The sequence below is a fragment of the Nostoc sp. CCY0012 genome (genome assembly GCF_963920855.1).
Taxonomy (GTDB): domain Bacteria; phylum Cyanobacteriota; class Cyanobacteriia; order Cyanobacteriales; family Nostocaceae; genus Cyanocohniella.
Genome location: NZ_CAWUDM010000004.1, coordinates 1 through 57671, shown reverse-complemented (window position 1 = coordinate 57671; position 57671 = coordinate 1). Strand labels below are relative to the sequence as shown.

Below are 57671 nucleotides of genomic sequence, written 5' to 3'. Positions count from 1 at the left end.
AAATATCTCGCTGATGCTGGTGGAAACTATCTCTGGAGTGATGATAAATCTTTTGGTAGTTTACCTTTATCTGTTGAAGTTGTTGTAGAACGGGCTAGCAATGCAGATTACTGGTTAAATTTTAGTCAATCTTGGCAGAGCGTTCAAGATTTACTTGCTGAAGATAACCTCTATGGTGATTTTCAGGCTGTCCAAAATGGCAATCTTTACAATAATAATGCCCGTGTCAATGACAGTGGCGGTAATGATTACTGGGAAGGAGGAATGAGCAACCCAGATATTGTTTTGGCTGACTTAATTAAAATTTTGCATCCAGAAATATTACCTGGACATCAATTGTTTTATTATCATAGATTAGGACAATAATGTTAACCGAAAAATATAAAATTTATAATTCATTGCCCAAAACTCTTATTTTTTCGATTTTATTCATTGGCTTTATTTTTGCCTTTTTATTAGACTTAGCTTTAGGTTCAGTTCATATCCCTCTTCATGCAGTAATTAATATCTTGCTGGGACAAGAACCAGAAAGGGTGACATGGACAAATATTATTCTCAAATTTCGATTACCTAAAGCTATAACTGCAATTTTGGCGGGTGCGGCTTTGGGTGTGAGTGGCTTACAAATGCAAACTTTATTTAGAAATCCTTTGGCTGGGCCTTTTGTGTTAGGAATTAGTTCTGGTGCCAGTTTAGGTGTGGCTTTAGTTGTGCTGACGGCTAGTGCGACAACACCCACTTTATTAGCTGATTTGGGAATTATTAGTGATTTTGGTTTAGTTATCGCTGCTAGTTTGGGTGCTGCATCGGTTTTAGGATTGATGTTAGTTGTATCTCGGCGTGTTAAAGATACAATGACGCTGCTAATTTTAGGTTTGTTGTTTGGCTATGCTACGAGTGCTATTGTGAGTATTTTGCTGCAATTTAGCTCCCAAGAACGCATTCAAAGTTATATTATGTGGACTTTTGGTAGCTTTGCTGGGGTAACTGGTAAACAATTGCTGGTTTTAATTCCGGTGATAGTTTTGAGTTTATTCATAGCAGTGACGCAATCAAAGTCTTTGAATACGCTTTTATTGGGTGAGGCTTATGCGCGTAGTCTGGGGTTAACAGTGGAAAAAACTCGATTTTCCATTATTACTAGTGCATCTATTTTAGCGGGTGCGATTACTGCTTTTTGTGGCCCCATCGCTTTTTTGGGGGTGGCTATTCCTCATTTGTGTCGCAGTGTTTTTCATACTTCCGACCATCGGATTTTAATTCCTGGGGTGATGATGATGGGTGCGATTTTGGCTTTGATGGCTGATTTGTTGTCTCAGGTGGGAGGGGGTGCGATGGTTTTACCTTTGAATGCTGTGACGGCTTTGATAGGAACTCCGGTTGTGAGTTGGGTGATTTTGCGGCGTAATTCTCGTCGGGTTGTTTGAATGCAGAGGTGCGCGGAGTGTTTTTGAGGTGTTGCTGATGAGTGATGCGATTTTGACTACTCATGATTTGACTATTGGCTATCGGGTGTCTGGGAAGCGGTTCAGATGTGTGGCTTGTGATATTAATGTGTCGTTACAGGCTGAGGAGGTTGTGTGTTTGCTGGGGCCTAATGGTGCGGGTAAGTCTACGTTACTGCGATCGCTTGCGGGTATGCAACCGCCAATTGCTGGTGAGGTGAGGTTGTTGGGGGAAAATATCTCGGCTTTGTCGGCGCTAGATTTGGCTAAACGTCTGAGTTTGGTGTTGACCGAGAAAGTGGATGTGGGAATGCTTTGTGCTTATACTTTGGTGAGTTTGGGGCGATATCCTTATACTGACTGGTGGGGAAATTTAACGCCTGAAGATGAGGCGATCGCACATTGGGCGATAAAATCTGTAGGTGCAGAACATCTGGCTTCACGTCAAGTTAGTGAGTTGAGTGATGGTGAACGTCAAAAAATTATGATTGCGCGTGCTTTGGCGCAGTCACCTATTGTCATGTTACTTGATGAGCCAACGGCATTTTTGGATTTACCGCGACGGGTGGAAATTATGCAGTTGTTACGTCAGTTAGCGCGGGAAACTCATCAAGCGATTCTGCTTTCTACTCATGATTTGGATTTGGCTTTGCGTTTGGCTGACCAAGTTTGGTTATTAACGTCTGATGGTATTCTAAATGTTGGCGCTCCGGAAGATTTAGTTTTATCTGGTGCTTTTGCTGATACCTTCCGTAGTGAGGGGGTAGAATTTGATGTTGCTTCTGGGGAGTTTCAGCTGAATATACCCTCTAGAGAAGAAGTAGTTGTTATGGGTGAGGGTATTGCGGCTTTGTGGACTACTCGCGCTTTACAAAGGGTGGGGTTTAGTGTGAGACAATTTGAGAATTCGTCTTTTCTCGCAGATGCTACGTCAATACAAATCTTAGTGGAGGTGATGTCAAGTTCCCAAAATATATTGTGGCGACTTATACAACCTGAAATTGTTCGTAGTTATGACTCATTATATAAACTGATTAAATTTTTAAATTTTTAAAGAAAAGCAGAGGTGAAGGTAATTTTGATTTTATGATGGGGAGCGATCGCATTGGTATTAGCTGAATGGCACGCTTGTTATCGGCAAATCCAATATTCATAAGCTTTTTGGGTGTGGGGTGTCGGGTGTAGTGGCGTAAAGCTAAGTGCGGGCATAGCTGCGCTTACCGCGTGGCTCGTTGCGTAGCAAAGAAGTTTATTAATGTTCGCACTTGTTTTTAATTTTCTTGATTTTTTTCCTACACCCTACACCCTGCCCTGACTAGGTTTCACGTTTACAAGCGTGACATTCGGCATTAGCTATTGTGAATTGGATGATGTTTGTTGCACCTATGAATGCGGAATTTGCAACGTGGTTGACCAATCAATCCTGTGTCACCAAACTGGACAAGATATCGTAATCAATGGGTGTATGCACACGCAGCTAATGTTCGCGTTTTTGTGAAAAACTTTTTGGTTTACTGTTTAATCATATCGGCTGCCTTTTCACCAATCATGATCGTGGGTGCATTTGTATTTCCCGTAGTGATCAGTGGCATAATCGATGCATCTACGACTCGTAACCCATCAATCCCCCGCACTTTGAGTTGGGAATCAACAACTGCCATTGGATCTTTGCCCATTTTGCACGTCCCGACAGGGTGGTTCACAGTATCACACGCTTGCCGAATATAAGCTCGAATCGCTTTGATGTTAGACACCCCAACACCAGGAGCGATTTCCTCATCCCGAAACTCATTTAACAAGCCCGAATGGGCAACTTGACGCGCAATCTTAATTCCTTTAACCAGTATTTTCAAGTCAGATTTATCCTGGAGATAATTCACCCGGATTAGTGGTGGCTCTTGTGGGTTAGAAGAACGCAAACTGACACTGCCACGACTTTGGGGGTGGTTGTTAATAACGAGGATAGTAAATGCTGCACCTTCACGGGCAAAAGCAGGATTGACAAATAAAATGGGAGCTAAAGTAAGCTGGATATTTGGTGCCGCATCTAAGCTCAGATTAGTACGCGCGAACAGCCCCGCTTCACCGAGATTGCTGCTTGGTGCAAGAGGGAGTTCTTGTAGGGATTGGTAGGCTACAGGAACCATCGGATGATCTTGGAGGTTCTGACCGACACCTGGCAAATCAACGACTACAGGAATATTTAATGCCCGCAGATGTTCTGCTGGCCCAATTCCAGAAAGCATGAGCAGTTGAGGGGAATCAAATGTGCCAGCACTTAGAATCGCGTTGCTCCCTTAACAATATTGCTTCCGTCAGTTCCAAAGCCTTGAAACTTCCTTAATTATGAATTATGCATTCAACCTAACCTCAAATTAGGGTAATATCCTCATCTCCTGGTTCAATTATCCTTGACCTTTATATAGGTTATGAAAAAGCAACGGGTAAAGTAAGTGATGACATTAAAGCCTGAATACACAGCAATATCTAAAGTTGTGTTTCCGATTGTTGCACTTGTTTTCCGGGACTAGCAAAAGAAATCGCATCTAGGGATTGATTCGGTGCATTTAACTGTGGTTGTTCAGGCGATGCGTTGATACTTGTATCACTAAAGTAAGAGCCAATAATTTTGTCATAGTTAGAAGCAACAGCTAAAAATGCTCCACCCAAAATGTAAATAGGTAACGGCAGATTAAAGGCTTTTAACCAGTCAAACAGTTCTGCCAATGCAAACAATACTAAAAAACAGGCTAGCCAAACCCTCATTTTTCCATCCTCCGCGTGTAAACTACCCTACCAATAGGGTAACCAGCTTGCATGATACTTGATGTTCAACTTAACCACAATTACTAAGGTAAAGCTAACATTTTACCTGAACTGATGACTGTTATCTGTCCTTGGTTCTCTTCTGGGGCATTCTACCAAAAACACTATGTCCTCATCCTGATACTTCGGTTTCCCTTGCCGCTACGGTGTACACACAAATGATCTAATCACAAGTAGTGGAATGACACAGCTAAAATGGTGTGATAGATATAACTCTTGTAGTGCGGACATCTTGCCTGCACCGGACGGGCGAGAGGCCCATCCTACAAGATAAATTTAATGCAACATTTTAGCTGAGACAGTCCACCACCAGTTAAGTAGCCGTGTAAAATAAATCCACTCCCGGACAATATTTTTTACACTTAAATAAAAAGGCGATCGCCTTTTCACCCAACCATGAGCAACATTCCTCAAACTGGACAACCCGCGCCTAATTTCTCTACTCCTGACCAAAATGATCATCTTGTCAGCCTAGATCATTTCAGCGGTCAGTGGCTGGTTATCTATTTCTACCCGAAAGATGACACACCCGGTTGTACAACCGAAGCTAAAGATTTTACCGAGTTACAGCCAGAATTTAACGTCTTGGGAGCAAAAATCTTAGGTGTAAGTCCAGATTCTGGTAAAGCTCATTGTAAATTTATTGACAAACATAATTTATCAATCACCCTGTTAAGTGACCCCGAACATCATCTCATTGAAGCTTATGGTGCTTGGCGCTTGAAAAAATTTATGGGTAAAGAATATATGGGTGTTGCCCGGTCAACTTTTTTGATTTCACCTGATAAAATTATTGCCTATGCTTGGCCTAATGTGAAAACTAAAGGTCATGCTCAAGCAGTCTTAACTAAATTACAAGAATTATCAGCTGTCTCCAATCCCAAAATCTCATAAAGACTAGGATAAAACTCTCCATGAACCGTCAACAGCATCGCCTCAATTAAAGCATTGGCTTTGAGGAGAGTTTCTTGAAATTCCATTTCGGCATCAGATAAAGCCACAATACCACCCCCCATGCCGATAGCTGTTTTATCGGGGGTAAATACTGCGGTACGAATTACTATATTTAAATCTGCTGCGCCATTCAAACTCAAAAAGCCGATAGCACCTGAATAAACTCCCCGTGGTTCTTGTTCGAGTTTATCAATAATCTCCATTGTTCTCAGTTTGGGTGCGCCTGTCATTGAACCACCAGGAAATGCCATTTGAATACAGTCTGTAGCTGTCATTTCTGGAGATAAATGACCCCGAATAGTTGTGACCATTTGATGTACTGTGGCATAAGTTTCTATATCCATTAATTTTGGTACATGAACACTGCCTATTTCACACACCCTGCCTAAGTCATTGCGTAATAAATCCACAATCATCAAATTTTCTGCTTGGTCTTTTTCACTATTACGTAAACGTTCACGTAATAAAAAATCTTCTTCGGGAGTCTGTCCCCGTTTTACTGTTCCCTTAATGGGCTTAGTTTCTACCCATCCTGATGAATCAATTCGCAAAAATCTTTCTGGTGAAGAACAAGCAATGCTAATGTCACCAAAGCGCAGAAAAGCAGAGTAAGGTGCTGGATTAACCTGACGTAACCTGCGATAAAATGCCAGAGGATCAGGCGTTGTATCTGTGTATAGTTGATTAGTTAAACATACTTGATATGTTTCTCCTTCATGAATCTCTTGGAGACACTTATAAATATCATCTTTGTATATTTGGTAAGATCGACTTAAGCGAAAAGTCACAGGATGGGGATTGATATTGGCTACTAGTGGGGTGAGGGGAGGCAGTGTATAGAGTTTTTGTGTAATTAATTTAAACCAAGATTCTGCTTCGGTTTTTGTGTCTTCGGTAGTAAGATAAACTAAATAAGTAGTTTTTTCTTGATGGTCAAAGACAATCATTTGGTCAGCTAAGAGAAAAATTGCATCAGGTAGAGATGATGGATGTACTAAATTAGCTCCACATTCAGCTTTAAGTTCGTAACCTAAGTAGCCTACAAATCCACAATTAAAATCAAAAGGTAAATCATCAGACTGACAGCTTCGGCAATTAATTTGCTGTTTAAGATATGCAAAAATGCTTTTTTTAATATTCGTTATTTTACCAGATTTATTAATAATTAGTTCCTGGTTTTGGGTGGAATAACGAACAAGTAAACTGTGCTTACCACCTTTTCCTCCCATGAATGAGAAACGCGATAAACCTGCTTCTACTCGGCTACTATCTAGCCAAAATGCGTTAATTTCTTGACCAAAAAGATGCACAAATGTCTGTTCTGCATCAGGATAATAATTAAGTTTTTGACTATAAACTATCAAGTCTTGATTTGGTTGGGCAGGTGAAATTTTAGTAGTTATAGGTGGAATTATTTCTTTATTTGTTTTTTTTTCTGATTTATTTTTTGAGATAAATTTCTGAGTGATTTCTTGGAAGTTTTGTAAGAGTTTATATCCATATTCTGTGCAGATAGACTCTGGGTGAAATTGCACTCCCCATAATGGTAGATAGCGATGGCGTAATGCCATGATGAGTCCTTCTTCTGTCCAAGCTAGTTTTTCTAAACAATTGGGTAATTCATCTGCTACTAGCAATGAATGATAACGAACTACACGAAAAGGGGTTGGTATTTCTGAAAATAAATTATCGTTATTGTGGTAGATATCACTTAATCTTCCGTGTCTGACTTCTGGTGCATGAATGACTTTACCACCGTAATAGTGAGCGATTCCTTGATGACCAAGGCAAACACCTAATAATGGTATATTAAGGTGATTTTGTAGTATTTGTTGGCAGATACCAAAGTCTTTGGCTTTTTCTGGACGACCGGGGCCGGGAGAAATGACTATGTTATCAAATTTGAGTTCTTGTAGTTGATGCCAGTTGATTTGATTATTGCGAATTACATGGGGTTTTTTACCATTGACTTCTGCTAACATTTGATAAAGGTTAAATGTGTAAGAATCGTAGTTATCGATAATTAGTGTTTGGATCATTTAATTATTTACTTCGTCCTACTTACTTGTTGTTCAATCTGCTATAAATAAGTCTATATGATTTTATTTTACAAAACTTAACTCGAATTAATTTCAATTATGTCTATTCGTCCTATATATCTTGATTGTCACGCTACTACACCTGTGGATGAGCGTGTGTTGGCGGCAATGCTTCCTTACTTTACAGAGCATTTTGGCAATCCATCTAGTATTGGTCATGTTTACGGTTGGGAAGCGGAAGCGGCGGTGAAACAAACTAGGGAAGTTTTGGCCGCAGCGATTAATGCTACACCAGAAGAAATTGTGTTTACTAGTGGCGCAACAGAAGCTAATAATTTGGCGATAAAAGGTGTGGCTGAAGCATATTTTTCTCAAGGACAGCATATTATTACTGTGGCTACTGAACATAGTGCGGTTCTTGACCCTTGTAATTATTTAAAAACGCTGGGTTTTGATATTACTATTTTGCCTGTGCAAAAGGATGGATTAATTAATTTAATTGAGTTAGAAAAGGCTTTACGTCCTGATACTATTTTGGTGTCGGTGATGGCTGCTAATAATGAAGTTGGTGTATTGCAGCCGTTGGCAGAAATTGGGGAAATGTGCCGTCATCGGGATATTATTTTTCACTCGGATGCCGCCCAAGCTATTGGTAAGGTTCCTTTGGATGTGCGGGCGATGAATGTTAATTTAATGTCGTTGACAGCACATAAGGTGTATGGGCCTAAGGGAATTGGGGCATTGTATGTGCAAAGACGTAACCCTAGAGTGAAACTCGCCGCCCAACAGCATGGCGGTGGACATGAACGGGGAATGCGTTCTGGGACTTTGTATCCACCGCAAATTGTGGGTTTTGGTAAGGCTGTGGAAATTGCTTTAGCAGAACAAGTTATGGAAAACCAACGTCTGACTGAACTTAGGGCAAGATTATGGCAAGGGCTTTCGCAATTAGAAGGTGTTCATCTCAATGGACATCCTACTCAAAGATTAGCGGGAAACTTGAATATTAGTGTTGAGGGGGTAGATGGGGCGGCGCTACTGCTAGGCTTACAACCAGTGATGGCGGTATCTTCTGGTTCGGCTTGTTCCTCAGCCACCACAGCCCCCTCCCACGTTCTCACAGCCTTGGGACACTCAGAAAAACTCGCTTATGCCTCAGTACGATTTGGCATCGGACGATTTACCACCCAAGCAGAGATTGATACTGTAGCAAAACATGCGATCGCTACTATTGAAAGTTTACGCAAACAGACAATTTTGGTTCAATAGGGATCTGAATCAAACCGTCCTCGTTTCACGCTTCTGAGGTAATAACCTTTTGTGGGTAGGTTCCTCAGGTTAAAGGTGTCTCCACGGGGAACGCGCCAAATTTTGTAGTCGGTAAATGTCAGCGGTGTCCGGGGTTTGCATACTTCGGGTGGATGATCTCCTAAGACAAAATAAGCTGCACCCCGGCCCATGACTTTTGCCTGACCGTATTTATCGACTACAACTGATGTCTCTTCGCTAATGGCTACGCCTAAGGCGCTTTTGGATATGCCATCTTGAATTTGACGGGCGATGAAAGCCATAATTCGCCCCATTCTTTTGCGCCTATCGAAGTGGGTATCGATGATGGTTCCCCGCAAATGACTCCAGGGGAAAAAGTCGTAAGTAAAAGTAATATCTCGATAAGGGTCTTCGAGAGCGTCTCTGGTTTCAATGCCTTCTTCGGAGGAAGCACAGGCATCATAAACGAAATCGCTTTGAATCATCGCACCTGCACTAGTGCCACCAATGCCACCGCCTCTAGCATAAACTGATTCGATGGCGGTTTCTAATTTGGTGTTTTTCCAACTGCGGATGTATTCGCATTGGTCGCCACCAGCAAAGAAAATTACGCCGGCATTTCTCACTTTCTCAATAATGTCAGGTCTGTTTGCCTCTTGCCGATTACGAATAACCAGTGTCTCAACAAGATTCACACCCTGCATATTGTAAATTAGCCGATTGTAATCATCGCCACCATAAGTGCGAAGTACCACAACATTTACTTTGGTGGAGTAGCTAGTAGATCCCCTAACTTGATGAATCATCCACTGAATTGCTTCTTCCACATCGGGGCCACCCCCACCTAAAATATGCACGGGGCCGGCTAAAGGACTGGATGAGGGAAAACGAAGATCGAAAGTTTTGCTAGGGACGTCAGGTGTCAGGAATGCTCGAAGACGGGCAATGATTGAGGTTCCCATCTTCATCAACTTGGTTCCGAGATTCCTTAACCACTTTGCTATGTTTGGGAATACCTTTGTCATAAAAATCTGCTGGTGCAAACCACAATTATTGCTCACTTTCGCACCAGAAAGGGGAGAATTTCCAGCGTACAGTGGTTGTACTGTTTGTTAACGCTCAATAGCGCTGAGTAATCTTTAATTCTCTACGCTAAGTGCCGAAAATCTCCGCATTAATTGTCAATTTTACAGCCAGTCAGTTTGCGATCGCTCTTGCACAACTCGCTGATATACTGCTTCTGTTTGCCTGGCTAGTTTGGGCCAGCTAAAGCGTTGTCCTAAATCTTTGTACGCGTTATCAATCAACCATTGCCGATAACCTGGATTATATAAAACCTCCAAAATTCCCCAAGCTAGAGATTCGGGGTTATTGACTCCAGTGACAATGCCTGTTTTGGTATGTTGCACTACTTCTGGGAATCCACCTGTATCGGAAACCACTACGGGAACACGAGAGGCAAAGCTTTCTAAGGCAACAATACCAAAGGGTTCATAAAGACTGGGAAATACGGCACAGTCGGCAATGGTTTGAAATTTATCTAAGTATGAATCAGAAATAAAACCAGTAAAATAACATTTATGCCAAATTCCCAAATCCCAGGCTTGACGCTTGAGATTTTCAGTATTACCGCCACCGATAATCACAAATTTAACGTTACCCGCCATTTGCCAAAGTACCTTGGGCGCAGCATTAAGTAATACAGATACACCCTTTTCATATGTCATGCGACCAACATAATAGACAATTTTTTCATGGTCAGCAGCAAATTGACGACGAAAATCTTGAGCATGAAAATCTTCGCGGTGCTGTTTCTTTTCTGGACGAATGCCGTTATAAATGACATCTATTTTGTTCCCAGGACTTTGTAGCGCTCGTTCGATTTCCCGTCGCATATATTCGGTACATACAATAATTCGCCAAGCATTGTAAGCTAAAAGATTTTCTTTGTCATGAATATATCGTTGAATATCCGTGTGAATACCGTTATGTCGCCCAAATTCAGTGGCGTGAATTGTCGCAATTAGGGGAATTTTAAAATTATGCTTTAAAGCGATCGCCGCATCTCCAACCAACCAATCATGAGCATGAATTACATCAAACTGCCCTTCCTCCAAAATTAACTTCCCACCATGATGTCCCATACTTTGGTTGAGATTGACGACCCAGTGAAAAAAATCGTTACTAGGTGCCACAGGTACCCGATGTATATGTATACCCTCGACTATTTCATACATCGATGCCTGACCGAACTCTGCGGTAATCAGGTGAATTTCATGCCCTCGCTTGACTATTTCTGGGTACAACTCTGCCACATGACGGGAAATTCCGCCCACTATCCTCGGTGGAAACTCCCAACTTAGCGCCAGTATCTTCATTTATTAATCTCTCCGGTAATTTAAAAATATCTAAAAAAACTACATTTATCTCAAAATACAAGTCACACAGTAATGCTAATGAGTATATTTACTCCATTTTTTTGATGAAACTAATCAATCAAAATAACATAACCATAGAAAGACGAGGAAAAACTTCTACTTTTAAGTAGACTATGTTAGCGATCGCGTGCATGATCATGTACAAATCAATCCTAAATAATATATAAGGAAAAACAATCAGGTCTTTTCCCCCTCATCCCCTCCTCCCTCATCTCCAAAATGCCCCCACTTGGTGTTGCTACCGGTCGTTCAACTCAAACTAAACCTAAAATTACTCCTACACTGTGGTTGTTATTGGTGGGAGTGAATCAATATCAAGATGAGCAATTACCGTGTCTCCGTTACTCAGCAGTTGATTGTCAAGTATTAGCAGCAGCTTTAAGCAGCGCCACTCAAGAGCAATTTGCCCAAAAAAACATTAATATTTATCACGATTTTGCTCCGCAACCGCCGCTTTTAGCAACGGTACGCGCCAGCTTACAGCAAATCACGACAAAAGCTCAACCACCCGATACAATTCTGTTTTACTTTTCTGGACATGGAATGCTGCAAGCCCATACTCAGCAAGCATTTCTTTGTTTAGCAGATACACAAAAAGATCATCTAGAAACGACAGGTTTAGCTGTTCAAGAATTGTTGCAATTATTAGCTAATAGTGGTGTCCAAAATCAGCTAATCTGGCTGGATGCTTGTCATAGTGGGGGCATGACATTACGAGGACTAAACCCCACACAGCAACTGGTGGCAGTATTACAGCAACGCGCTGCTAAAAGTAGGGGTTTTTATGCTTTACTTTCTTGCGACACAGACCAGCAATCTTGGGAGTTTCCCGAACTGGGACATGGGGTATTTACTTATTATTTAATGCGGGGTTTACACGGAGATGCCGCCGATGCTCAAGGTGTAATTTCGGCTGATGGGCTTTATCGCTATGTGTATCACCAAACCTTGCAATATATTGATAAAACTAATCAACAGTTAAGATTAATCAACCAGCAAAAACGCGGCAAAGGAGATACTCAACTTTATAGTGAATATCCTCTACAAACGCCTAAACGCATTGTTGAAGGTATTGGCGAATTAATCTTAGGAAATATCCCCGCGATCGCAGAATCTTTACCCCCTAGAATAGCATTAGTATTAGAAGGCATTAGAGGCTCGCAAGCAGCATTAGATTTTAGTAAAGTTTTGGGTGATGCTGGAGCCTTTGAGTTAGAGTATTTGCCCCGTTCTGGAACCACCACAGCCAAAGATATTCGTGCAACCATCAAAACCTGTTTGCGTTCCACCCATCAATCACAGCAACCGAAAACCACAGAACCAGCAATAGTATTGTTATATCTGCGTGGGCGAATCGAAGAAACCCCATCAGGAGAAGCAGCTTTAGTATTGTTAGATGAGATTTGGTTAAGTCGTTCTTGGTTAAGACAGCAGTTACGGCGTTCTTCAGTTACCCAGCAAATCATTATTTTAGATTGTCCATTGGGTTCGCACAGTGTCTCTCTACAAGATTGGGTAGAAGACTTGCAACTTGATACCGAAAAAGGACAGTGCATCATTGCTGCGACTTTTCCCAAAAACAACTCAGAACTATTTACCCAAGCACTCACAAAGACTTTAAAAGCAGCAAAGAAACCTGATGGTTTATCAGTAGCAGCTTGGATTACCCAATTGCAAATTCATTTAGCAACACACACACAATTTACCCCTTCACCACTACATATTTGGCTATCTGGTACCCAAGGGGTGATAGAAATCATTCCCGCCAGTAGCTCATATAACCACAAAAAAACCACATTAGATTTAAGAATTTGCCCCTACCGAGGATTAAAAGCCTTTAGCGAAGATGACGCCCAATATTTCTACGGAAGAGAATCCTTAACTCAGCAGTTACTAAGTCAACTGGCTCATAAATCCTTCCTGGCTGTAGTCGGCGCATCCGGTAGCGGTAAATCTTCTGTAGTCCAAGCAGGACTAATAGCTCAGTTGCGCCTGGGTAAACAACTCCCTGGTAGTGATTCCTGGTTAATTATCAACATTCGTCCCGGTAAAAGTCCTGTGGAGGCATTGGGACAAGGGGACAAGGGGACAAGGGGACAAGGGGAAAAACTTGGGAATAGTCGCAAAGACTTACTCCCCCCACATCCTGGAAGCCATGCTCTACCAGGGAGTAGAAGGCTTTGTCTACTGGCTACGTAGTCGCCCTGAGCCGATGGTGGTTTTGGTAGTAGACCAATTTGAAGAATTATTCACCCTCGCACCCAGTGAAGATAGACAACGGTTTTTAGACTTGTTGTTGGGAGCAATCAAATATGCGGCTGATAAGTTTAAATTAGTGTTGACTGTGCGGGCTGATTTTATCGCTGCTTGTTTGGAAATACCCGCACTGGCTCAGTTATTGCAAGAATCAAGTGTGTTAGTACCACCCAAGTTGAGTGATGAAGACTACCGTCGTGTGATGCTCAACCCAGCAGAACAAGTGGGGTTAAAGGTCGAACCGGGACTAGTGGAAGTTCTCTTACAAGAGTTAAACCACTCGGCGGGTGATTTACCACTATTGGAATTTGTACTGGAGCAATTATGGGAGTTTCGCCAAGCAGGTGAATTAACTTTAGCTGCTCATAAACAGCAAATTGGTGGTATTAAAGGCGCATTGGAACGCAAAGCCCAGGAAGTTTACGATAGTTTAGATAGTCCAGCCCAAGAATGCGCGCGCTGGATTTTTCTCTCACTCACACAATTAGGGGAAGGTACAGAAGACACAAGAAGGCGAGTTTTGAAATCTGAGTTGGTTGTGCAGAAATATCCAAAGGCTTTGGTAGAAAGGACTCTTGTCACTTTAACTGCGGCGAAATTAATTGTAGTGAATTTAGAAGATGAGGCTGTAGTTGAGGGTAGCAAAGGCGAACAAGTTGACTCTATCACTGCATCTGGGGCGGTCACTATTGAAGTTGCTCACGAAATCCTCATCCGCCACTGGTCAACATTACGCTGGTGGTTAGAAGAAAATCGTAGTCGATTGCGATCGCAGCGTCAAATTGAACAATCAGCAGCTTTGTGGCAACATAATCAGCAGCAGTCAGATTTTTTGTTACAAGGTAACCGTTTGGCGGAAGCAGAAGAAATTTTTGTCAAATATACAGATGAATTATCTGCTGATGTGCAATATTTTATCTCTGCTTGTTTAGCTGCTAGAGAACATCAACAACGTGAACAAAAAAAGCGTCTGCGACAAGCTCAAATAGCGGTGACAGTTATCAGTGTTTTAGGAATTGCTGCTAGTGGTTTTGGCGGTTTGGCTTATTTCCAAAAGCAAGCGGCTCAATTAAGAGAAATTGCGGCTTTAAATGCATCATCTCAAGCTTTTTTATTATCTCATCAACAATTAGAAGCTGTGATTGCTAGTGTTAAAGCAGGGCGAGAAATTCAACAAGTTTTTTCACCATCACCAGAAATTAAATTATCTACAGCGGCGACTTTTCAACAAGCTATTTACCAAACTCAAGAAATTAATCGGCTTCCGGCTCACAATCAACAAGTTAATGCCGTAATTTTTAGTCCAGATGGTAAAATTTTAGCTTCTGCAAGTGATGATAAAACTATTAAATTGTGGCATCACAATGGGAGTTTAATCACAACTATTTCCGGTAATAAAAGCAGAGTTACAGCTATTGCATTTAGTCCTGATGGTAAGTTATTAGCTGCTACTGATGCTGATAATTATATTAAAATTTATGATATTCATGGTCAATTAATCAAAATATTCACTGGACACAATGATATTGTTACTGATGTAAGTTTCAGCGCTGATAGCAAAATACTGGCTTCAGCAAGCCTGGATAATACTGTCAAAATCTGGCAAACTGACGGCAGGTTAATTAATTCTTGGAAAGCTCATGATGGCTGGGTAAATACAGTTAGCTTTAGTCCTGATGGTAAAATTATTGCTTCTGGTGGTGAAGATAATTTAGTAAAGCTTTGGCAAGTAGATGATGGTAATTTAATTACAGTCTTAAGAGGACATCAAGGACGGATTACCAGGGTGCAATTCAGTCCAGATAATCAAGTTTTAGCTTCTGGCAGTGGTGACAAAACTATTAAAATATGGAATAATCAAGGTGAAGTATTACAAAATATAGAAGCTCACAGTGAGCAAATTAACAGTATTAAATTTAGTCCAGATAATCAAATTTTAGCTTCTGCTAGTGGTGACAAAACTATTAAAATATGGCAATTAAATGGTAACCTATTAAAAACAATTCAAGGACATGGTGAAGCAGTTAGAGATATTAGCTTTAGTATTGATGGTCAAATTATCGCTTCTGCTGGTGCTGATCACACTATTAAACTTTGGCAACTAAAACAAGATAAACAAGTACAAGTTAACGATATTCGCAGTATTAGCTTCAGTCCTGATGGTAAAACTTTCGCCTCTGCAAGTTGGAATGGGGATATTAAAATTTGGCAAAAAAACGCATCTCTAGTTAAGGAGTTTTCAGCACATAATGATATCGCTGATGCAGTAATTTTCAGTCTAGATGGCAAAACTTTAGCCACAGCTAGCGCTGATAAAACTATTAAAATCTGGGATAGCAATAATCAACAGTTAATCAAAATCCTCACGGGTCATGAAGATAGAGTAACTAGCATTAGTTTTAGTCATGATGGTAATTTGCTGGCTTCTGGGAGTGCTGATAAAACCGTGAAATTATGGCAAGTTAATAATGGTAAATTATTACACTCATTTATAGGTCACACTGATGAGGTGACAAGCATCAATTTTAGTTCTGATGCTAATTTACTGGCTTCTGGGAGTGTTGATAACACAGTCAAGCTATGGGACGTGAATGGTAATTTAGTAAAAAATTTAACTAATCATACATTAGCGATCGCCTCTGTAAAATTCAGTCCAGATAGCAAACTTTTGGCTACCGCTAGTTGGGATAATACCATTAAACTTTGGCGTGTAGCTGATGGTAAATTAATTCATACCCTGACTGGACATACAGATGGTGTCACTAGTCTGAGTTTTAATGGTCAAACATTGGCTTCTGGTAGTGCCGACAATACTATCAAGTTATGGAGTATTCAAGATGGTACGTTGTTAAAAACTCTCTTGGGACATTCGGGTAAAGTTAACAGCGTGAGTTTCAGTCCCGATGGTAAAGCATTGGTGAGTGGTAGTGATGATGCAGGTGTGATGGTGTGGAATCTCGATTTAGATGATTTGATGCAGCAAGGATGTGATCGTATTGCCAATTATCTTCAGCATAATGCCAATGTTAGTCCAGGCGATCGCTTGATTTGTCGAAAGTGATGAATCATCTTCAGGACTTACGCAAAAATTGCTGAAAAGCTTGATTTGTTGAACCGCCCGCGCGCAGCGATGCCCGTAAGGGCTGTAGACGCCAAGGACGCCAAGAATGCGTATAAGGTAAGGTACGTAAGTCCTAATCTTATATGACTGCGGCTGATTTAGTTGTTGACGAGACGCAATAGGTGAAAATTTATATAGGAGGTAAGCTATATGTTAAAAACAATTCAAGGAATTTATAAAAACGGCAAAATTGAATTAGCTGAAACACCACAGGGTATAACTGAAGGTTTAGTGTTCGTCACCTTCCTAGAAACTAAACCCAGCCAATGGCCAGAAATAATTATGCAATATTCGGGTGTAAAAGCAAGCGATCGCTTTCAGGTATGATGCTGATTCTGAGGGTCAAAATGCACTTTTAAAAATATGCGTAGGCGTAACCCATTGCAGGTATCACTGCTTAAATTGTCTCATTTCAAGTCCGTTTAATCACGTTACCTTGCATGACAGAATAATTCTTTGCATGAAACTATCACTCACTAAAAACTAAAAGTAGTCCGAATAGTACCCACAAAGATGTCATTATTGCGGGAAATATGACCAGGGTCAGTCACAATAAAAAACCCAGGAGTAATGGCAATATTATCATTCACTAAATAACGGTAAAACACCTCATAGTGAGTAGAATTACCTGTATCAACCGCTGGAATTAAAAAACCTGCATTCAATTTTGGCGGTAGACCAACCAGAACACCAAACAAATCACCCTTTCTCCCAAAGGGGTCATATAAACCCAAAGATAATAAATAGGTACTACTGAGAACAGCCGCATCAGATACAACCGAGTCAGTCACCATCAACCCACCCCAAGCACCAAAAACTACTTTCTCAGTTAACTGCCATTGCAGACTACCATTAAGAGCATGGATTTGAGCAGGTTCATTAATCCCACCAGATGTATCTGCATTACTGCTACCTGTACCCGTATCTAATTGACCAGTTTTAGAATAAGCATTGACATAAGCTAAACCTGTAATTAATGAAGGATTTGGCTTGTAAAGTACCTGCACTCCCAAAGCACTATGGTCTGCACCAAATAAACCCCCGTTACTATCGTTGCTATTTCTTGTCCCGTAAGCAAACTGTAGACGGATGGTATCAGATGCTAACCAGTCAAAGCCTACACCAGCACCCAGACTCCCAATTTTAAATACAGGTGTGGAACCGGCAAATAAAGAAATCGCACCTTGACCAGCACCCGCATAAGGTGAGTTGACACTGAGAACACTACTTAAACTAAAGCCTACAGGTTTAAAGGTAAAAACTACGCGATCGCCTAATCCCGCAACACGATATTCTAGAGAATCTAACCACACGTCATTGTCATAATCTGCTTGCCAAGACAATCTTGCCATGTTGGTGTTAAACGCATTAGGATTGCCAAAGCTATCATTGGCAGAATTTCCTGATACTAAAGCCAAGCGAAAACGGTCTTTTCCAGTGAAGGAAGCAGCTAGTTGTAATTGGGTGAGGTGGGTAAAAATTGTATTAGCTTCACCTCTCCCCGGAGGGTCGCCACCAGAACCAGTTGCTAAACCAAAAATTGCTTGTCCACCTAAAATTACTGTCGTGGAAAATTGCTGTGCTGTGATGTTGGCAGTGCGCGCTTCTAAATTATCAATTCTATTTCTTAAAACTGCTAATTCTGGGGCAAATTCTGTTTGCAATTTTTTGATAATTTCTAAATCTTCTTGTCTCGCTAAATCAATGAATGCACTACTCCCTAACCCTGTCTCAATGGCATCCATCACCGCATTTAATCCGGCGGCAAATTCATAACGAGTCATGGCGCGATCGCCTTTAAATGTGCCGTCAGGATAACCAGCAATTACGGCATAACGTTCTACTAAGGATTGCAAGGCTAAAAAAGCCCAGTCACTTGGTTGCACATCTGATAATTGTGAAACTGATGTCACCTGCTCTAGGCTACTATCGGGTGATTGAGCTATTATAGAATTATCTACATCTGTAACTACAAAATTCACATTATCCACAGAAAAAAAATTGCCCTGGTCACTTTCTAAAAAAGATACATCTGAGGCAATTGTCAGAGGATCATATTTTTCTGCATATGCAGTTTCAGTCAAGCAAAATACTGCCGCTCCCGATAGAAGCAATAAAGCTTTTTTATCCATAGATATCACCCACACCTGATATAAAAAAAGGATATTTAAAAATTAGCGATCGCGTGCAATTCCAGTAGTTAAACTACCACGATAGGGAATACCCACTCCAGGGGCTTCTCCATTCACTCCAAACACTTCTATTTGGGTAATTTGACCGTTAGCATTAATCACTGAACCACTGGCATTATTGCCACTTAATCCCGCGTTATTACTAATACCTGTATTTCCATCAATGGTGACTGTGTTCTGATCAAAATCAACTGAGATATTAGTTTGGGGAACAGAACTACCATCTGGGGTAAAATTTACTGTATTGTCTTGATTTCTCACAAAAGTCCCATTAGTGACTTGGGGGTTAATAATTCTCACGGAAACTGGGGGACGCGGATTTAAATCACCTTCTGAACCATTCAGTGCATCCGCTAGGAATGTTCTAGTAAAACCCCGGAATCTTTGGGCTTGATTTCTTAAAGCAGCTAATGTTTCAATTCGCACTGCTTTGAGTGTCTCCTGGACGGGAACTGCTTCTTGCGCCACAACATTTTCTTGTCCTGGCCCCAAACCTGTGGTTAAAGAAATACTGCGATAAAAACCTTGCAAGTCAAACTCCTGGACGTTACCCACCACACCATTTTTCACGGCTACCGTCTGACCACCTTGTAAGGCTACGGTTTTTTTACCTTGTTGGTCGGATATTTTAATATCTCCATCAGTTAAAGCAAATACTTGTGTGGCGTTGCGTGTCTGGTCATGTATCACCATGACAGCACTAGCCTTTTGTGCAGGGAGAAATAGATTATTTTGGCTGATTTTATTGTTTTTGTTGGCAGCGATTAATGTATTATTTTTTTGTGCAGTTGTGGGCTGGACTGCCAATATTTGAATTTGACTTTCTGGTGTTTCTACTTCTGTACCTACACTACCTGGCGGACTTAAAACCAAGGCTGTACCATTTTCCAGCTTAAAGATCATTTCATTCAAAGCCAGGAGATTCCGCAATTTAAAGCGACGTAACCCTGGTTCAAAGCGAAAAGTACTACTTTGATCTACCCGAATTAAAGACTTATCGTTGAAAAATAATTGAGCTTGGGAACTTTCACCTGTTCTGACTGCATCTCGCGGTACCATCACATCTTGTGGTTGGGCTGGGCGTGCAGTTTGGTTATGCAGTAGCAGTTCTACAATTTTAATCAGCTTATAGACTTCAGCACGGGTTAATAACTGGTCTGACTCTGCCAGTACTGGAGTCATCCAAGATAAAGTTAACAGAGTGCTAATAATTAGCTTCTGACTTAATGACCGAATTAGCCACTTCATCACAGACTACCTTGAGTAATAATGTTGAGTTCGCTTAAAAGTTTGTTAATTTTATACTACTTATACTAATAGCGCTTTTCCGGAATCCTATATATTAAGTTTCTTGGAGAGCAGATGTAATTTATTTCTTGATGCGTTACGACTAACGTCCATAACTTCCCCTACCAGATTCAAGCCAATGTGGATATGCCCAATCCCTAGTGACCAAAAATAACTGTCACAGCGATCGCATAAATTTATATTAATCCCATGAAGATAGAAGTATCTACCGATACAGTTGCGGCTTATGTCATTGCCTCTTGACCACCTTGTCAAAATTGAACTCAGACTACCGTCTTCCCATCCCCAGCTATTGGCAGGATTGGATATCTGGCTCCGCTTAGGTTTGATATCGGATACCCAAGTCAGGCAAATATGCCGAGAGTTTCTTGTCTGTCCGGTAATATTTATTCCCCAATTTCAACCGGAAACAGCTATTTCTGAACCGGTAAAACCTTTGCCTGTAGCAGCTTTAACATCTAATAGCCGCAGACAAACTCCCAAGCCACCACCTGAACCCAACTTTGTCACCTCAATGTTGCAATCGCTAGGGGCAGAATTAAGTGTCCGTTGGCTATTGTTTTTAGGTTTATTTTTAGTTGTGGTTTCCTCTGGCGTACTGGCTGCTAGTCAGTGGGAAAGGTTTCCTGCCTCTGGACAGTATGGGGTATTATTCGCTTATACCTTGAGTTTTTGGGGATTTAGCTTTTGGGCTAACAGGCAAAATAATCTCAACTTAACAGCGCAAACATTGCTAATTGTCACCCTGTTGTTAGTACCGGTGAACTTTTGGGCAATGGATAGTTTTCAGTTGTGGCGATATCCTGGGGACTGGTTGACACTGGCGATCGCCTGTCCTATCTTGACATTAATTACTGTTTTACTCTGCAAAAATCGGGCTGTTTTTACCAATTTACCAACGGGGAAATTACCTTTATTCAATATTTTAGGACTGAGTTATCTACATTGGGGTTGGCAACTACCCAACTTTCCTGTAATTGCTATTTACGTGGCAATGATAGGTACAACTATTATTACTATTTATCACAATCGTTACCAACAGCAGCCCCCAAACACTCCAGCTAATCAAAGTCAGCAGCAGCCAACATTGGGGATGAGTTTATTTGCTGCCGTAATTATCTATGGGTTGGGATTATTATTAGTCCGAGCAATTTTTGTTAATGGAGTAGATGTAACTCAGTTAGGTTTAGCCATTGGCATTTGTGGTTGGTTGGTAACGTGGTTAGCACAACACAGACAACCCACATCCCCCCAAATACCTTGGCAATCTCTGGGGGGAATTTTACTTGTTCTCGGTTGGTTGGTGACAGTATTCAATCATCCTGGACAAGCCATAGCTGTCAGTGGATTAGGTTTGTGGTTTGTGGGTAGTCGCTTGCAGAGATATAGCCTGCGGGTTGACTTGGCGGCATTTTTTGCCATTGGCTTACAGACAGTTTGGCTGGGTTGGCGATTAGTCCCGGCTGAGTTCCAGAAATTAGCGATCGCAGTGGGTACGCAACTCACTTATGCTCAAAATGAACCTTGGGCATTGCTGAGTGTAGCTTTATTTCCCTACTTAATTTTTATGGTGGCGGTGTCCAACAGACTACATCGCGCCCACAAGCCCGAATTAGCTCGATTTAGTGAAATTTTAAGTTTATTATTGGGCATTTGCTTAACCACAATTGCCCTGGTTAATCCCACACTGTTAACGCTTAATTTACTATTTTCTACCATCACTCTCGCAGTGATCACCAAACGCCGTTCTCTGCGCTTTTTAGTGTTTCTCACCCATATCGTGGGAGTACTCACACTTGGTTCGACTATTCATTGGTTATTACCAACACTGGCTGTACATATTTGGGCGGGCATTTTGTTGACACTCATGGTGGCAGAATGGGTATTTGCCTTTAGTGGCGATGGATTATGGCGACATAGTGCATGGTATATCGGTTTAGCACTAGCCACTCTGAGTTTTGCCCTATTGTGGGTGAATGCGGAATTAGTTTGGTATGGCAATGTTAACCCTTGGGCTGATTGGGGTGTGATTTGGTTAGTTACGCCTGTGACTCTTACAGCCTTAGCTAGTCGGACAAATACACAGCGTCGTCCGATGACCACTTTCTTTAGTGTCATAACTGTCATTATGACCCAGCTATTGACTTTGCCTTTACCAACAACCAGATTGATTGGTTTGGGTGTGGCTGCGGCGGTGATGTTTTGCAATACGCGTTATTTAAGAAATCAAGCAACGGCGAAACTGACTATCGGTTTTACCCTAAGTTTTATCGGGGCCTTATTATGGTCAGGTATACCCATTCGCCTGACAATAGCCGGGTGGTTTGTTGCAGGTGCGATCGCTATTTTCAGTTTATGGTTAGCCAGAACAGCACTAAATCGACGTGATGGGGAATTGGCAACTATCTATGCAGTCGCCAGTGATCAATGGGCCATGGCCTTGTGTAGCCTTGAGTTATTGGGGATGACGTTACATTCGACGTTGGTTTATCAAGGGATAGTTACACCAGGATTATGGTACTTAACTGCCACAGTGATCACTTTAGCCGCAATTACTTACCGCAGTTGGCAATCACCAAGCAATTGGGCATTTTATGGCATCGGTTGGGGTGTGGAATTATTCATCGCCGAGGTGCTGGGTTTTGGAGAACGGGCAATTATTCACATTGCCATCGCTAACATTGCTTTAGGTTTAATCACCCAACTGCTAGGCGAATGGTGGCGACGACGATACCAACTAGAAAGATTACCTAGTAGTTTCCACATTTTACCCTTAATCTATGGTGCATTTAGTGTGGTGCTGCGTTTAGATACCTTCACCAACTGGACAGGGTTGTGTACTTTAGGCGTAGCTTTGATTCTTATTGGCGTAGGAAGAAGAAGGGATAATTTCAAGCCGCTGCTGTATTTAGGAATTATTGGTGTTTCCCTTGCTGCTTATGAACTGCTGTTTTATCAGATGTTGCAAGCCTCAGGTGGCGGATTAGGTGATGGTTTAATTGCCATGTCTGCTTTAGGCACTAGCATCATGTATGCTTATCGCATCCTCACCCCCTGGATTGTCAGCTACTTACGTCTGACTTACCAAGAACTCAAAGGTATCGCCCATGTCCACTGGTTGTGGAGTAGCTGTTTATTAATGGCGGCCATTCCCCTTCCTATCGATGTTAACCGTTTGGTGGGATTAGCAACTGGGGCATTTTTGATTAGATATGCCTTCTTTCAAGGACGGCGATCGCCTGATGTCCCCCGCTTCTTTGGCACCATTACCATCGGAGAAATGTGGGTTTACCTGGGACTATTGCAGGTAGCCGCCATGAGAGTTTACTGGCGCGAAACAGCCGTCGGACAATGGTTAGCGGGCCCCTTAGTACCTTGGAACGGTGCGATCGCTTGCGTAGTTGCCTATTTTCTTTACATCTTACCTTGGGAGCGTTGGGGTTGGTCGAAAAGACCTTGGCAACAAGTCGCCTACATCATACCGCTAATCATTTTATGGGAAACCCGACTGCAAGTTTATCCCATTACCTTACTGCTAGCGGCTGGCTTTTATATCTTCTTGGCCAAGGTGGGTGAAAATATTCGCTGGACATATATCAGTGCAGCATTAATTAATGCGGCTTTGTGGCGTTGGTTTAATGACTTACGCTTGAGTGATGATTTGTGGTACGTGACACCCATTGGATTATCACTGCTGTATGTTGCCCAAGTAGACACCCAACTGAAGTTACCAGAATACAAAGCAGTACGCCACAGTTTACGCATACTCGGCATTGGTGTAATTTGTGGATGGGCAATTTACTTTAATCGAGGCACACCCTGGATACCAGGAATTTTTAGCCTTGTGGCTATTTTTGCTGGATTAGCTTTACGCATCCGGGCTTTTCTCTATATTGGTACAGCTACTTTTTTTATTATCAGTATTGATCAACTAGTGATTTTTAGCTTACGCTACTCCTTTGCCAAATGGGTTGTGGGCTTGCTAGTGGGTATCATTCTGATTACCATTGCTGCCAACTTTGAAACTCATCGGACTCAAATAAATTCGTTTATTCGCAACATCAAGGATGAACTTCAAGAATGGGACTAATTCAGTAGATTAGTCAATATCACCCAGATCTTATTATGTATTTTACCTTTTCTTAAATTCAAGAACCGATGTTTCATAATACTGTTATATGTGTACTGGTGTTCAGACATTCTCATATGACAACTTAATTTATCTCCCTAAATAATTTTGAGAGATTTTCTCAAAAATTAGGGGATAAAAATCTTAATTATTGCTACGTCAAAGATTGTCTTTGATGAGCTTATTTTCCCTAATCTATGAATAGAGATATGCTTGCTGCCAATTTTGTAAGCGAGTCAATTTTGTGCTGCTACTAATAAGGTTTGGGATGATGTTTTCACTTCAATGGTGTGGTTGTGGTTGTGCAGATGATTCTCCAGAAATGCTGCAAATTCAGCAAAAAACTAAGATTTTATGGCTAACAGCAGGCTTATTAACTTGTTTTTTTATTGCTGAATGGAGTGTAGGTTTGTGGAGTCAAAGTTTATCTTTACAGGCCGATGCCGGACACATGTTTTCGGATATTACGGCTTTGGTAATCTCACTATTTGCTAGTTACTTAGCCCAAAAACCAGCCAAGGGTAAGGCAACATTTGGCTATCAGCGTGTTGAAGTTTTAGCAGCTTTATTAAATGGATTGACTTTACTAGCGATCGCTACTTTTATTACTTGGGAAGCAATCCAACGCTGGCAACACCCAGGAACAATTTTAGGCTTACCAATGTTGGTAGTTGCAGTAACGGGTTTAATCATCAATTTATTAAATATTAGTTTGCTACATCCCCACACTCATAATGATTTAAATTTGCGGGGAGCTTTACTACATATTATTGCCGATACTGCTAGTTCTGTAGGGGTAATTATTGCGGCTGTAGTTATTCATCTGTGGGATTGGTGGTGGGCTGATGTCGCCATTAGTTTAGTAGTGGCAACGTTTACAGGTGTCAGTGCATTACCTTTAGTCCAAGAAAGTTTAAAGATTTTTTTGGAATATGCCCCCAAGTCAATTAACCCAGTTGAAGTGGAAATATTAATTCAATCTTTTCCCCAAGTTATGCAAGTAGAAAAACTACATATCTGGACAATTAGCAGCAATAAAGTCATGCTTTGTGCGAATTTGACTGTGGAATGTACAACTAATCAAGAACGCGATCACCTACTTAATAAGTTGCAAAATCACATCCAAAAAACCTTTGGAATTACAGAAACAACTTTACAATTAGCTGCACCTCCAAAACCAGCCAACATTCCCTTACATCCGTTATTTAACCAAGATTTATCTTTGATGTTAGCTGCCAACAAATCAAATTAAATATCAATGGCAGAAATGAATAATTTTCTCCTTTAAATTCCGTTTTAAACATGATGCTTATTGGCTTTTTTTACCAGTCAAAGCATAACTATCACCAATTTATTAATTGGTTGCTAATTACTATGAGGTCTGTTGATCGATGAAAGATATTTCCGGATTCGAGTCTGCTTGGACTCGATGGCAAACAGCAGGAAAATCACTCGTATTAGTGTTACTCTGCTGGTTGGTGACGACAATCCCTGCTAGTTCCCAACCATTTAATGACTTAGAAAAAGAAGTCAGAATTTGGCCAACCAACAATACCACTTTTTTGGTAGACCAACGTTTAGATTTAAGGGTAGAAAGTACATTCCCCGCAGAATCTGGACAGGAACCAACTTTAACTTCTTTGAGAATCAATGGAACCGACTTCACCAATACTTTTTCTGAAGGTATTAACGAACAGTTGCAATTACCTGGTGGTGAAATTGAAGTTGGTAAGCCATCAGAATCAACACTCTTTGGTCAAACACTCCGAAACTACTCATTTAATAGCCCTGGTACTTATGAAGTAGAAGCCAGAGTAAATATTGATGGTAGAGACGTTGTGGCTCGCAATACTTATAAAGTACAGCGTTTCCAACCCGCAGGCGGACTCAATCGCATTATTTTTTATGTCGGTGACGGTATGGGGGTTCCCCTACGGACTGCGGCACGTATCATGCAGTACGGTGTCAAAGATGGACAACCTGCTGGCCATATGCAAATTGAGCAAATGCCAGAACTAGGCTTAATGTCTACTCACTCGTTGGATAGTATTATTCCTGACTCTGCTAATACGGCGGGTGCTTGGGCTTCGGGGGTAAAAACTATCAATAACGCGATGAATGCTGTCCCCGATAATACTCCTGAGAATCCCTTCGACAATCCCCGCGTTGAAACTTTACTGCAATATATGAAGCGGAAGTACAACTGGGGAATTGGTTTAGCTACTACTGCTTACACTACCGATGCTACGCCAGGAGCATTTGGTACTAATATTATTGCCCGTGGTCAAGGTAATGCGATCGCCCAAACTTACTTTGACTACTTTGATGATGATTTTAACTTACCTGCCACTGGCTACCAAAGTTGGAAAGAATTAGCTCAACCCGTTGATGTGGTTTTAGGCCCTGGCGCCCGCGACTATGTTCCTGAATCACGCATTGCGGAATTTAGAGATACTGCTTTTCGTCGTGATGGTCAAGACCTGAGTTTAGTTGCTAAAGATTTAGGCTACAACATAGTCAAAAATGTCAGTGAAATGAATGGCGCCCCCAATAACCGCCCGATGTTGGGATTGTTTTTGGGAGACTTTCGTGAAGGTTCAGCTTTAGGCGCTTTAAATATTCCTTCTGAACTTGATTTATTGATTTCTAGAGGTAGAGCCACAATAGAAGGACGTGGTGCTAGTGAATTAGATCCTCCTGTACCCCCAGAATTTGCCACCATTCCTACACTTGCAGAAATGGAGCGCAAAGCAATTGCTGTTTTAGATCAATTGCATCCTGAAGGCTGGATTTTGCAAATAGAATCTTCTCAAAGTGACAAATTAGCACACCCCCTAGATACTGACCGGACACTATATGAAGTCTTAGCTCTAGATGAATCAGTGAAAGTGGGACGTGAATATGCTAGAAGAGGTGGTAATACTCTGTTAGTTGTCACTTCCGACCATGCCCAAGGTCAAACCATTGGTGGTACTGTAGACAGCGTTGGTATTCGTGAAGGTAGAGTTGACCTTAGAGATGCTATGCGTTCCTTTGGTAATGCTGGTTTTACCGACTATGTTGATGCTGATGGTAACGGCTTCCCCGATGATGCTACTCCACCCAACAAAATAGCTATTGGTGTTTCAGCGCGTCCAGTTTTCCGTACTGACTTCTTGACCGATGACCTGAACCGAGCGCCAGCTATCGGAGGCGATGGTACTCAAGTCAATCCCCTACGTGATCCTGATGGACTACTACTAACAGCAGACTTGCAACGCTCTACTACAGTTGCTAACCATACGGCTGATGATGTGGCGATCGCCTCTGAAGGGCCAGGTAGCACATTATTTAACGGTACGATTGATAACATTCAAGTATTCCAACGCATGGCGGCGGCGATTTCTGGCGTGCGCGATCGCAATAACTTAGCACAGTTGTTAAGTGATACCAGACCAGCACCCCAGCGTCCAGTTCGTCCTACACCTCCAGTGCGTCCGGTGCGCCCAGTTCGTTAATCTCAAAACAATTCGCAATCGATAATTCCCCATTGCAATCAGTAGAAGGTTAAATCTTCACTGATTGCAGAACACTAAAATAGTGATTCAGTTAATTACGAATTACGTACAGCCCTAGCGGGCATAGGCCCTAGCGGGCATAGCTTCGCTTACCGCGTTAGCGTGCCGTAGGCTCTATTACGAATTAATAATTATTCACAAGTAGGTGCAAAACATCATGAAACTAAAACTTCAGCCTAATTTTTGGCGCTTTCGTTCCAAGCAACTACGAAGATTGTTTAGTGGCTTGTTAGTTTTGAGTGTGGCCATCGCCGCCATCGCCATTCAGCAGCCGGCTATAGGTTTCTGGAATCAGCCCCAAGGCGATAGCGTAATTTATGGTAAACTCGCCGATACCCATCTTTGGAAAGGTGTACCGGGAGAAGACTTGGTGAAAAATGCCAAAGTCACCATCAATACTCTCCCACCCCAAACTACTCGTACTGATGAACACGGTAACTTCTGGTTTAAGAAATTACCAGATGCAGACTATCTACTCAAAGTTAAGTTACCTTACGACAAAAAAGAGTACAGCTTTAGAACTCAGGTTCATGGCAAAACAGGTACATTCTTAGATGTAGCAATGGATGAGGAACACAACCTCGAAGAAATTGATTACTAAAGGCTGGGAGATGCAATTAGATCAGGCGATAGCGCAAGCGCTGTTTCTTGGATGCCCGGAGGGCTTTTGTCAGTTCGCCCTGACTCTAGTTCTGTTATTACTGTAATCAAGCTTAAATATTAGGGTGCATTTTGATTAATGCGCCCTATTTTGTGATATATAAAGATTTGCTTCGGTAAGAATCAGCAATATATAGAAATAAAAACCAAAGCTTTCTCTTTTATTAATCTTTTATTAACCTAAAATGTTCATCAAATAGTGACTACTTTAATGCAAGTAATTTAAAAACACTGTAAAAAATTTTTAGCCTTGATCCATTTGCCAATCATTTACAGCATTAGCGATGCGTCTATATTTTATCAAGAATTTATAAATTGTTTTTTGCTTGACTTGACAGTTTCAGCGTGTTTGGCTATTAATAATTATCACAAACCCGATAAAGCTACAATAGCTATTATTTGTCGTAGAGAATACAAAAAATTACTCTAATACCATACTTCGTCCGAGAGACAGAGTAGAACTTTTCCTAGCAATAGCAAGGCTTTGGAGCTTGTAAATTTATTGCATATCATGAGATAACTGCTGCTGATAGCAATTGTTATCTCTCAGGTAAAAAACCAAAAATTTGCCTGATTTTCTCTATTTATTATTAAAATAATTCAATATTGATAGCTGAAAATTAATTTTATTTATTTTTCGATGTTTAGTTTTAATTACCAAAAATTGCTTTATGGTATTTTAAAATCAGGTTAAATACAGCTAGTTGATTGCTTGAATACGTAATTATTTTAAATTAATTTTTAACCGCTTGACTAAGTAATTGCTTTTAAGTAATATAACTCTGTCATCAGATTTACGCACTGCAAGTTTTAAACAAAACTTAACCTAAGTTGTGCCGAAATATAATGTTTCTTGACTTCAGATACTGAAAAGTAACCACACCTTAAATTCAACAGTTTATGTTGAACAAATAATTTTTGCTAACAGTAACTGAGATAGTGAAATTTTCCCCAGCACAAATGCCAGATGCGTACATCGTCAGCACATTGAAGTTTAAATAATTAGGAATAGAAGTCGATGAAATTCAACAAAAAAGTAGCGATCGCGTTAGTTGCAGTTTCCGCTAGTGTATTTGGCTTCGGTTCTGTAGCCTCTGCTGGTGAAGGTGGTGCGGCTGGAGCTGTAGCAGCTACACTTGACGCTGATGGTTTGGTAACTGAAATGGCTGCTGCTGGAGCTGTCGGTAAAAATGATGCAGCTGCTACAGCTACCGGTAACTTTGGTATTGTTTCAGCTTCCGCTTTGGGTAGCGCTGGCGTCATCGAATTACTCAGCGATAACGGATTTTATTCCTTTTCAGACTCTAATTTTAGTGAGAGCGAAGTTTACAGCAACGTTACTCTCACAGGTGGCGCAGATACAGCTTTAGGAGACAGCCAAGCTAACTCCATTGCTACCTTCACCGAAACCCCCATTGGATCTATTGAAACTGGGTTTTAGTTTTGTGAAGCAAAATGTATCTATTTTTCTGGTAAATCCCAGAAAATGATCAGGGTATCAAGAATTTAAGCGACAAACTGATACTATCCTCAAATTCTCTCTACCCCAACCCTTTTGTGTTTATCTGTTAGAGACACGAGGCTATCGTGTCTCTAGCTTATTGTATCTAAAACACTCATAAATGCTAGTCACATAAGCTAAATAACAATAGTGCAATTTCATTTACAAATAGAGTGAAAATTTGATTTTTCAAGATATTTCTGGAATTTCTGTTACAAATGTTTATAAGTCTTTCGCTTCGCAAAAATTTAAAACTAGCATTTGTACTGTTATTTAGTTCAGCAACAATATTCTTTTCCAAAGCAGTCTGCGCTCAGATACCTGCAAATACATTAGAGTTGGACAGTTTAAATAGTAATGGCAAATTAAACTTATCACCAACCTCTGAAGCAGAAAATAATAATCAAACATTAAGAGTAGCAGATTTAGCACCAAATAATTCTCAGTTTCCGTCTTGTCCTACCAGCCACACCAGACAACAAGAATTTAACGCAGTTACAGATTTAGATAAAATTAATTCCCAGCTACAATCTTGTCCTCCTAATAAAATTAGTCAAACAGAATCTAATCCTAGACAACTAGATCCACTAAAGCCACCATCAGATCCACAGCCACAGGTTGATGAATTAGAAGGGGAGCAAATATCTCCCACAAAAGAACCACCCCAAATTGATCAAAATTATATTATTCCCCCCAGAGTCGCTGATCCGCAAAAAATACGTCCACGCACAACTAGCATCCCTCTTAATGGTGTATTAATTAATCATTTAACTCAAGGACAACTAGGTGTAGGTTCAAGCTTTAGTAATCTTCAAAATACTACTTTTAATGTTAACGGAATTATCAAGCTTAATAGCCAAGTCCAAGAAAATTTGACAACCAATAATATTTTTACTGTAGACCAAACAGGAGAATATCTACAACTGCAAACGGTAAGACAAAGCAGAGAGATTATTGTTAATCTCAAAGAACCCCAAACTGTATTAGGTACAGATTTCCAATTAAGCTTGACGGCTTCTTGTATCTTACCGGATACTAACCCAGATGATATATGTACATACACTCCTGGTTTAACAACTGCTGATATTAACCCTGATACTCTGATACCAAATCGGATTTTTCAAACTGCAACAGTAGGTGATGTAGTAGCGCCAGAAACACTAGCTACAATTCAGCAACCGGGTTTTCAATCTGGGGCTAATGGACAAGAAATTGGTATAAACTTATCTTTACCCAATACAGGTTCACTTCTTGGTAATAGTACTGGTAATCAACTTTCTATCACCAGAAGGGAAGAAATAGAAAATACACCAGCCGCAGTTTATTCTAGAATTAGACAAATTATCAAAGTCAATGATCGCGAAGCTGTGATAGGGCGTACAGTACGGGGATTTGGATTCATCTTAAATGACGAAAATACTTTACTAAATACAGCCTTGCAACTAGGATATAGTTTGTTTCCAGATATTAACCCTAGCATTGCCGGATCAGCGAATCGAGTCAATTCTAATGTCAATAATAATTTGTTTTTAGCGGCTAATAATGTCCGGCTACCTGCTAATAGTTTTACTGCTTATCATGGAGGGATAGGACGAGCGCAGAGTGTTCCGCCCAAAGCAACAAATTTAACTCAAATACCTGCTGCTAATTTTAATGGTATCTGGTTAGGTGCTTCTCCTGTAATTAAACGTAGTTCTGAACTGAGTACGCGTTTTGAACAAATTAGCCCCCAGACAGTTTTATTTGAGGGTGGTGAAGAAGGCGGCTTTGACTCTAATGTGAGTTTTGCTTCTACTATTAATAATCAAAATTTTTCCACAGCAGAATTACAAAACTTCTATGCTCAAGTCTATGTGACTATTTTAAATCAAGAAGTTAATAATGTAACATCTAACAGATATCGAGAAGCGACCAAATATGTACCACATCTCAGTTTTACAGGAAATATTACAGGAACACAGGATGTTTTGAGATATTACACTGGTATCATAGGTGCCGACCAAATTAAAGCTTATGGTGGTGCAGATTTTACTAAAAATACCTCCAATGGATGGAGTTTTTCTGGCGGTGTAATCGCCTATGTGAATCCTGATGTTGACTACTACAGTCAAGTCTTAGGTAATATCGCTAAACGCATCCCCTTGAGTCGAAATAGCAATTTAGTTTTATCCACTGGGGTTAATTATGCTTTTGATAGAGAAACTCGCCCCAACGACTTTGTGAATTCATTGACATTGAGAACAAGAGTTAATTTAGGTAATACTTGGTTGGCGTTGACTAGCTACGTGGGAGATGTTGTCCCCGATTCAATTAAAAATACTCTAGTCACCAGTTTGGGTATTCAATTTAACCGCAACTTTGCTGTATCCGCATATTATGCACCCATTAATGAAAATGCTGGACGCTCTGTATATGGTACAACAGCAAGTTTTACACTCGGACAAAATCAGAATAGTCCCAGACTCAATCTATCGTGGAGAAATAATGAGTATGACTATGGCACTGATAGTTTGGGTAATCAATTAGCAGCAAAGGAGAATATCTTCAGTGTATTCGTGAGGGGTCGTTTTTGAACAACTTACTTAGAAGCTGTGACTACAACCTGAGGATTTAATGCCATTTGTTTTAGCATCCGGCTTTGCATTTGTTTATACTGCTGCTTTAACAGATTTTTGCTCAAATGAGCTTGAGATGAAGGTGGTAAACCTTTACTTTGTTCTACCCAGGTTTTCAACATTTGCTGCTGACGAGGATCTATTTGACTACTAAGAACTTTGACGCAGGAATGGGGCGGTTCCAGGGTAAAGCAAATCAAAGGGTAGCTTTCTTTATTTGCTAATGCATATACCAATGCTTGATTTTGGAGATTTTGCATATCCAAATAACAGGGTAACCATTTCGGTCCCAGTGCTAGAGTGTAAAGTGCTGTCACCCACAACAGCATCGGATGTGGAGAGGTGATGAATATAAATTGATGACAAACCTGAGAATCTGCACGTTTTTGGATCTCTTGTTGAGACAACATCAGCCATAGTGTGGCCATACTTCCTTGTGCAGTATCTAGCAACTGAGGAAAAACAATTTCTTGAATCGGTTTATTTTGTGGCCATGCAAGTTGCTTGCAATTTTTTTCTCTGAATATAGGTAATCCAGTTGTTACAGGTATATTACGGGTGGATGGGGTAGCTAAGGTTGTGGGCCAACCAGGACAAATAGACTTTTCTACACTATTTAATACTTGTAAGATGGCAGTCATATTCTGGGGGCGATCGCTTGGTATTTTCGCCAGACAAGCCATAATTAAATTATTCAGCTGCTGAGGTATTTTTAGTTGAGGATTAACCTCTGCGATCGCTCGTGGGGCTTCAAAATGATGTGCTTTATACCAAGCCCCAAATAAATCTGTTTCTGGCTCCCAGGGTTTAGCACCTGTGAGCATTTCAAACATTAATACTCCCACACTATATATATCAGAGCGACTATCTAATTCGCTACCCTCTAACTGTTCGGGAGATGAGTATGGCAAAGTGCCGTTAAAGCCTTTGTTGGTGCTAATAGTAGCATTAGAGTTTAAAAATTTTGCTATGCCAAAATCTAGAATTTTGACTAACTGACCTAATATCGGGTCGGGGACAACTAATATATTTGCTGGTTTGATGTCTCTATGAACTAAAGGATAAATTTTTCCATCGATATTAATACCTTGATGAGCGCACTGTAACCCCAAACAAATCTGACGCGCCAGGGTGACAAACTTAGGCAAAGGCATGGGAATTAAATCTTTTAAACTTTTGCCATTGAGATATTCCATCACATAAAAAAGTTTCCCTTCTTCACTGATGCCGTAATCATGCGCCCGGACAATATGTAGGCTTTTTTGACTTAATGCTGCACTCATTAAGGCTTCACGAGCAAAGTCCTGTTTCATTTTGGCACTCGAAACAGTTTGAGAAAGGAATTTAATGGCAACTGGTATTCCCCCTAGTAAAATATCATCTGCTAAAAAAACTTCTCCCATACCACCCCTGCCAATTAAGTGCTTGAGTTGATAGCGCTTGGCCAGCAACCCTGTATTATGTGGAGAAGTAAATGCACTTTGATTCACTTGTACAACCTCTATTGTCGCTGCATTTTAAGTTTCATCAGATAAAGTTTTCTATATAGCTTAAAATCATTTCTGAAAATTTCCTCCTGATTTTTAGGGTCTTGTATTTTTAAATATCCCAGTTTTTATATAGTAATTAATCATGTTTAATAAATTTTAAAAATCTCCCAAATATTTTTGCAACCCAAGTTTTAAAATCATTCCTTTCAATTGGGTGATTGACTGACAATTTTTTCATAATTTCCATTTTTAGTTTTTCATACTCTGATTTTAGAAGAGTTTTAGCTTGGCTTGCAGAAATTAAGGCATTTGATTTTTGGTTTAACATTAACCAATCTGTAAGTTGCTGACGTTGGACAGCAGTTAAAGTTAAAGTCATGACATGGGCGCAACGCGTCGGTTCTTCTAAGGCAAAGAATAAGAGGTGATAATAGCCTGTATCTGCTAAAACTTTTACTATTTTTTGCCCTCGATTATCTTTCATGTCGAGAAAATAAGATAACCAACGTGTTAAAGAAAGCTGGGCATCATATAGCACTGTCACCCACATTAACATGGGATATATATTCATTTTGGCAATAAATTCAGTACTATGAGTTTTTTCTAAGAAACTGGCAATTTCCTGTTGGGGTAGCATTGCCCAGAAAGTAGGTAAAATGCCTTGAGTACTATGCAATAAATGAGGGAATCCTATAGGTGCAATGGGTTTGTTTTTAGGCCAAGCTTTCTGTAAACACTCTTTTTCGGTGACAGAAGTTAGAGGAACTAATTGTAATGGTGATATAGGCTGTGAACTATCAATATCGCTATTGTTTTTTGTATTAATTTTAACTTTAATTGATTCTAAATCGTCTAGAATTTGACCAATGTTTTGCGGGCGATCGCCTACTTCTTTCGCCAAACACTTGATGACTAATTTTTGTAATTCTGGTGGTATTTGAACTTGGGGGTTAACTTCTTCAAATGTAGGAGGAAGTTGAAACCGATGGGCTTGATACCAACTACCAAAGGAATTAGTTTGTGTTTGAAATGGATGTTTTCCTGTGAGCATTTCAAACATTAATACTCCCAAACTATATATATCAGAGCGGACATCTAATAATTTACGTCCTTCCATATGTTCTGGAGAACAGTAAGGTAAACTACCAATAAAAGAATCGGTTAAAGTCATACCACTACGTTCTGTTAAGAACTTAGCAATGCCAAAATCAAGAATCCGCACAATTTCGCCTTGTTTGGCATCTTCAGTAATAAATATATTTTCTGGTTTAATATCTCGATGTACAATTGGATAAATCTCACCCTTGAGGCTAATACCTTGGTGAGCGCACTGTAAACCTAAACAAATCTGAGAACCAATATCTAAAAATTTTGATGGTGTTAGTGGCTGAATTTTCAGGATATTTTTTAAATTTTTTCCCTGAAGATATTCCATAACATAAAATGGCGTTTTATCTTCTGTAACGCCGTAACTCAAAACTCGGACAATATTTTTACTTTTACGACCAAGTTGAGCGCCAATAAAAATTTCTCTAGCAAAACGTTGGGATATTTGCTGATTTCCCAAACTCATCATCAAAATTTTTACAGCAACCAGCATCCCTCCCTTAGCTACATCTTCTGCCAAGTAAACTCTACCCATTCCCCCTTTACCAATCAAATCTTTTATTAAATAGCGATTATTTAAAAATTTTCCAATATAAACGTCTACTTCGGTTTTGGGATTCAGCATCTTGGGAAATTTTACGCTATAAAATAATTTGTTAACCCTAACAATAGGTATAGAAGCATACCCTTAATCTTTTTATTGTAATCAACGAATATCTCCATAGACTTATAAAATAAATCATGCAAGATAAAGATTAAAATAATCATAGGTTAACTTTCGATAAAAATGTTACGTATCCTTATGCAAAAAGTCTTAAATATTATGTAACATATTGATTATAGTAAGCGTATGAGGAAATTCACTGAACCAATAAATTAACTAGATCAAATTGCCTAGTCATAACAGTGAATCCACGGTCAAACAATTTTTAATTTTAAATTGACGTTAGCACAGCGAATATATCCCAAATTCAAAAGATAAAATTATTACGGTCAATTTAGGGCTATAAGTTAGGTAATAAACGCCGTAAAAATCTCATAATTGGTGATTCTATTTTGAGTTTAAAAGCAAGAATCTGATTACGTTGCAGTGAATGAAAATTATTATCACTAACAAGAATTAATGAGCGCTGTCCATCTGGTAGCCGAGGGCCAAGAGTTAAACCTTCAATGTTGTCTAACAATACATCTAACTTGCTCAGATTTAATAACAGTTTTTTACTGACTGGTTGGATGTTTGCAGATTCCATTGCTAACAGGCTATTGATATTTTGAATTTCATCAGCGCCTTGTAAGGAAACTTGAAATAGGGAAACAGCAAAGCCCAAACCAGCAAAAGACCGTTCTATACTCAAGAAGTGTCCTTGATTATCCAAAGCTAATAAATCAGGTAATCCACTAGCAAACCTACCAGTCAAATTTAAAATTTGCGGAACTGGTTCTGTTTGGTACAGAAATTCTTTTTCTGGCTTATTGGTGAGCAGATTATATTGCAAAATCCGGCAAGGACTACCCAGATTTGGTTTAGCTGCTGGCCCATCTTGCATTAAGGCATTTTCGGTAGCTGTAAATAAATGCTGATTGTTGGGGGTAATGGTGAGGCTTTCAAAAGCTAAATTGTTGCGTATACCTTGATTACCATTTTTATCGGGTAAGAATTTATTGGGTATGGGTAACTTTGCTAGTAGCTTCCCAGAAGATAAAGAAAATTCTTTAATAAAAGGATCAATTAATTGTCTGACATCGCCTTCAGAAGAAATGAAGGCAGTTTCTCCATTAGTGTAAGCAATACCTTCTGTGTCGGTTTCACCCGCAGGAAATGTTTGACCATTTTGATCTAGCAAAGTAGTTACACCTACAGGCTGAACATCACCATTTTTTAGATAACCTTGACTTAAGTCTATTTTCAGAGTGTAGAAACGGGCTGGTGCTTTTTGTCCTCGATCATCGGAAATGGCATAATACAAATCGTTCTTGGCATCGTAGGTAATTCCCGATAAGCCACCAACTTCAGTTTTTTGGAAAATTAATCCTTTGGGTATAGTTGCTTCACCAATAAATTCTATACTACTAATTTCAACGGCATCTGTAGATAAATTTATGAATAAAATGCTAACAATTAAAATTGCAATCCCAAAATATATAATTCGGGGAAACTTTAAAATTTTTTTGATTAGCTTCATGAAGTAAAATTGCGTAGGCTGGGAGTGGGGAGTAGGAAAGAAGATTTTTTGAGATACAGAGTTTTTTTAATAATTAAATAGGAGTCATACAGGCGATCTCTTCTTCTAAAATATCGACCAGATGCGTCTAGAACAGGCAAGATGCCTGTTCCCCAAGAAAAAAGTTAGTTAACTCTAGTATTGAGTGGGTAAACGGTGCCGACGGCGCTTTTTACCAAATTTGAAGGCAAAAAAGTTGTTTCTATTTGGTTCATAAGGTGTTGCAGATTCAACGCTGGGTTGTTTGTTTTTTCGCCAATGATCAATTGAGTAAATATTGAAGCTGCTTGCCGCTAGTAAAATAAATAGTACCAGAGCGTAACTTATCATTGATGTAGCTGCACCCCAGTTCTGGACTGAGGTAACACCCAATTTCAAGATAATCATCAAGATAAAGGTTGCTATAAGAGAACCGCGAGTTGCTAACCCAATTGTGATTAACACGCCTACGATTAATTCAACTGGGGGTACTAGGTAAGAGTTAATTCTTACCAAAAATTCTGGGAAATAAGAATTTTTTAGTTGCTCGACTGTTTGTTCTACAAATCCTGGAATGTCGAAGATTCGAGTAAATCCATGATTAAAGTAATTTACACCGATGAGAATACGCAACAACAAATAAGCGATCGCAATATCCTTTTGTCTCAGACTAATGTATGGCTTGTGTTCATTCATTAACTTAACTCCGACTCTAGGAATTTAATTTGATTGACGGCAATTGCAGGAATAATGTTTACATGGACAGAAGTAAACGCACAGCGCGATCGCCTAATAAATAGGTATAAAGCCAAGTGAGTAATACTAGCAAACGGCTACGGTATCCCGGTAGGTATACTAAGTGGACTCCTAGCCACATCAGCCAAGCTAAACAGCCTGTAAATGTGAAGTTGCCAATTTTACCGACACCAGAGTGACAACCAATAATTGCTAATCTACCTTTGTTGAAATAGCTAAAGGGTTTTGGTGCTTTACCTTGTAGCTGCTTTTGAATATTGCGCGCCACCGCAACGCCTTGTTGGAGTGCTTCTGGCGCTACCCCAGATAGTGGTTTACCGTTTTGCTCTAAATAAGCTAAATCCCCAATAGCATAAACATTGGGTTGCTCTAGCACTTGCAAGGTGGGATGAACCACCAATTTACCTTTTTTAGCAGTGGCTAATTCTTCCGAGGTTTCCGGTGAGTTGGCTTCTAAACCGGCTGTCCAAATTACGGTAGCACTGGGAATCACTTCATGGTTTTGCAAATGCACTGATCCTGGGGTGACTTCGCTGACTTTGGTTTGTAAGTAAATTTTTACTCCCAACTGACGTAACTTTTTATAAGTATAAACTCCTAATTTTTGTGGCAATTCCGTTAACAAGCGATCGCCTGATTGCACTAAAAACAGTCTCACTTGTTCTATATCTAGTGTGGGATAATCTTGGCGTAATTTACCTCGGAGCATTTCTACTAAGGCTCCCGCCATTTCCACACCAGTAGCGCCACCACCGACAATCACAAATGTGAGTAGTTGTTCCCGCCGCAATCGATTTGTTTCCTGACTAGCGCGTTCAAAACAAGAGATAATTTGGTTGCGTAATGCCACCGCCTGTTTTAAAGTTTTCAGAGCAAAAGCATATTCTGCGGCTCCATGAACCTCCAAAAACTGAGCTTGACAGCCAGTAGCCATTACCAGAAAATCATAAGCGATCGCTGCATCATCTGTTTTGACAATTTGCGCGGTAAAATCAATTCTCTCCACCTCAGCCATGCAAAACTGGACTTTGGGCTTACCGTTGTGTCGTTTCCCAGAAAATCGCCGCAAAATCGTGCGGATAGGATAAGCAATATACTCTGGTTCCAATTGGCTTGTAGCAACCTGATATAGCAGAGGGACAAAAGTGTGATAATTATGACGATCTATTAATAATACGTCTGCTCCAGAATTAGCTAAAGATTGGGCAGCTTGTAATCCACCAAATCCAGCACCAACAATGACAATGCGGGGACTTTTCATGAAGTTTGCGTGATTACAGATATAAAAAAACGCTCTGGACTAACTAAAATAATCAGAGCGCTGCTGATGTGACACTATAGAACCTGTCACTTTTCTATCCACGAGATTTTACGGAAAATAATAAGCTAAATTTAGGAAAATTAAGCACTTTACTATACTTTGGTGCCAAAAACATCAGAGTATAGTCCTTTTTTTTTATAACACATCTTTTTTTTACGTTTGCTGGAACATCACTAGAACCGTTCCCAATTAAATAGGACTTACGCACTCGCTACGAAAATAAAGGCTTTGAGATTTCTTCCCTACGGTCGCAATGACGAAAATACGTGGTTGGTTAGGGCGTGTTTTCCAACTCGTTATATCCTAAAAAAAGATGCGATCGCCTTTGGCGCTGCGCTGCGCGCAATCGCTTGGTGATGATCATGAATCGAGGAGACTTAAGCAACGAACGTTAAGATAGTTTAAAACTGTTACTACCACCGCAAAAACCGACAACAGACAAGCCAAGTAATTAGGACTTACGCACTGTACAAATTTATCATTTTGTGTATCAACGAAAATACGTCGTTTCAGGCTGTGATCAATCATCTTTTGATAAATAGCCTAGGCGTAGTCCGCACTTAGACAAAGCTCAGTGACTACCGCAGGCATACCCTAACAAGTATCCAAAAATCAAGGTTTAATGCCTGAAATCCATACCTCATATTTGGTTTTTCCTGTCAATGCATAAGTCCTATACAAGTTAAGTTGGCATGATCTGAGTAGGTAGGGAATAGGAGGATGAATGAGGGATAATAAAAAATGAGCATTAGTTGAGCATGAAAAATAAAGTATAAAATACTACTAAAAAGAGATGCTTAAACACAAGAAATAATACTTTGTCTGAGCATTTGAGCATTTATGTAAGCAAAATGGCTGAAGGTGTTGATTTTGAGAAATTTAGCGGTTCACTGCATAAATCCTGACTGTCAACGTCCTTATCCTCAGCCTTGGGGAAACAAATTTTGTAACAGTTGTGGCGCATTGCTACATCTGTTAGATCGTTATATCCCTATCCAACCCTTGGGTTCGGGAGGGTTCGCCCAAATTTATACGGTTTGGGATGAAAAAACTCAAACGGAAAAAGTATTGAAAGTTTTGGTGGAACATTCACCAAAAGCATTGGAGTTGTTTACACAAGAGGCAGCAGTTTTAAGGGACTTGCAGCATCCCGGTGTTCCTAGAGTGGAATCGGATGGTTATTTTCAGGTGAATATGCCCGGTGTCAAACCACATCCATTAGCTTGTCTGGTAATGGAAAAAATTAACGGGCCAACTCTGGAAGAGATACTAAAACAGTATCCCCAAGGATGTCCAGAGAATTTGGTGTTAACTTGGTTTATTCAGACTGTAAAGATTCTACAGGAATTGCACAAACGCCAGATTATTCACCGGGATATCAAACCTTCTAATTTGATGTTGCGGACTTTTTCGTCAACTGTACCCTTAAATCCAGGCGCAACCAAGGGAGAACTGGTACTGATAGATTTTGGTGGGGTAAAGCAATTTAATGCCGCAATGCTACGTCGAGAGTCTAGTTCAACTAGGTTATATTCTTCTGGCTACAGCCCACCAGAACAAATGTCAGGTAGTAATGTGGGGCCAGCCGTTGATTTTTATGCCCTCGGTCGGACGATGATTGAATTACTCACAGGCAAATATCCACCGGAGTTGGAAGATCCCCACACTGGGGTTTTGCGTTGGCGAAATCAGGTGAACGTTAATCCACAACTGGCAGATTTACTAGATGAGATGGTACAGGAGGATGTGCGATCGCGTCCAGCTAATGCGGCAATTATTCAAAAACGTTTGACTAAAATTACCCGTAAATATTTGCACCCAGGGTTATTTTCCCAACTCAAACACTCTGTTGGGCAAGCCGTCACTCAAATCGGTAGCCAATTTACACGTTTAATCCAAGCTATTGAGCAAGCATTAGACAATTTCACCCAAGCTATAGGTAAAACAGTTGTTTTTATAGCTAAGGCAATTCTCAAAGTCTTACAAGCTTGTCTGGCAACACTTTGGGCTATGCTGCTAACTGGTATTGGCGCTTGTGTAGGTACGATTATTGGGTTTATTGTGGCGTATCGCACAATCTTAGGCGATCAAGTTTCCGAATATATTTTTAGTCAGCTACCCGAATTAGTCACCAATACTCAAACTGTCGTCGCCTCAGAGATTATGGTATTTGCCGCCGCAGGTTTAGGAACTGCATGGGGACTGACGGTATCAGGGTGTTTTGGTCAGCGGCGAAGGTTTTTAGTAGTGTCGCTCATGGGCATGATTAGTTATGGATTGAGCTGGTTTATTTTGCAATTAGTCTCATCAAAAGATAGTAGCGAAGGTCTGTTGGGAGTAATTTTAGTTGCCGTTTCCTTGTTGACTTTGAGTATCGGTTTTCGCAGCCATCACATAGTTCATGCTGTAGTTGCAGCCCTGGGTACTGCGATTATTTTTGCAATTTTCATCGTTTTGGGATTTCCCACTACTGTCTTACAATTTTCAAGCCAGTCCCTTTGGTCAGCATTATCCCCACCCATTGTGTTTTTTAGTTTGGTGGCTATCTTCATGAGCTTTTGGCTAGGGGTGAGTTATTACCTAATTGTTCCAGGATTAAGGTTTTTGGGGTGGCGTTAGACGGGGAGTTGGTCAAAAGAGGCAGGGGAGCAGGGGGGAGAGATTGGGAAGTCCCTTGTACTCTGCCCCAGTCAAGCGCCCTAGAAGGGCGGGTTTTCTTACCCATGCTTTGCAACGCTTGTCGCTCCAGGAGGTGAGATGGAGAAGATTTCTATTTCTAGTCCCTAGTCCCTAGTCCCATGCCCAAAAACAAGATCCCCCTAGCTGCTTTTTGCTTTTCAACTAGGGGGATCACATATGTGGTAGTCTATAAATGATTCTGTATAGTTCCTTACGCTACTGATTGTAGACCCTAGATTTCAGTTTGTGTAGTCTTATAACCAGAATTTATAGGATTTTTATAGCATCTTCATCAGCACTTCATCACCTGTTAATTACTGAAAACTTCGTAAATATTTCGTATATATTTGTGTATTGTATTAAGTATTGCATCACTGGTCATCTTGAAAATATACGTAAAAATATGAATTTAAAAATTGTTGCTGGCATTGCTGTGTTGGCTTGTTTCGGCCTGGTAGACGCAGCTGTAGCATTTAATCAACAAGACCTGGCGAATCTGAAGGCGACTGGTGCTTGTCCCAGGTGTAATTTAATAGGCGCTGATTTAACTCGTGTGAATCTGGTAAGGGCAAATCTGCGAGAAGCTAACTTGACGGGTGCTATTTTATCTGAAGCAAATCTGGCCAATGCAGATCTGACTGGTGCCAATTTAGAAGGTGCGGTTTTGAATTCTGCGAACCTCTCTGGTGCTTCCTTGACGGGTAGCAATTTAAAATCAGCATCATTGGAAAATGCTGATTTGTCTTCGGCTGGTTTTATGGGCGCTAATTTAGAAGTAGCTAACTTAAGAGGTTCTAGAATACAGTTCACAAATTTTAGAGGCGCACATTTCCAACTAACAACTCTAGCTAATGGAGTCGTCACTTCTGATAAGTCTTATGACTGGTCTTTAGATCGGGCGACTGTTAGCCAATGTATCAGGTTCCGAACTGCAAATGTTCCTGGTTCAACTTGCTATAACTCAGATGTTGCACCGGCTCAATCTGCCGCCCAGCAATAAGTGATATTTTGGGTCAATTCTTCATAATGTGAGTTCGATGAACCTCTCCTCAACCCCTCTTTGACGCGGAGAGGGGCAAAAATATCCTGAATTACCAACGAAAAATTAAGCTTTTCAAGCCTCTTGACTTCCGTGCAGCGGTACGAGTACAGCTTGGCGTAAATAAACAGACCAGTTGAAATCAATGAAAAGCCTATAAAATAAGCTTTTTGATTTTTAACTTTTGACCCTTCTCCTTCGGAGACGCTAACGCGAACGACTAAGCTCAGGGTAAACTTTTGACTTTTGACTTCCGCCTTGCGGTACTCGCCTCTGGCTGTAGAGCAAAAGCATTTTGTTTTTGAACACTTCTTTATCATGGGAACAAAGCCCATAAGATAAAATTGAGTAATGCTAACCCGTATTAAAGACTTAGCCACAAAATTAGCACCCCGTTTAATTGAAATTCGCCGCCACATTCATGCTCACCCAGAACTCAGCGGTCAAGAATACCAAACTTCTGCATTCGTTGCTGGTGTGTTGTCTTCTAGTGGTCTGCATGTAGAAGAAGGAATTGGTAAAACTGGGGTCATTGGAACATTGCAAAACAACGGCCCAGATGAGCGTATATTGGCAATTCGGACAGATATGGATGCTTTGCCAATTCAAGAACGTACAGGTTTGGAATATGCCTCTCGTTCAGAAGGTGTGATGCACGCTTGCGGTCATGATGTTCATACCACTGTGGGATTAGGCACAGCAATGGTACTTTCCCAAATGGCAGAGGAGTTAGGTGGGAAGGTGCGGTTTTTATTTCAGCCAGCCGAGGAAATCGCTCAAGGGGCAAACTGGATGGTCAAAGATGGGGCGATGAAAAACGTCTCAGGTGTCTTAGGCGTTCATGTTTTCCCTTCTATACCCGCAGGCTCTATTGGTGTAAGGTACGGGGCATTGACGGCAGCTGCTGATGATTTAGAGATTATCATTATCGGTGAATCTGGACATGGGGCGCGTCCTCATGAGGCAATTGATGCGATTTGGATTGCATCGCAAGTAATAACTGGATTACAACAAGCCATTAGCCGCACACAGAATCCTTTACGTCCTGTGGTGTTGAGCATAGGCAAGATTAGTGGTGGTAGAGCGCCAAATATAATTGCTGATCAAGTACAGTTATTGGGAACCGTGCGATCGCTCCACCCAGAAACCCGGACTCAACTCCCCAACTGGATTGAAAATATTGTAGCTAATGTTTGTCATTCTTACGGGGCACGTTATCAAGTTAATTATCGCCAAGGCGTGCCCAGCGTGCAAAATGATTATGCCATGACGCAATTATTGCAATCATCTGCCGAAGAAGCTTGGAGTAGCGATCGCGTCCAAGTCTTACCCGAACCTTCCCTGGGTGCTGAAGACTTTTCTGTGTATTTAGAACACGCCCCTGGTTCCATGTTTCGTCTTGGTGTAGGCTACAAAGATAGAATTATTAATCACCCTCTACACCATCCAGAATTTGAAGTCGATGAGTCTGCTATTATCACTGGCGTTGTGACGATGGCTTATGCTGCTTACAAATATTACTTGTGAACATAGGCTGGCACGAAAACAGGCGATCGCCCGATATCAATCAAAAGCGATCGCCTGTTTTTTTGGGAATTAATCCCTATTCTTCATTCCTAATCTATACCTGACAACTTTGAGTAATCAAGTATTACTAAGCATTGGCTCCAGTCTTACTACCGCCCAATTTTTGTTGAATTTTGCTCTTAGCAGCCTTAAATTCTGTTGCCATTTGCTCAGTTTGGTTAGAACTTAAGTTGTTGCGAATCGCCGCAAACATTGTACTTTCTTCTTGACGAATATGGTCGCCAACACTATCCATTAATTTTGTGACTCTATCTTTAAATTCAGGTGCAGAAGGGTTAATAGCGCGGATTTGATCCAACATTTGCTTCATTTCGGCTTGTTCGTCATAAAGCTCTTGGGTGTCGTTGTCACCATAGAAGGAACGCACTCTTGGGTATACAACCTCTTCTTCGGCTTCCGCGTGAGCAGTTAGGTCTTTGTAGATTTGACCAAAGTACTCTTGGATCTTTTGAGAATCGTTGCTTTGCAGTAATTCTGTAAACAGAATATTTACTTTGTTGTGATCCATACGAATCACATCTTGGATATTCATATCCTTTTTGTCACTGGTTTGAGTCACAGCACTACCGACTGCACCGCTAAATGCAGCTACAGCATCTTGAACTCTTGCCCAAATTCCTTGATCTGCATCTTGTCCAGTGAGTTCACGAACACCCAAAACTTCTAATACACCTTTGAGTTGCTCTTGGTGAGCGCGATTTTCAAAGTTAACAGTATTTAAAGGCCCAATTGCTGCCATCACATCAGCACCAACTTTTTGAGCAGCTTTGTGGATTGTAATACCAGACATTGCTTGTTGATGCTTTAGCAGTTCATGCTGGAATACTTTTTCATAGAAGCTCAATTCAGAGCCTTGCATCACTTGACGAATTGTCTTGAGCATTTCTTGAACTGTTTTGTTTGGCTCTTGTTGGATGCCATATTGAACTATTACAGTTTCGAGAATGCCTTGATTTTTTTGGTCATCTTCAAGCATCTTCCGAAAGCGATCTGTGATTTCACCATCGGTTGATTCTTTTAAAAACAGTTGTTCGTTTTCGATGATCAACTGTTGAACCAATTTTATATCTGCCAATTTTTTAGCAATAGCATTACGCTTTGTATCATCTAAAGTAGATACCATGCTTCAGTTCTCCTCTGAAAAAGTGTTCGGATCGTTACTTGTTTTAGGTTGTCACATTGCTTAGTGATATTTCATCTTTCTTTTGAGCGATCGCCTTGGTAACTCTAGATAGAAAAACAGAGCTTTTTCGTGATTTTTCTACTTTTATACTCCTAGACAGATAAATTTATAATCTGTACTCCACCTCTAGGTAGATAAAAAAAATAGCATAGTTCTATAAATTTACTCAAAGGATATTTGCATATGAAAACAAATATTTTATTAGCAAATTAAAGCTGATATTTAATAGCTTTCTGTCAGTGAACAATAGGATTATAAATAATGGAAACTACAGGCGCAGAATCAACTTCCACTCCATTCCCCAATATTCCCCCAATTATTGAAAGTGACGACAAAGAATATCTTGATACTGGTGTACCCAGCACAGTAGCCATCGCCGGACATCCTTTACACCCCCTAACGGTGATGTTTCCTATTGCCTTTTTGGCTGGTGCCTTAGGTAGTGATGTGGGCTATTGGTTAACTAATGATTTTTTCTGGGCTAGGGCATCGCTCTGGTTAATTGGCTTGGGATTACTGGGGGGCGTCGTTGCAGCCATAACTGGCATGAGTGACTTCTTGAGAATTGAACGTGTCCGCAAGCGCACCGCAGGGTGGACACACATGATTCTTAACGTGGCAATTCTGTTATTGACAGCCTTCAACTTCATCTTGCGTTTGGGTAATGCCGATGCTCGAATATTACCTTGGGGATTATTGATTTCGTTGGTTGTCGGGACATTGACTAGCGTTTCCGGTTGGTTTGGGGCTGAACTTTCCTATCGACACAAAATTGGTGTTGTGGGTGCCGGTAGCAGAAGATATCCATAAATTCATCCCTTGCCCATTTAAATGGGCAGGGATACTCATCTTCTCTGTTTCAATTCCTAGCAACCACTAAACACTCATTTGGTGCCTTAGCAAGCATCTCGTTAAAGGCCGGAGTATAGCGCCCATCTTTATCGACAATCCGCCGCAGAGTATATTCTCCCACGTTGGAAATTCCACCAAACCAAGAGTTTTTGCGATACCAAGTATCTCCATTGTCCGAATTTTCAGCTCGACACAGTGTAGCGTCAATGATCCACTCAGGAATCCGCACTCCTAAAACCCAGGGTATGACTTGCGATCGCTGCAAAGTTTCATCTTCAAATTGAATTTGGTACTTCAGTTGCGTTAATTGAACGGAAAAAAGTAATAACCATCCTAGAATTGAGCGATGAAAAGTCCACTGCAACGGCGCAAACACTGGTAACATTAAACTTAGCTGTTGTGTGTCCCATTCTAAGTTATACATTGTGATGCAATCATCTGGAAGCGGGTTACCATCCAGAAAAAAAACACCCTTCAAGACAGTTGGTAAGTTTGTTTGTTGAACCGAAATCATCCAGGTGGCAATATTATCTAGTTGCCTGTTCTCAATTGAGCCAATCATGATTTTTGAGCAAAGCCTTGTAGTACTAAATCATTGGGAGTAACAGCAGTTACTCTTTCAAAATTCCACTTGACTTCTGTGATTGATTCCCATTGATATTTTTGGAAAAGATACAAACAAAAAACTTTAATTAAGCCAATGGATAATGAGCGTCCAGGACAAACTCGCTCATGCTCTTGGCCATTCCAAGATAAGATATCTGAAAAATCCCGATTCACATCAAAACTATCAGGACTTTCATATCTTGTAGCATCACGATTAGCGGTGAAAATAGAACCAAGTAACCGAGTACCTTTTTGAAATGGACATCGCTGTTCACCAATTTCAACTTCACCTGATTCAGTAGTAAGTTGACTGACAAATCTCACAGGTGGATAAAGACGAGCTGTTTCTAGAATAACTTGATTGAGCAGAGGTAAGTTTTCTAGTGCGGCTGCATTCAATGTTTCTTGATTATTCCAGACACCATTAATTTCAGAAATTACCTCACTTCTTAATGCATTATCTTGGCATAAAACACCAATTACAGATCCTAAAAGCGCACTTGTACCAGCCGTACCAGCAATATGAATCATATCGAATATACTGTTAGCAATCTGATGGGCATTCAATTGATATTGGCTACCAATTTCTAGGTAAGATGCCCATAGTGGAGATTGTTGATACCGCTCAATTAAACGCCGACGATGGCTAATTCTCGGTGCTGTGATAATGGCTAATAAATATCTGCTGACAAAATTAGGTAAGGATGCGAGAGCCAGAGTTTGAATATAACTATTCGATGATGTGATTTCTGCTTCAGATAATGAAATTTCCCACACAAGTTGATGCAAAATATACAGTATCATCTTGGGTAAGTCATTGCCGATATGGATTTCACCTTTTTGGGCAGCTACTAATAAACTTTGATTGACTAGATCACCGATAACATTTATTTTGGCAGATGGATCTGGCAAAGCTTGTTTAAAAACAGCACGAATTCCTGTATGTTCATTGCCGTTCATTCCCAAACTCAGGGGATTATTTAGCAAGTAGCTAGGAGCTAACATTCTAATTATGCCTAAATCATTGCCTCGTAATTGCGGCTCAACGTGCATGAGTTCTTTCACTTGGGAGTGAGAAGAATGCATAATCGCCTGATCTACAGCAAAATACTTGTCTCCAATATGTTCCTTGCGAATATAGAGAAAGTCTTTCCATTGCTGGAGTATGAGCAAAGCTTCTCTGTAGTAAGCAATTAGGCGAAACAGCCTGCCAAGGGTAGTATTATAACCCACTTTAGCAAGACGGCGAGAAAGCCGAATTTGGCGATCGTGAGCTTGAAGTATTTTGGAAGTTTCCATAGTTTCTGATTTGTGAGTAGGTGATGGGGGAGATGAGTGCGATCAGGAGGCTAAGGAAAAAGCAGGGGAGCAGGGGGGCAGGGGAGAAAAACCACCCACAAGGGGCGAGGCTTTAAACCTTATCTTTTGGTAAATAGGCATACCATTTAAAATCGACAAACAGCCTGTTTGATAAGACTTTTGACTTCCAAGGCAGCGGTACTAGCCTCTAGCCCCTTAGATATTAATACTTTGGGGAATTTTAGACGGGAGTAAATATTCATAAGGTGGGCGGTGTAAATTGCGTTCCTTAATAGTGGCTTCTACCTGTTGAAGATGACTCTGGAATTTCTCTAACAAGGGTTTTATCTGCGGATCTGTGAAGTGTTGTTGCGGATACTCACCAAGCTTGTTGTGATATACAGAACCCAGCAAAGTCAGTACATTTAATTGCCGTTGGGCTTGTCCTAAAGGCGGAAGCAAATTCAGGTAGTCTTGCTCACTGACTTTGCCTTTGAGGGTTGTAGCTGGCATATAACCTGCCAAGGGTATACCTGGGTAACTCATCAAATCTTTCTGGGGGAAATTCACCGCAGCGTGTTGGGCGCTACTGGTGAAAATAATTAAAGTCACGGCGTCAATTAGGTAAGCCCGTGTCTTAATTCCTCCATCTTCACCAAAGTCAATTACACGTCCGCCATCGTCAGCTTGAGCTTCGGCTGCCCATGCTTGCAGGGCTGTATCATTTTGAATATCTTGATCTGTTTTGTAGTAAAGGCTGAGATAATCTGATACCCATTGATGGATGGCATCCCAAACTAGTAATGCATCATCTCGGTAAGGATAAACAGGTAATAAGTTGGGATCTTCTACACCACGCTGTTTCAATTGTTGCGGTAACATGGCTTGATTGAAAGGATAGGTTTGCAACCCACGCACTGCTAATACCCGTGAGTTATCCACTGTTGATGCAAGTAATCTATCAACACCACCGCCAGGAGCGATGAGGACTCTTTGGGCGGCATCGTTAATTGCTAAAGTGCCTTCAAAATGGGGACGTAGTAATAAATTGAGGGGATGGCTAGGAGATAACTGGCGATGGGTTGTGATGACAAAAGGCCCAACAAACAAATGCGTTCTCCCCAGGTGACTAACAGCTTCATGAAAGTTGCCATCTGCGATGTAGACGACGGTTTTGGCAAACAGCCAAGCATATTCACCAGAATTGGGGGTAATAATCGGGTAATCAGTTCCGGGAGTTTGTCCACACTGAATAGCTATAGGGCGCAGTAAACGATGAGAGTCAGATCCTTTGGGTAATGCAAACAACGCTAGAGGTGCATAGATATATTTTTGTGGGCCGGGAAATGTGCCGTTGATTGCACCATCTAAAATTTTATAATCGGCTAGATAGAGTCTTCCTTCTTCTCCTGCCGTTGCTAATGAATCCTCATTACCCATGACGGCTTGGTAATGTTCCTCTTGGACAGGGAAGTTATCACCTGGAGTATTTACCCGCTTAATTACCAGAGGATTGTAGCCACCTACTGGCATATATGCAAAAACTTCATCTTGCTGAAAAGTTTGAGCGATCGCTTCTGGCTTCATGATGGGAAATATCTGTTTGTAATCCTGAAGATTGCTTACATGTCCTGTAGGATGTCCTTTATATAACAGGGCTGTGACTCGATCTAAAGAATCTTGAAATATCTTGAGTCCGTTTTCGCGGATCATGGAAAAAAACAGATCATCGAGTTCCCGAAAATCTTTAGATAGTCCGAGAATTAAAACCTTCGGAATAATTGGCAGTAGTTGAGTAATAATACTAATCTTGACGGGTATTGCCCCTTTAATTAAGGCTTCTAAAATAAACCATTTCACATCATCACGAACCGACTGGGAACCACGATTCCCCCGGTTGGTGATGATAGTATTCACGACAATCGCCTTTAGTACTTGGGCTAACAAATAAATCCACTGATTCGAGAACAACTCTGAACCAGGAAGCTCATCCACCATTGCAAGAGGTGGAATATGAGTATAGTTATATTGATATTGTTTCTTAGCTGCTTCCAGGTCTTGAGTGATGGGTCTACTGATGGAATTATCTGATGATGAAGCCGTCATAAACACTCCTCTTGTGTAGTGGTTTGACAATACTTTAAAAGTTAATTGAAAAAACCTCCTGTAATTTTTTTTATTAATGAGATTGATCAGCTGTAATTTTCGTGTTTTCAATAGTTGAGTGCTACACAGGATTATGGCAAGTAAATTTAGACTTGCGGTTTTTTTAAAAGAAATCTTAGGAAGTTCCCAGATTTAGGGAGGAAGACAATCCTTCTTCCCCATTCCCCATTTCCTGCTATATCATGACTTGTATGCATTCCCAGCAACATGAAATTGGGTGATCTGAGCGTAGAACTATGGATAAGCAAGCGATACAAGTAATTGGAGGTGGATTAGCTGGGACAGAAGCAGCTTGGCAAATAGCCCAGGCTGGAGTGCCGGTGATTTTACATGAAATGCGCCCCAAACGCTTTAGCCCAGCCCATCATACAGAACATCTGGCAGAATTAGTCTGTAGTAATTCCTTTGGGGCAATGGCAAGCGATCGCGCTACAGGATTGTTGCATGAAGAACTACGCCAACTTGGTTCTATAGTCATTGCTAAAGCTGATGAACACGCTGTTCCGGCTGGTGGGGCCCTAGCTGTAGATAGAGGACAATTTAGCCAAGACTTGACGGAAACTGTATCTAATCATCCTTTAGTGGAATTTCGGCGCGGTGAAGTTCCAGCTATTCCTGAAGGTATTGTGGTGTTAGCAACCGGGCCTTTAACCAGTCCTGATTTAGCCGCAGACTTGCACCGTTTGACGGGGATGGAATACCTCAGCTTTTTTGATGCAGCTAGCCCCATCGTTGTAGGTGAATCAATTAATCATGACATTGCTTTTATGGCATCGCGCTATGACAAAGGTGAAGCTGCTTACCTCAACTGTCCGATGAACAAGGAACAATATCTGCGGTTTTGGCAAGAACTACGTCAAGCGGAACAAACTGAATTAAAAGACTTTGAACGAGAAACAGCGAAATTTTTTGAAGCTTGTTTACCCATTGAAGAACAAGCGCACCGGGGAGAAGACACCATGCGCTACGGCCCCCTAAAACCAGTAGGATTGTCTGATAGTCGCACAGGGGAACGGCCTTATGCTGTGGTGCAGCTACGCCAAGAAGATAAAGCCGGTCAACTGTGGAATATGGTAGGATTCCAAACTAACCTGCGCTGGGGTGAACAAAAGCGAGTCTTCCGCCTCATTCCTGGTTTAGAAAATGCGGAATTTGTGCGTTTGGGAGTGATGCACCGCAATACTTTTATTAATGCACCCCAATTAATGTACCCGACTTTACAATTTAAACAACGTCCCACTGTGTTTGCCGCTGGACAGTTGATTGGTACTGAAGGTTACACCGCCGCCGCCGCAGATGGTTGGTTAGCGGGAACCAATGCTGCGCGGTTAGCTTTAGGTAAGGAATTATTAACAGCACCAGTTAATACCATGATGGGGGCGTTATTAGAATTTATTAGTTCGGCTTCACCCAAGCATTTCCAACCAATGCCACCAAATTTTGGCATTTTGCCGGATTTAGGCGTGAAAATCAAAAGTAAGCCAGAGCGTTATGGACGTTACCGCGATCGCTCTTTGGCTGATTTGGCAAGTTGGAAAACTCAGTTTTAACCTGTTAGGATTTTTTCAGTTTTGGGAATAATGCTGTTGATGCCTGCAATTGTTTGGCTGAATCAACAGCATGAGATCGCTATTTATCCCGCTAACAAGAATTTTTTGGTTACGTCTTGCATTTTGCTGTATTTTATGCATATTGGTAGCACTACCCGTATCTGCAACTACAGCACCATCAGTTGATATCCTGCGACAGCAACAGCAACAAATTAAACAAGAGCGTGAAAAAACCATACAGCAGCGCGATCGCTTGACTAATTTGCAAGAAGCCGCGGAACAACGACTGACTGGGATCAACCAAAATTTGCAAACTACAAATAGTCATATTCAAGACAGTGAATTACGATTACGACAAGCGACAGAAAACCTCCAGCAGTTAGAAACTGATTTAGTTGTCGCGGAAAATTCTTATGCAGAACGCCAAACAGCCACAGTGGCCAGATTGCGATATCTTCAGCGATCGCCTGCTTCTCAAGGATGGGCTGTGTTATTACAAAGCCAAAATATCAGCGACTTTATCAGTCGGCGTCGGCAATTAAAGCTAGTTTATCAGGCAGACCAGAAGATTTTGGCGAAACTCAATGAACAAGCAAACGAAATCCAGCAACAAAAAATGGCAGTAGAACAGCAAAAGAATGAAATTGCTTTGATTCGCCAGCAGTTGCTAGCACAAAAAACTGATTATCAAACTCAGGCAGAATCACAATCAGAACTAATCGAACGCCTAAATAGCGATCGCCTGGCGTTGGAAACTGCACAAAACCAGCTAGATCGAGATTCCCAAAACTTAGAAGTTTTAATTCAACAGAAAGTAGCCGCAGCCCAAGCTAAAGCCAATAGCCGCACTAATATCCTCATTCGGGGAACAGGAATACTCACTTATCCCAGCGATGCCCGCACTAGCAGCGCCTTTGGTTGGCGGACACATCCAATTTTGGGATATCGTCGCTTTCACTCAGGATTAGATTTTGCCGCTAGTCATGGCAGTAGAATTCGCGCCGCTGATTCCGGAACCGTAATTTTTGCCGGGTGGTATGGCGGTTATGGCAGAACGGTAATTATTGACCACGGTAAAGGCATGACTACCCTGTATGCCCATGCCAGCGAATTATTTGTGAATGACGGGCAAACTGTAGAAAGAGGTCAAGCGATCGCGGCTGTGGGTTCCACAGGCTTATCTACTGGGCCCCATCTGCATTTTGAAGTCCGTCGTCATGGTTCCCCCATCAACCCTGCCGATTTTCTCTAAAACGTGCTATGATCGGCCAGTATTAGGGCGCGTGGCTCAGTGGATAGAGCAACAGATTCCGGTTCTGTGGGTCGGGGGTTCAAATCCCTCCGCGCTCGTTATTTTTAAAATTGTTTTGACCAGTGACTAAAGTCTGGACATTAGGACTGAATGTCGTAGATATATCAGTGGATAAAATTTTTGCCCCCACACAATTATAGAGGTCTGTGTAGGCAAAAGTTAATTTGTTGTAGGGGCCTATTTTGCAGATATGCTTGCCAAATATTTAAATCAGAAAATTTATATGAAAAGTTTCGCCCTTTATTTCTTATTTTATCATTTTACGACCGAATAAATTCGGTTATTCGCCAACAGCATCATAAATTCAGGGGCTTTATGCATCACAGTAGGTAATTCTATCTAATTTGTGCAACTTGAGAATATTCGGAATTCGTTTTCATATTTATCAAGTTTTCATGAATTTTATTTTCTACATAATCATTTACGATTGCTATGTCAGTCTTTATATATAAGTGGCATCTTTGAGATAGAACAAATCATCTACAATTGTCATATCACAAAAGATTGTCAAATTAATGATTACAGAAACGGTGATTATATGAATTTATTATCTGCAACTACCCCAAAAACCTTTAGCCTGTTAAGTATTGGTCAACGAGGAGTAGGCAAAACAGTTTTTCTGGCCGGTAGCTACGCAGAATTACATCCCGATAATCACCCAGACAATTCTCAGCAGATGTGGTTTGATTGTCAAGATAGCAATGTGCAAGCCAATCTAGAAAAGATTAAAAAGCATGTTGCTCGCACTGGTCAATACCCGCCACCGACAATTAGAATTACTAACTTTAACTTTAGTTTGAAACGTCAAAGCGTGTCGGGTGCGAAAACCGTATGTAATTTTCGCTGGTGGGATATTCCTGGGGAATTTTCTAATATTGTTAATCCGGCATTTCAAGACATGATATTTTCTACCAATAGCTGCTGTGTATTTATTAATGCCCACGCTTTGATCAAAGATCCCGATTACCCACGGGTACTAGAAGATATTTTCAACCAGGTAGCGGCGATCGCTTCCGTAATCTCCAAGTATAATGTAAAATACGCTTTTGCATTAATTTTAACTAAGTGCGACCTCATTGAACTTAATTCAGCTACCCAGCAACGAATTACCAAAAAACTGGAACCGCTGACTACATACCTTGATAATTTGAAAGCCACACATCAAACATTTTATTCCGCTATCCCGATTGTTTCTTTAGAAGGTGTTTCCCGTCTCCAAGCAAAAGGTGCAGCTACTCCACTGCTTTGGATTTTATCACAACTGAATGATGCTCATGAACAGTCATTTTTCCAAATATTGTCTAGTAAATTCACCCAAACCTTGATGGGACAGGGATTATCATTAAAGACCCGGAGGTCTATTTTAATTATGTCCTTAGTAAGTGTTAGTTTCGTAGGGGCGATCGCTTCACTATTATTGGTCTTGAATTTATTGAGAATTTTTCCTCAGCGAATGCCAATCATACAACAATCACCAAACCCTACTCAACAAAATGATATTGACAACTAAATACTCAATATAGTTGTCTCTACTAACCTAGAAACCCAGATTAAGTTTGACTATTTTAATTACGAATTGCGCTTAGTATGACCCCTTTGCTTTTAGGTCAACTTGTATATACTAGTTTTGCTGGTGTGGGATTTAGAACTCTGGTGAGTACAGAAGTTCCCACAGAAGTTCAGCAGGCCTTTATCCAAGAGGTGGTTTATCAGTACTGGGATTCCTACAATCCACCAAATGCTGGATATCAAGCGGCTTATTTATATCAAGTCACCCCAGAGCAATGCTTATTTGGTTGGTTATACAACGATGGACTAGATGATTTCGGTCGCAGCGATGTCCCTTACTTTGTTTGTTACTATTTAGCAGGTAAACTACAGCCTATTCAACTGGAAAATATTTTTATTTGCCTACGCACCGGGCCAGTAACCCTCATAGACAGGCAAAATCTCCCAGATGTTGTAGAAAACGTAGTCGCTCCCGACTTGTGGAATTATCATTCTGCTCGTGCTGGGGTGGAAATTCCTCGAGATAAAATTGACCAAAGCCAGATGGCTCTTCACCAGGGAGAATTACTCAATTTATTTGCCTTCACAGTTGATGGGAAAATACCCAGCATTTCCATTTCTTATCGAGATTCATTGGCTGCTGCAACACCATTCTATGCTCATGACACCATCATTCCCCAGGAGATGCCTATAGTAATACGGTCAGCAGAAGATTATCGCCAGATACTTTTGGGTAAAGCTCAGTCCCAATATAGGGTAAAAAAACTTCTTCCCCATTCAGAACAATTGACTTTAATGCTGGGGATCATCTTATCCATGACGGCGCTGCTGGCTTTGATCCCAGGTAGCTATTATGCCAGTTACTATTTTCTGAAAGTCACACCTTTTGCGGACAGTGTTCCCCAGGCTCCAGAGCCTACTCCCGCTCCCAATCCCGTACCATCTTCCCAAAATCTGACTCTCACTCAAACTTTGGCTGGTCATGGAGATTCTATTTGGTCTGTTGCTCTCACCGCCAATGGACAGACTTTGGTGAGTGCTAGTGCCGATAAAACTATTAAGGTTTGGAATGTAAATCCTGGCAAGATTATATCCACATTGGAAGGACATACCGATACCGTCAGAGAGATCGCAATCAGTTCAGATGATCAAACTTTGGTCAGTGGTAGTGGAGACAAGACAATTAAGGTTTGGAATTTGCAGACCTTCGAGATCATCAGGACAATTAATCCTAATGGCGGCCCTGTGTGGTCAGTTGCCATCAGTTCCGATGGACAGACCTTAGTCAGTGGTACTGAAGACGGTAATATCCAAATTTGGAACTTTCACACAGGTCAACTGCTGCGGACAATTCAGGGACATGAAAGTCGGGTGTTCTCGGTTGCTATCAGTCCCGACGGGGAAACTTTAGCTACAGGGGGTCTTGACACAACCATTAAAATTTGGGACATATATACAGGGGAATTGCGTCAGGCGATAAGCCCGAAGGACATGGCTAGAGACTCAGGCACACTACCGCGAACGCCTATCGCCCAACATAATGATGCTGTGAGATATGTGGCCTTTAGCCGCGATGGAAAAACACTCGCCAGTGCCAGTTGGGATCAAAGTATTAAAATTTGGGATCTGCAAACAGGTAAACTGTTGCATACACTGTTAGGTCATACATCACGGGTAGTTACTCTAAGTATGGGACTGGATGGGCAGACTCTCCTTAGTGGCAGTATTGACAATATGATTAAAATGTGGGATATGCAAACAGGTAACTTGCTGCAAACCCTTTCTGGTCATAACGACTGGGTTTTAGCTTTAGCCACCAACCCTACCCAAAAAATCCTAGTCAGTAGCAGTAAAGATAAGACAATTCGCATTTGGCAGCCTCAAGTTAATAACAGATGAAAAACTGAAGTTAGCACCTTAAGTCAATTATTCCTAGTGGCGGCAAAAAGCGGTGTGGATATTCCTCCTGATTGATACGCCTGTGGAGAACTTGTTAGTCCTGGAGTTATCCAGGCAAAGATCATTGAAGCAGGAATCGCGTGACTTCTAGTCATGCGAGGTTCAAGATAATATTATACTGATGATTTACTATATTAGGTCTGATTATCCAGCATCGATAAATTCATTAGTGCAATCTTCTATTAATTTTCTTGGCGCATTTGGCGCCTTGGTGAAGCAGTCCGATCTTGGGGGTTTCCCCTATTAGGAACTGCTGAACCCGAAGGGCGGTTCGTTTATTTTCCCAACTACAATGCAAATATTTTTAATTCTTGCCATCTTAGTAGCATTATTAGCAGTAGTGTTTGCATTTCAAAATGCTGTTACCATTAGCGTTGCCCTATTGGTGTGGAATTTTGAAGCTTCACTAGCCATCGTACTCATCCTCACTCTAGCTATGGGAATTATAGTAGGATTACTAGTATCAATTCCTAATGTAATTAAACGAAATCTGAAGATTGCTAAATATAAGGTAAAAGTTGCAGATATAGAAGCAGAATCAAACCGACATTTAGAAACAATCAATCAACAAAGACAAAGAATTGAGAACCTAGAAAGGCATTTCAATTTAAGAGATAATAATTAATTATATATAATTTAAGCTGAATAAATATCAACTTTATGAAGATACCAAACCAAGAGTATTTTGAGGGCAGGGTAAGAGCATCTCAATCAGGCTTGACACAAGGAATCAGAAGAATCTAAA

At 40.8% G+C, this 57671-nt stretch carries 40 protein-coding genes and 1 tRNA gene (1 of these 41 running past the window's edge); 24 read left to right on the top strand and 17 right to left on the bottom strand.

The genetic code is table 11. The features are described from left to right. The 3 genes in view from ACM0OS_RS01820 to ACM0OS_RS01810 are tightly spaced (at most 37 nt apart) and all read left to right on the top strand, a layout consistent with a single transcriptional unit that may run on beyond the window. Nucleotides 1-366, top strand: partial view of an ABC transporter substrate-binding protein gene (locus ACM0OS_RS01820; RefSeq protein ID WP_414541445.1) — the final stretch only. The gene continues 837 nt to the left of window position 1, outside the view; only the last 366 of its 1203 coding nucleotides appear in the window; the start codon falls outside the window, past its left edge; it ends in the stop codon at nucleotides 364-366. Further along, nucleotides 366-1427: an iron chelate uptake ABC transporter family permease subunit gene (locus ACM0OS_RS01815; RefSeq protein ID WP_414541444.1), complete on the top strand. Its 1062-nt coding sequence runs from the start codon at nucleotides 366-368 to the stop codon at nucleotides 1425-1427. The genes ACM0OS_RS01820 and ACM0OS_RS01815 overlap by 1 nt, the downstream gene beginning before the upstream one ends. Nucleotides 1428-1464: 37 nt before the next feature. Continuing rightward, nucleotides 1465-2499, top strand: a complete 1035-nt coding sequence (locus ACM0OS_RS01810; RefSeq protein WP_414541443.1) for an ABC transporter ATP-binding protein — start codon at nucleotides 1465-1467, stop codon at nucleotides 2497-2499. A 457-nt stretch (nucleotides 2500-2956) separates the two neighbouring features. Here the strand turns inward: ACM0OS_RS01810 and ACM0OS_RS01805 are convergent, their stop codons facing one another. Together ACM0OS_RS01805 and ACM0OS_RS01800 are read right to left on the bottom strand one after the other, a co-directional pair. Continuing rightward, complete coding sequence (locus ACM0OS_RS01805) at nucleotides 2957-3730, bottom strand: GMC family oxidoreductase (RefSeq protein ID WP_414541483.1); 774 nt, start codon at nucleotides 3728-3730, stop codon at nucleotides 2957-2959. Between the two features lie 202 nt (nucleotides 3731-3932). Then, complete coding sequence (locus tag ACM0OS_RS01800; protein WP_414541442.1) at nucleotides 3933-4211, bottom strand: hypothetical protein; 279 nt, start codon at nucleotides 4209-4211, stop codon at nucleotides 3933-3935. Nucleotides 4212-4667: 456 nt separating this feature from the next. Between ACM0OS_RS01800 and bcp the strand changes: the two genes are divergently transcribed. After that, entirely contained in the window at nucleotides 4668-5165 is a 498-nt protein-coding gene (gene bcp, locus ACM0OS_RS01795; RefSeq protein ID WP_414541441.1) for a thioredoxin-dependent thiol peroxidase, read from the top strand. Here the strand turns inward: bcp and pabB are convergent. Then, nucleotides 5105-7261, bottom strand: a complete 2157-nt coding sequence (gene pabB / locus ACM0OS_RS01790; protein ID WP_414541482.1) for an aminodeoxychorismate synthase component I — start codon at nucleotides 7259-7261, stop codon at nucleotides 5105-5107. The two genes, bcp and pabB, sit on opposite strands and share 61 nt — an antisense overlap. Nucleotides 7262-7363: 102 nt before the next feature. Between pabB and ACM0OS_RS01785 the strand changes: the two genes are divergently transcribed. Then, the gene (locus ACM0OS_RS01785; RefSeq protein WP_414541440.1) at nucleotides 7364-8533 is read left to right on the top strand and encodes a cysteine desulfurase family protein; all 1170 of its coding nucleotides are present in this window, start codon (nucleotides 7364-7366) and stop codon (nucleotides 8531-8533) included. Here the strand turns inward: ACM0OS_RS01785 and ACM0OS_RS01780 are convergent. After that, the gene (locus ACM0OS_RS01780; protein WP_414541439.1) at nucleotides 8527-9558 is read right to left on the bottom strand and encodes a cyanophycinase; all 1032 of its coding nucleotides are present in this window, start codon (nucleotides 9556-9558) and stop codon (nucleotides 8527-8529) included. The genes ACM0OS_RS01785 and ACM0OS_RS01780 overlap by 7 nt on opposite strands. Before the next feature lie 162 nt (nucleotides 9559-9720). Next, entirely contained in the window at nucleotides 9721-10911 is a 1191-nt protein-coding gene (locus tag ACM0OS_RS01775; protein WP_414541438.1) for a glycosyltransferase family 4 protein, read from the bottom strand. A 279-nt stretch (nucleotides 10912-11190) separates the two neighbouring features. Between ACM0OS_RS01775 and ACM0OS_RS01770 the strand changes: the two genes are divergently transcribed. From ACM0OS_RS01770 to ACM0OS_RS01760, 3 genes are all read left to right on the top strand, one after another. After that, nucleotides 11191-13170, top strand: a complete 1980-nt coding sequence (locus ACM0OS_RS01770; protein WP_414541437.1) for a caspase family protein — start codon at nucleotides 11191-11193, stop codon at nucleotides 13168-13170. Next, entirely contained in the window at nucleotides 13127-16288 is a 3162-nt protein-coding gene (locus ACM0OS_RS01765) for a WD40 repeat domain-containing protein (protein ID WP_414541436.1), read from the top strand. Before ACM0OS_RS01770 ends, ACM0OS_RS01765 begins: the two co-directional genes overlap by 44 nt. Before the next feature lie 210 nt (nucleotides 16289-16498). After that, a complete protein-coding gene (locus ACM0OS_RS01760; protein ID WP_414541435.1) occupies nucleotides 16499-16675 on the top strand; it encodes a hypothetical protein in 177 nt (58 codons plus the stop codon). Nucleotides 16676-16824: 149 nt separating this feature from the next. On the opposite strand, the gene ACM0OS_RS01755 is transcribed toward ACM0OS_RS01760, so the two are convergent. Together ACM0OS_RS01755 and ACM0OS_RS01750 are read right to left on the bottom strand one after the other, a co-directional pair. Further along, nucleotides 16825-18480 carry an iron uptake porin gene (locus ACM0OS_RS01755; RefSeq protein WP_414541434.1) on the bottom strand — a complete coding sequence of 552 codons (1656 nt, stop codon included), beginning with the start codon at nucleotides 18478-18480 and terminating at the stop codon, nucleotides 16825-16827. Nucleotides 18481-18522: 42 nt separating this feature from the next. Then, a complete protein-coding gene (locus tag ACM0OS_RS01750; protein WP_414541433.1) occupies nucleotides 18523-19788 on the bottom strand; it encodes a FecR domain-containing protein in 1266 nt (421 codons plus the stop codon). A 286-nt stretch (nucleotides 19789-20074) separates the two neighbouring features. On the opposite strand from ACM0OS_RS01750, the gene ACM0OS_RS01745 reads away from it, so the two are divergent. The 6 genes from ACM0OS_RS01745 to ACM0OS_RS01720 all read left to right on the top strand — a co-directional run bounded on the left by ACM0OS_RS01745 (nucleotide 20075) and on the right by ACM0OS_RS01720 (nucleotide 32268). Then, nucleotides 20075-23938, top strand: a complete 3864-nt coding sequence (locus ACM0OS_RS01745) for a DUF2157 domain-containing protein (protein ID WP_414541432.1) — start codon at nucleotides 20075-20077, stop codon at nucleotides 23936-23938. Between the two features lie 307 nt (nucleotides 23939-24245). Continuing rightward, the gene (locus ACM0OS_RS01740) at nucleotides 24246-25229 is read left to right on the top strand and encodes a cation diffusion facilitator family transporter (RefSeq protein ID WP_414541431.1); all 984 of its coding nucleotides are present in this window, start codon (nucleotides 24246-24248) and stop codon (nucleotides 25227-25229) included. Nucleotides 25230-25368: 139 nt separating this feature from the next. Then, entirely contained in the window at nucleotides 25369-27474 is a 2106-nt protein-coding gene (locus tag ACM0OS_RS01735; RefSeq protein WP_414541430.1) for an alkaline phosphatase, read from the top strand. Between the two features lie 217 nt (nucleotides 27475-27691). Further along, the gene (locus ACM0OS_RS01730) at nucleotides 27692-28135 is read left to right on the top strand and encodes a carboxypeptidase-like regulatory domain-containing protein (RefSeq protein WP_414541429.1); all 444 of its coding nucleotides are present in this window, start codon (nucleotides 27692-27694) and stop codon (nucleotides 28133-28135) included. 1077 nt (nucleotides 28136-29212) lie between these two features. Then, nucleotides 29213-29635 carry a hypothetical protein gene (locus tag ACM0OS_RS01725; protein ID WP_414541428.1) on the top strand — a complete coding sequence of 141 codons (423 nt, stop codon included), beginning with the start codon at nucleotides 29213-29215 and terminating at the stop codon, nucleotides 29633-29635. 398 nt (nucleotides 29636-30033) lie between these two features. Next, on the top strand, nucleotides 30034-32268 hold the full coding sequence (locus ACM0OS_RS01720; RefSeq protein WP_414541427.1) for a hypothetical protein: 2235 nt from the start codon (nucleotides 30034-30036) through the stop codon (nucleotides 32266-32268). 5 nt (nucleotides 32269-32273) lie between these two features. Here ACM0OS_RS01720 and ACM0OS_RS01715 read toward each other — a convergent pair whose 3' ends face one another. The 5 genes from ACM0OS_RS01715 to ACM0OS_RS01695 form a co-directional block, all read right to left on the bottom strand. Next, entirely contained in the window at nucleotides 32274-33800 is a 1527-nt protein-coding gene (locus ACM0OS_RS01715) for a serine/threonine protein kinase (RefSeq protein ID WP_414541426.1), read from the bottom strand. Between the two features lie 136 nt (nucleotides 33801-33936). Continuing rightward, complete coding sequence (locus ACM0OS_RS01710) at nucleotides 33937-35532, bottom strand: serine/threonine protein kinase (protein WP_414541425.1); 1596 nt, start codon at nucleotides 35530-35532, stop codon at nucleotides 33937-33939. Between the two features lie 379 nt (nucleotides 35533-35911). Continuing rightward, nucleotides 35912-37090 (bottom strand): esterase-like activity of phytase family protein, encoded by a 1179-nt coding sequence (locus ACM0OS_RS01705; RefSeq protein WP_414541424.1) that lies wholly within the window; start codon nucleotides 37088-37090, stop codon nucleotides 35912-35914. A 174-nt stretch (nucleotides 37091-37264) separates the two neighbouring features. After that, nucleotides 37265-37804, bottom strand: coding sequence for a DoxX family protein (locus ACM0OS_RS01700; protein ID WP_414541423.1), 540 nt, complete (start codon nucleotides 37802-37804; stop codon nucleotides 37265-37267). Between the two features lie 58 nt (nucleotides 37805-37862). Beyond that, nucleotides 37863-39125 carry an NAD(P)/FAD-dependent oxidoreductase gene (locus tag ACM0OS_RS01695; RefSeq protein ID WP_414541422.1) on the bottom strand — a complete coding sequence of 421 codons (1263 nt, stop codon included), beginning with the start codon at nucleotides 39123-39125 and terminating at the stop codon, nucleotides 37863-37865. 921 nt (nucleotides 39126-40046) lie between these two features. Between ACM0OS_RS01695 and ACM0OS_RS01690 the strand changes: the two genes are divergently transcribed. Both ACM0OS_RS01690 and ACM0OS_RS01685 read left to right on the top strand, forming a co-directional pair. Continuing rightward, entirely contained in the window at nucleotides 40047-41804 is a 1758-nt protein-coding gene (locus ACM0OS_RS01690; protein WP_414541421.1) for a protein kinase domain-containing protein, read from the top strand. A 463-nt stretch (nucleotides 41805-42267) separates the two neighbouring features. After that, nucleotides 42268-42864: a pentapeptide repeat-containing protein gene (locus tag ACM0OS_RS01685; protein ID WP_414541420.1), complete on the top strand. Its 597-nt coding sequence runs from the start codon at nucleotides 42268-42270 to the stop codon at nucleotides 42862-42864. Here ACM0OS_RS01685 and ACM0OS_RS01680 read toward each other — a convergent pair. Then, entirely contained in the window at nucleotides 42843-43238 is a 396-nt protein-coding gene (locus ACM0OS_RS01680; protein ID WP_414541419.1) for a hypothetical protein, read from the bottom strand. The genes ACM0OS_RS01685 and ACM0OS_RS01680 overlap by 22 nt on opposite strands. A gap of 16 nt (nucleotides 43239-43254) precedes the next feature. On the opposite strand from ACM0OS_RS01680, the gene ACM0OS_RS01675 reads away from it, so the two are divergent. Next, entirely contained in the window at nucleotides 43255-44430 is a 1176-nt protein-coding gene (locus ACM0OS_RS01675; RefSeq protein WP_414541418.1) for a M20 family metallopeptidase, read from the top strand. 127 nt (nucleotides 44431-44557) lie between these two features. Here ACM0OS_RS01675 and ACM0OS_RS01670 read toward each other — a convergent pair whose 3' ends face one another. Then, nucleotides 44558-45613: a hemerythrin domain-containing protein gene (locus ACM0OS_RS01670; RefSeq protein ID WP_414541417.1), complete on the bottom strand. Its 1056-nt coding sequence runs from the start codon at nucleotides 45611-45613 to the stop codon at nucleotides 44558-44560. Nucleotides 45614-45934: 321 nt separating this feature from the next. Here ACM0OS_RS01670 and ACM0OS_RS01665 point away from each other — a divergent pair, with 321 nt between their 5' ends. Continuing rightward, nucleotides 45935-46483, top strand: coding sequence for a DUF2231 domain-containing protein (locus tag ACM0OS_RS01665; protein WP_414541416.1), 549 nt, complete (start codon nucleotides 45935-45937; stop codon nucleotides 46481-46483). A 49-nt stretch (nucleotides 46484-46532) separates the two neighbouring features. Here ACM0OS_RS01665 and ACM0OS_RS01660 read toward each other — a convergent pair whose 3' ends face one another. The 3 genes from ACM0OS_RS01660 to ACM0OS_RS01650 form a co-directional block, all read right to left on the bottom strand. Continuing rightward, nucleotides 46533-47087: a hypothetical protein gene (locus ACM0OS_RS01660; RefSeq protein ID WP_414541415.1), complete on the bottom strand. Its 555-nt coding sequence runs from the start codon at nucleotides 47085-47087 to the stop codon at nucleotides 46533-46535. Next, nucleotides 47084-48430, bottom strand: a complete 1347-nt coding sequence (locus tag ACM0OS_RS01655; RefSeq protein ID WP_414541414.1) for a cytochrome P450 — start codon at nucleotides 48428-48430, stop codon at nucleotides 47084-47086. Before ACM0OS_RS01655 ends, ACM0OS_RS01660 begins: the two co-directional genes overlap by 4 nt. Before the next feature lie 216 nt (nucleotides 48431-48646). Further along, nucleotides 48647-50536, bottom strand: coding sequence for a lipoxygenase family protein (locus ACM0OS_RS01650; RefSeq protein ID WP_414541413.1), 1890 nt, complete (start codon nucleotides 50534-50536; stop codon nucleotides 48647-48649). Nucleotides 50537-50832: 296 nt separating this feature from the next. On the opposite strand from ACM0OS_RS01650, the gene trmFO reads away from it, so the two are divergent. The 6 genes from trmFO (at nucleotide 50833) to ACM0OS_RS01620 (ending at nucleotide 57551) form a co-directional block, all read left to right on the top strand. After that, nucleotides 50833-52146, top strand: a complete 1314-nt coding sequence (gene trmFO, locus ACM0OS_RS01645; RefSeq protein ID WP_414541412.1) for an FADH(2)-oxidizing methylenetetrahydrofolate--tRNA-(uracil(54)-C(5))-methyltransferase TrmFO — start codon at nucleotides 50833-50835, stop codon at nucleotides 52144-52146. Nucleotides 52147-52216: 70 nt separating this feature from the next. Further along, complete coding sequence (locus tag ACM0OS_RS01640; RefSeq protein WP_414541411.1) at nucleotides 52217-53398, top strand: murein hydrolase activator EnvC family protein; 1182 nt, start codon at nucleotides 52217-52219, stop codon at nucleotides 53396-53398. Nucleotides 53399-53423: 25 nt separating this feature from the next. Further along, nucleotides 53424-53496: transfer RNA gene (locus ACM0OS_RS01635), tRNA-Arg, on the top strand. Nucleotides 53497-53996: 500 nt separating this feature from the next. Then, a complete protein-coding gene (locus tag ACM0OS_RS01630; protein ID WP_414541410.1) occupies nucleotides 53997-54968 on the top strand; it encodes a hypothetical protein in 972 nt (323 codons plus the stop codon). A 77-nt stretch (nucleotides 54969-55045) separates the two neighbouring features. After that, nucleotides 55046-56866, top strand: coding sequence for a WD40 repeat domain-containing protein (locus ACM0OS_RS01625; protein ID WP_414541409.1), 1821 nt, complete (start codon nucleotides 55046-55048; stop codon nucleotides 56864-56866). A gap of 352 nt (nucleotides 56867-57218) precedes the next feature. Continuing rightward, nucleotides 57219-57551 (top strand): lipopolysaccharide assembly protein LapA domain-containing protein, encoded by a 333-nt coding sequence (locus ACM0OS_RS01620; RefSeq protein WP_414541408.1) that lies wholly within the window; start codon nucleotides 57219-57221, stop codon nucleotides 57549-57551. Nucleotides 57552-57671 lie beyond the last annotated feature (120 nt).

Coding starts and splice junctions, on each gene's coding strand:
- bcp (WP_414541441.1), top strand. CDS start 4,668: ATGAGCAACATTCCTCAAACTGGACAACCCGCGCCTAATTTCTCTACT.
- ACM0OS_RS01625 (WP_414541409.1), top strand. CDS start 55,046: ATGACCCCTTTGCTTTTAGGTCAACTTGTATATACTAGTTTTGCTGGT.
- ACM0OS_RS01770 (WP_414541437.1), top strand. CDS start 11,191: ATGCCCCCACTTGGTGTTGCTACCGGTCGTTCAACTCAAACTAAACCT.
- ACM0OS_RS01815 (WP_414541444.1), top strand. CDS start 366: ATGTTAACCGAAAAATATAAAATTTATAATTCATTGCCCAAAACTCTT.
- ACM0OS_RS01640 (WP_414541411.1), top strand. CDS start 52,217: ATGAGATCGCTATTTATCCCGCTAACAAGAATTTTTTGGTTACGTCTT.
- trmFO (WP_414541412.1), top strand. CDS start 50,833: ATGGATAAGCAAGCGATACAAGTAATTGGAGGTGGATTAGCTGGGACA.
- ACM0OS_RS01700 (WP_414541423.1), bottom strand. CDS start 37,804: ATGAATGAACACAAGCCATACATTAGTCTGAGACAAAAGGATATTGCG.
- ACM0OS_RS01660 (WP_414541415.1), bottom strand. CDS start 47,087: ATGATTGGCTCAATTGAGAACAGGCAACTAGATAATATTGCCACCTGG.
- ACM0OS_RS01785 (WP_414541440.1), top strand. CDS start 7,364: ATGTCTATTCGTCCTATATATCTTGATTGTCACGCTACTACACCTGTG.
- ACM0OS_RS01650 (WP_414541413.1), bottom strand. CDS start 50,536: ATGACGGCTTCATCATCAGATAATTCCATCAGTAGACCCATCACTCAA.
- ACM0OS_RS01665 (WP_414541416.1), top strand. CDS start 45,935: ATGGAAACTACAGGCGCAGAATCAACTTCCACTCCATTCCCCAATATT.
- ACM0OS_RS01810 (WP_414541443.1), top strand. CDS start 1,465: ATGAGTGATGCGATTTTGACTACTCATGATTTGACTATTGGCTATCGG.
- ACM0OS_RS01630 (WP_414541410.1), top strand. CDS start 53,997: ATGAATTTATTATCTGCAACTACCCCAAAAACCTTTAGCCTGTTAAGT.
- ACM0OS_RS01725 (WP_414541428.1), top strand. CDS start 29,213: ATGAAATTCAACAAAAAAGTAGCGATCGCGTTAGTTGCAGTTTCCGCT.
- ACM0OS_RS01675 (WP_414541418.1), top strand. CDS start 43,255: ATGCTAACCCGTATTAAAGACTTAGCCACAAAATTAGCACCCCGTTTA.
- ACM0OS_RS01695 (WP_414541422.1), bottom strand. CDS start 39,125: ATGAAAAGTCCCCGCATTGTCATTGTTGGTGCTGGATTTGGTGGATTA.
- ACM0OS_RS01800 (WP_414541442.1), bottom strand. CDS start 4,211: ATGAGGGTTTGGCTAGCCTGTTTTTTAGTATTGTTTGCATTGGCAGAA.
- ACM0OS_RS01685 (WP_414541420.1), top strand. CDS start 42,268: ATGAATTTAAAAATTGTTGCTGGCATTGCTGTGTTGGCTTGTTTCGGC.
- ACM0OS_RS01655 (WP_414541414.1), bottom strand. CDS start 48,430: ATGGAAACTTCCAAAATACTTCAAGCTCACGATCGCCAAATTCGGCTT.
- ACM0OS_RS01670 (WP_414541417.1), bottom strand. CDS start 45,613: ATGGTATCTACTTTAGATGATACAAAGCGTAATGCTATTGCTAAAAAA.
- ACM0OS_RS01755 (WP_414541434.1), bottom strand. CDS start 18,480: ATGGATAAAAAAGCTTTATTGCTTCTATCGGGAGCGGCAGTATTTTGC.
- ACM0OS_RS01780 (WP_414541439.1), bottom strand. CDS start 9,558: ATGACAAAGGTATTCCCAAACATAGCAAAGTGGTTAAGGAATCTCGGA.
- ACM0OS_RS01760 (WP_414541435.1), top strand. CDS start 16,499: ATGTTAAAAACAATTCAAGGAATTTATAAAAACGGCAAAATTGAATTA.
- ACM0OS_RS01775 (WP_414541438.1), bottom strand. CDS start 10,911: ATGAAGATACTGGCGCTAAGTTGGGAGTTTCCACCGAGGATAGTGGGC.
- ACM0OS_RS01620 (WP_414541408.1), top strand. CDS start 57,219: ATGCAAATATTTTTAATTCTTGCCATCTTAGTAGCATTATTAGCAGTA.
- ACM0OS_RS01750 (WP_414541433.1), bottom strand. CDS start 19,788: ATGAAGTGGCTAATTCGGTCATTAAGTCAGAAGCTAATTATTAGCACT.
- ACM0OS_RS01765 (WP_414541436.1), top strand. CDS start 13,127: ATGCTCTACCAGGGAGTAGAAGGCTTTGTCTACTGGCTACGTAGTCGC.
- ACM0OS_RS01710 (WP_414541425.1), bottom strand. CDS start 35,532: ATGCTGAATCCCAAAACCGAAGTAGACGTTTATATTGGAAAATTTTTA.
- ACM0OS_RS01680 (WP_414541419.1), bottom strand. CDS start 43,238: ATGGGCTTTGTTCCCATGATAAAGAAGTGTTCAAAAACAAAATGCTTT.
- ACM0OS_RS01740 (WP_414541431.1), top strand. CDS start 24,246: ATGATGTTTTCACTTCAATGGTGTGGTTGTGGTTGTGCAGATGATTCT.
- ACM0OS_RS01735 (WP_414541430.1), top strand. CDS start 25,369: ATGAAAGATATTTCCGGATTCGAGTCTGCTTGGACTCGATGGCAAACA.
- ACM0OS_RS01705 (WP_414541424.1), bottom strand. CDS start 37,090: ATGAAGCTAATCAAAAAAATTTTAAAGTTTCCCCGAATTATATATTTT.
- ACM0OS_RS01745 (WP_414541432.1), top strand. CDS start 20,075: ATGTCATTGCCTCTTGACCACCTTGTCAAAATTGAACTCAGACTACCG.
- ACM0OS_RS01730 (WP_414541429.1), top strand. CDS start 27,692: ATGAAACTAAAACTTCAGCCTAATTTTTGGCGCTTTCGTTCCAAGCAA.